The organism is Anaerobacillus alkalidiazotrophicus (assembly GCF_001866055.1).
Map to the genome: position 1 here is coordinate 57,672 of NZ_MLQS01000024.1, position 52,671 is coordinate 110,342.

The 52,671-nt window shown below is 34.3% G+C and carries 50 protein-coding genes and 3 pseudogenes (1 of these 53 cut by a window edge); 12 read left to right on the top strand and 41 right to left on the bottom strand.

From position 1 onward, the window contains the following. The 3 genes from BKP45_RS15205 to BKP45_RS15215 form a co-directional block, all read right to left on the bottom strand. On the bottom strand, positions 1–84 hold the 5' end (the start) of the coding sequence (locus tag BKP45_RS15205) for a response regulator transcription factor (protein ID WP_071390551.1). It extends 618 nt beyond the left edge of the window; 84 of the gene's 702 nt are visible here — the first part of the coding sequence; its start codon is at positions 82–84; its stop codon lies beyond the left edge, outside the window. Between the two features lie 142 nt (positions 85–226). Then, positions 227–1,468, bottom strand: a complete 1,242-nt coding sequence (locus tag BKP45_RS15210; RefSeq protein WP_139193851.1) for a YibE/F family protein — start codon at positions 1,466–1,468, stop codon at positions 227–229. Positions 1,469–1,575: 107 nt separating this feature from the next. Further along, positions 1,576–4,035: a heavy metal translocating P-type ATPase gene (locus tag BKP45_RS15215; RefSeq protein ID WP_139193854.1), complete on the bottom strand. Its 2,460-nt coding sequence runs from the start codon at positions 4,033–4,035 to the stop codon at positions 1,576–1,578. Between the two features lie 863 nt (positions 4,036–4,898). Between BKP45_RS15215 and BKP45_RS15220 the strand changes: the two genes are divergently transcribed. The 3 genes from BKP45_RS15220 to BKP45_RS15230 are packed head-to-tail and all read left to right on the top strand — an operon-like array spanning position 4,899 to position 6,779. Then, the gene (locus tag BKP45_RS15220) at positions 4,899–5,279 is read left to right on the top strand and encodes a GntR family transcriptional regulator (RefSeq protein ID WP_071390553.1); all 381 of its coding nucleotides are present in this window, start codon (positions 4,899–4,901) and stop codon (positions 5,277–5,279) included. Then, the gene (locus tag BKP45_RS15225) at positions 5,276–6,157 is read left to right on the top strand and encodes an ABC transporter ATP-binding protein (protein ID WP_071390554.1); all 882 of its coding nucleotides are present in this window, start codon (positions 5,276–5,278) and stop codon (positions 6,155–6,157) included. The genes BKP45_RS15220 and BKP45_RS15225 overlap by 4 nt, the downstream gene beginning before the upstream one ends. Next, the gene (locus BKP45_RS15230; protein ID WP_071390555.1) at positions 6,138–6,779 is read left to right on the top strand and encodes an ABC-2 transporter permease; all 642 of its coding nucleotides are present in this window, start codon (positions 6,138–6,140) and stop codon (positions 6,777–6,779) included. Before BKP45_RS15225 ends, BKP45_RS15230 begins: the two co-directional genes overlap by 20 nt. Positions 6,780–7,220: 441 nt before the next feature. Here the strand turns inward: BKP45_RS15230 and BKP45_RS15235 are convergent, their stop codons facing one another. From BKP45_RS15235 to BKP45_RS15255, 6 genes and pseudogenes are all read right to left on the bottom strand, one after another. Next, positions 7,221–7,424, bottom strand: a complete 204-nt coding sequence (locus BKP45_RS15235; protein ID WP_071390556.1) for a hypothetical protein — start codon at positions 7,422–7,424, stop codon at positions 7,221–7,223. After that, positions 7,357–7,524, bottom strand: coding sequence for a CPBP family glutamic-type intramembrane protease (locus BKP45_RS23590; protein ID WP_211272980.1), 168 nt, complete (start codon positions 7,522–7,524; stop codon positions 7,357–7,359). The genes BKP45_RS15235 and BKP45_RS23590 overlap by 68 nt, the downstream gene beginning before the upstream one ends. A gap of 340 nt (positions 7,525–7,864) precedes the next feature. Next, complete coding sequence (locus tag BKP45_RS22665; protein ID WP_169824139.1) at positions 7,865–8,035, bottom strand: hypothetical protein; 171 nt, start codon at positions 8,033–8,035, stop codon at positions 7,865–7,867. A 763-nt stretch (positions 8,036–8,798) separates the two neighbouring features. After that, positions 8,799–9,734 (bottom strand): hypothetical protein, encoded by a 936-nt coding sequence (locus BKP45_RS15245; protein WP_071390558.1) that lies wholly within the window; start codon positions 9,732–9,734, stop codon positions 8,799–8,801. 58 nt (positions 9,735–9,792) lie between these two features. Next, a complete protein-coding gene (locus BKP45_RS15250) occupies positions 9,793–10,248 on the bottom strand; it encodes a hypothetical protein (protein ID WP_071390559.1) in 456 nt (151 codons plus the stop codon). A 582-nt stretch (positions 10,249–10,830) separates the two neighbouring features. After that, positions 10,831–12,196 (bottom strand): annotated as a pseudogene (locus BKP45_RS15255) (transposase). 472 nt (positions 12,197–12,668) lie between these two features. On the opposite strand from BKP45_RS15255, the gene BKP45_RS15260 reads away from it, so the two are divergent. After that, positions 12,669–13,172, top strand: a complete 504-nt coding sequence (locus tag BKP45_RS15260) for a hypothetical protein (protein ID WP_071390560.1) — start codon at positions 12,669–12,671, stop codon at positions 13,170–13,172. Between the two features lie 38 nt (positions 13,173–13,210). Here BKP45_RS15260 and BKP45_RS15265 read toward each other — a convergent pair whose 3' ends face one another. The 10 genes and pseudogenes from BKP45_RS15265 to BKP45_RS15305 all read right to left on the bottom strand — a co-directional run bounded on the left by BKP45_RS15265 (position 13,211) and on the right by BKP45_RS15305 (position 23,847). Next, positions 13,211–13,966, bottom strand: a complete 756-nt coding sequence (locus tag BKP45_RS15265) for a DUF4367 domain-containing protein (RefSeq protein ID WP_071390561.1) — start codon at positions 13,964–13,966, stop codon at positions 13,211–13,213. Position 13,967: 1 nt separating this feature from the next. Continuing rightward, positions 13,968–14,543, bottom strand: a complete 576-nt coding sequence (locus tag BKP45_RS15270; RefSeq protein ID WP_169824140.1) for an RNA polymerase sigma factor — start codon at positions 14,541–14,543, stop codon at positions 13,968–13,970. Positions 14,544–15,082: 539 nt separating this feature from the next. Then, positions 15,083–15,622 carry a hypothetical protein gene (locus BKP45_RS15275; protein ID WP_071390562.1) on the bottom strand — a complete coding sequence of 180 codons (540 nt, stop codon included), beginning with the start codon at positions 15,620–15,622 and terminating at the stop codon, positions 15,083–15,085. Positions 15,623–15,821: 199 nt separating this feature from the next. Next, positions 15,822–16,144: pseudogene (locus tag BKP45_RS21725) on the bottom strand (RNA-guided endonuclease TnpB family protein); the annotation flags it as partial. A gap of 337 nt (positions 16,145–16,481) precedes the next feature. Further along, positions 16,482–17,066 carry a hypothetical protein gene (locus BKP45_RS15280; RefSeq protein WP_071390563.1) on the bottom strand — a complete coding sequence of 195 codons (585 nt, stop codon included), beginning with the start codon at positions 17,064–17,066 and terminating at the stop codon, positions 16,482–16,484. An 892-nt stretch (positions 17,067–17,958) separates the two neighbouring features. Beyond that, entirely contained in the window at positions 17,959–19,413 is a 1,455-nt protein-coding gene (locus BKP45_RS15285) for a YncE family protein (protein ID WP_071390564.1), read from the bottom strand. Between the two features lie 19 nt (positions 19,414–19,432). Next, complete coding sequence (locus BKP45_RS15290) at positions 19,433–19,936, bottom strand: hypothetical protein (RefSeq protein ID WP_071390565.1); 504 nt, start codon at positions 19,934–19,936, stop codon at positions 19,433–19,435. 196 nt (positions 19,937–20,132) lie between these two features. Then, complete coding sequence (locus BKP45_RS15295; RefSeq protein WP_071390596.1) at positions 20,133–21,362, bottom strand: ArsR family transcriptional regulator; 1,230 nt, start codon at positions 21,360–21,362, stop codon at positions 20,133–20,135. 290 nt (positions 21,363–21,652) lie between these two features. Beyond that, on the bottom strand, positions 21,653–22,390 hold the full coding sequence (locus BKP45_RS15300; RefSeq protein WP_071390566.1) for an urease accessory protein UreH domain-containing protein: 738 nt from the start codon (positions 22,388–22,390) through the stop codon (positions 21,653–21,655). A 335-nt stretch (positions 22,391–22,725) separates the two neighbouring features. After that, the gene (locus tag BKP45_RS15305) at positions 22,726–23,847 is read right to left on the bottom strand and encodes a cytochrome D1 domain-containing protein (RefSeq protein ID WP_071390567.1); all 1,122 of its coding nucleotides are present in this window, start codon (positions 23,845–23,847) and stop codon (positions 22,726–22,728) included. Positions 23,848–24,105: 258 nt separating this feature from the next. On the opposite strand from BKP45_RS15305, the gene BKP45_RS15310 reads away from it, so the two are divergent. Continuing rightward, on the top strand, positions 24,106–24,687 hold the full coding sequence (locus BKP45_RS15310) for a hypothetical protein (RefSeq protein WP_071390568.1): 582 nt from the start codon (positions 24,106–24,108) through the stop codon (positions 24,685–24,687). A gap of 272 nt (positions 24,688–24,959) precedes the next feature. On the opposite strand, the gene BKP45_RS15315 is transcribed toward BKP45_RS15310, so the two are convergent. The 4 genes from BKP45_RS15315 to BKP45_RS15330 all read right to left on the bottom strand — a co-directional run bounded on the left by BKP45_RS15315 (position 24,960) and on the right by BKP45_RS15330 (position 28,576). Beyond that, positions 24,960–25,232 carry a hypothetical protein gene (locus BKP45_RS15315; RefSeq protein WP_071390569.1) on the bottom strand — a complete coding sequence of 91 codons (273 nt, stop codon included), beginning with the start codon at positions 25,230–25,232 and terminating at the stop codon, positions 24,960–24,962. A 229-nt stretch (positions 25,233–25,461) separates the two neighbouring features. After that, positions 25,462–26,418 (bottom strand): F510_1955 family glycosylhydrolase, encoded by a 957-nt coding sequence (locus BKP45_RS15320; RefSeq protein WP_071390570.1) that lies wholly within the window; start codon positions 26,416–26,418, stop codon positions 25,462–25,464. A 96-nt stretch (positions 26,419–26,514) separates the two neighbouring features. After that, positions 26,515–27,891 carry a sensor histidine kinase gene (locus BKP45_RS15325; RefSeq protein WP_071390571.1) on the bottom strand — a complete coding sequence of 459 codons (1,377 nt, stop codon included), beginning with the start codon at positions 27,889–27,891 and terminating at the stop codon, positions 26,515–26,517. Continuing rightward, entirely contained in the window at positions 27,869–28,576 is a 708-nt protein-coding gene (locus tag BKP45_RS15330; protein ID WP_071390572.1) for a response regulator transcription factor, read from the bottom strand. The genes BKP45_RS15325 and BKP45_RS15330 overlap by 23 nt, the downstream gene beginning before the upstream one ends. A gap of 389 nt (positions 28,577–28,965) precedes the next feature. Here BKP45_RS15330 and BKP45_RS15335 point away from each other — a divergent pair, with 389 nt between their 5' ends. Beyond that, positions 28,966–29,271: a hypothetical protein gene (locus BKP45_RS15335; protein ID WP_071390573.1), complete on the top strand. Its 306-nt coding sequence runs from the start codon at positions 28,966–28,968 to the stop codon at positions 29,269–29,271. Between the two features lie 309 nt (positions 29,272–29,580). Here the strand turns inward: BKP45_RS15335 and BKP45_RS15340 are convergent, their stop codons facing one another. From BKP45_RS15340 to BKP45_RS15390, 11 genes are all read right to left on the bottom strand, one after another. Continuing rightward, positions 29,581–30,849 carry a hypothetical protein gene (locus BKP45_RS15340; RefSeq protein WP_245747530.1) on the bottom strand — a complete coding sequence of 423 codons (1,269 nt, stop codon included), beginning with the start codon at positions 30,847–30,849 and terminating at the stop codon, positions 29,581–29,583. Positions 30,850–31,417: 568 nt separating this feature from the next. Then, the gene (locus tag BKP45_RS15345) at positions 31,418–32,788 is read right to left on the bottom strand and encodes a 4Fe-4S binding protein (protein WP_071390574.1); all 1,371 of its coding nucleotides are present in this window, start codon (positions 32,786–32,788) and stop codon (positions 31,418–31,420) included. Continuing rightward, positions 32,788–33,264 carry a hypothetical protein gene (locus tag BKP45_RS22670; RefSeq protein ID WP_071390575.1) on the bottom strand — a complete coding sequence of 159 codons (477 nt, stop codon included), beginning with the start codon at positions 33,262–33,264 and terminating at the stop codon, positions 32,788–32,790. The genes BKP45_RS15345 and BKP45_RS22670 overlap by 1 nt, the downstream gene beginning before the upstream one ends. A gap of 277 nt (positions 33,265–33,541) precedes the next feature. Next, complete coding sequence (spx, locus tag BKP45_RS15355; protein WP_071390576.1) at positions 33,542–33,940, bottom strand: transcriptional regulator Spx; 399 nt, start codon at positions 33,938–33,940, stop codon at positions 33,542–33,544. 43 nt (positions 33,941–33,983) lie between these two features. Continuing rightward, positions 33,984–34,811: a prolipoprotein diacylglyceryl transferase gene (gene lgt / locus BKP45_RS15360; protein WP_071390577.1), complete on the bottom strand. Its 828-nt coding sequence runs from the start codon at positions 34,809–34,811 to the stop codon at positions 33,984–33,986. Positions 34,812–35,131: 320 nt separating this feature from the next. Beyond that, positions 35,132–35,695: a TVP38/TMEM64 family protein gene (locus BKP45_RS15365; RefSeq protein ID WP_071390578.1), complete on the bottom strand. Its 564-nt coding sequence runs from the start codon at positions 35,693–35,695 to the stop codon at positions 35,132–35,134. Between the two features lie 36 nt (positions 35,696–35,731). After that, positions 35,732–35,950: a hypothetical protein gene (locus BKP45_RS15370; protein WP_071390598.1), complete on the bottom strand. Its 219-nt coding sequence runs from the start codon at positions 35,948–35,950 to the stop codon at positions 35,732–35,734. Positions 35,951–35,972: 22 nt separating this feature from the next. After that, on the bottom strand, positions 35,973–36,209 hold the full coding sequence (locus BKP45_RS15375) for a hypothetical protein (protein WP_071390579.1): 237 nt from the start codon (positions 36,207–36,209) through the stop codon (positions 35,973–35,975). 22 nt (positions 36,210–36,231) lie between these two features. Next, positions 36,232–36,432: a hypothetical protein gene (locus BKP45_RS15380; RefSeq protein WP_071390580.1), complete on the bottom strand. Its 201-nt coding sequence runs from the start codon at positions 36,430–36,432 to the stop codon at positions 36,232–36,234. Between the two features lie 273 nt (positions 36,433–36,705). Next, on the bottom strand, positions 36,706–37,380 hold the full coding sequence (locus tag BKP45_RS15385; protein WP_071390581.1) for a formate dehydrogenase subunit gamma: 675 nt from the start codon (positions 37,378–37,380) through the stop codon (positions 36,706–36,708). After that, positions 37,367–38,419 (bottom strand): 4Fe-4S dicluster domain-containing protein, encoded by a 1,053-nt coding sequence (locus tag BKP45_RS15390; RefSeq protein ID WP_071390582.1) that lies wholly within the window; start codon positions 38,417–38,419, stop codon positions 37,367–37,369. The genes BKP45_RS15385 and BKP45_RS15390 overlap by 14 nt, the downstream gene beginning before the upstream one ends. A 353-nt stretch (positions 38,420–38,772) precedes the next feature. On the opposite strand from BKP45_RS15390, the gene BKP45_RS15395 reads away from it, so the two are divergent. Together BKP45_RS15395 and BKP45_RS15400 are read left to right on the top strand one after the other, a co-directional pair. After that, on the top strand, positions 38,773–39,744 hold the full coding sequence (locus BKP45_RS15395) for an arsenic resistance protein (protein ID WP_071390583.1): 972 nt from the start codon (positions 38,773–38,775) through the stop codon (positions 39,742–39,744). A 24-nt stretch (positions 39,745–39,768) separates the two neighbouring features. Then, positions 39,769–40,209, top strand: a complete 441-nt coding sequence (locus tag BKP45_RS15400) for an OsmC family protein (protein WP_071390584.1) — start codon at positions 39,769–39,771, stop codon at positions 40,207–40,209. Between the two features lie 188 nt (positions 40,210–40,397). On the opposite strand, the gene tnpA (BKP45_RS23070) is transcribed toward BKP45_RS15400, so the two are convergent. Together tnpA (BKP45_RS23070) and tnpA (BKP45_RS23075) are read right to left on the bottom strand one after the other, a co-directional pair. Then, positions 40,398–40,829, bottom strand: coding sequence for an IS200/IS605 family transposase (tnpA, locus tag BKP45_RS23070; protein ID WP_071390599.1), 432 nt, complete (start codon positions 40,827–40,829; stop codon positions 40,398–40,400). A 12-nt stretch (positions 40,830–40,841) separates the two neighbouring features. Next, positions 40,842–41,069: pseudogene (tnpA, locus tag BKP45_RS23075) on the bottom strand (IS200/IS605 family transposase); the annotation flags it as partial. 329 nt (positions 41,070–41,398) lie between these two features. Here tnpA (BKP45_RS23075) and BKP45_RS15410 point away from each other — a divergent pair. After that, positions 41,399–43,231 carry a UbiD family decarboxylase gene (locus BKP45_RS15410; RefSeq protein ID WP_071390585.1) on the top strand — a complete coding sequence of 611 codons (1,833 nt, stop codon included), beginning with the start codon at positions 41,399–41,401 and terminating at the stop codon, positions 43,229–43,231. Positions 43,232–43,377: 146 nt separating this feature from the next. On the opposite strand, the gene BKP45_RS15415 is transcribed toward BKP45_RS15410, so the two are convergent. Continuing rightward, positions 43,378–43,674: a hypothetical protein gene (locus BKP45_RS15415; RefSeq protein ID WP_071390586.1), complete on the bottom strand. Its 297-nt coding sequence runs from the start codon at positions 43,672–43,674 to the stop codon at positions 43,378–43,380. Between the two features lie 171 nt (positions 43,675–43,845). Between BKP45_RS15415 and BKP45_RS15420 the strand changes: the two genes are divergently transcribed. Beyond that, complete coding sequence (locus tag BKP45_RS15420; RefSeq protein ID WP_084788019.1) at positions 43,846–44,922, top strand: hypothetical protein; 1,077 nt, start codon at positions 43,846–43,848, stop codon at positions 44,920–44,922. Positions 44,923–45,109: 187 nt separating this feature from the next. On the opposite strand, the gene BKP45_RS15425 is transcribed toward BKP45_RS15420, so the two are convergent. The 3 genes from BKP45_RS15425 to BKP45_RS15435 all read right to left on the bottom strand — a co-directional run bounded on the left by BKP45_RS15425 (position 45,110) and on the right by BKP45_RS15435 (position 48,724). Further along, positions 45,110–46,519, bottom strand: coding sequence for a hypothetical protein (locus BKP45_RS15425; RefSeq protein WP_071390587.1), 1,410 nt, complete (start codon positions 46,517–46,519; stop codon positions 45,110–45,112). A gap of 168 nt (positions 46,520–46,687) precedes the next feature. Further along, entirely contained in the window at positions 46,688–47,341 is a 654-nt protein-coding gene (locus BKP45_RS15430) for a response regulator (protein ID WP_071390588.1), read from the bottom strand. Next, positions 47,342–48,724 (bottom strand): sensor histidine kinase, encoded by a 1,383-nt coding sequence (locus tag BKP45_RS15435; protein ID WP_456061773.1) that lies wholly within the window; start codon positions 48,722–48,724, stop codon positions 47,342–47,344. A gap of 422 nt (positions 48,725–49,146) precedes the next feature. On the opposite strand from BKP45_RS15435, the gene BKP45_RS15440 reads away from it, so the two are divergent. Further along, on the top strand, positions 49,147–49,368 hold the full coding sequence (locus BKP45_RS15440) for a FeoA family protein (RefSeq protein WP_071390590.1): 222 nt from the start codon (positions 49,147–49,149) through the stop codon (positions 49,366–49,368). 16 nt (positions 49,369–49,384) lie between these two features. Then, the gene (feoB, locus tag BKP45_RS15445) at positions 49,385–51,376 is read left to right on the top strand and encodes a ferrous iron transport protein B (protein WP_071390591.1); all 1,992 of its coding nucleotides are present in this window, start codon (positions 49,385–49,387) and stop codon (positions 51,374–51,376) included. A 1,165-nt stretch (positions 51,377–52,541) separates the two neighbouring features. Here the strand turns inward: feoB and BKP45_RS21735 are convergent. Next, on the bottom strand, positions 52,542–52,671 hold a 130-nt coding region (locus BKP45_RS21735; protein WP_139193806.1), incomplete at its 5' end, for a transposase.

Here is a 52,671-nt window from a genome sequence, read left to right on the forward strand (position 1 = left end):
TTCATATCCAGAAGGCTTGAGGCAGACAGATAACAGAATGCGCATTTCTTTTTCATCATCAACAATCAATACTTTTTTCCCCATAACTACACCTCCATTATTTTTTCAGTTATCTAGTAAGTAAAGAAGGTGAAGTCGTAACTCCACCTATTGTAAAACAAAAAGGACTTACCCAAACCTTTCAGGGAATTTTCCAATCACAAAAAGTCTTAGACGAGCATACGATTTAAGCCGATTGCTTCTGCTTTTCCTCTTTTTGAACCGATTTGATTAAAAGTGTCCCAACGATTGCTGTGATAGGAATTGAAAGGATTAATCCGATGCTTCCCGCCGCTGTTCTTAATATTTCAACGACTAAAAATTCCATGTGTATTAGTTCTGAAAATGTATTTTCATAGGCATATAATAGCATTAATAAAGGTAATGCCGCACCAACATAAGCAAGTATTAAGGTGTTGGCCATCGTCCCCATAATATCTTTTCCGACATTCATTCCTGATGTAAATAATTGTTTTCGACTAATAGATGGATCTGCTTTTTGCACTTCATCCATAGCAGACGCTATTGAGATTGCAACATCCATCACAGCTCCTAATGCCCCGATAATAATTCCGGCTAATAATAATCCTTGAAAATCAATCGAAACCTCTTGATGGAAAAGTTGTAGCATTCTTTCTTCTTCACCATGTAACCCTGTCAATTTCATAGAGTTCGAAAAAATAATCGATATTACCGCTGCAGAGGCTAAACCACCGATCGTTCCAGATACTGCTGCTAAAGTTTTAATCGTAAACCCACTGACCATAATAAACGTTGATGCCGTAACAATCGCACCTGTGAGTATTGCTAAATACACAGGGTTATAGCCAGCAAATAAATACGGGATCATAAATTTGAAGATGATAAATAGTGTAAAGCCTAACGTTACAACGGATTTAACACCTTGCTTTTGACCAAACAATAATAATAAAGCGATAAATATACCGATAATCACAAAGGTTGGAAGATCTCTCGTGTAATCCATTACATCAGCGGCAACAATATCTCCATCTACCAACTGAATTTGTACAAAAACTTCATCATTCTCTGTCAACTGAAAGTTACCATACCCTCTTCCATCTCCAGGATAGGTATAACTTTCTGCTTCAAAAGTTTCCCCTTTGTATTCTCCCTCTAATATTTCGGCTCGAACAAGGTGATGCTCCATTTCCACTCCACTAAACGGGTCCTCATTAATATGGCTTTCAACTACTTCAACAATTCTCGCTTTCATTGTTTTCGTTTCATAACCATTATTGTTCATTAGCGAGTTATCGTTTTCTTGATCGTTTTCGTAAATTGGATAGGATTCCGTTTGTTCTACTTCATCAACATTCAATATGTTTTCGTTTGCTACTACTTCACTGACTGAATAAAATGCTAGGGTTACAAGTAAGATTGCTAGTGTTTTGATTATTTTTTTACTCATTGTTCTTCCTTTCCTTGTTTCCTCTCCTTCAGATTGCACAAATACTCTAAGTTTAAACTTAAAATTAGTTTGCTGTTACTCTTAATGGAATTTTAACATTCACTAGTTTATATCGTCTTAAATTTACGCAATCGTAACGTATTGAGTACAACGGATACTGAGCTAAACGCCATTGCTGCTCCTGCTAGCATTGGGTTTAATAATATACCAAATAATGGATATAGCATTCCGGCAGCAACCGGGATTAAGACAATGTTATAGCCAAATGCCCAACCAAGATTTTGCCAAATCATTCGCATCGTTGCTTTAGACAATTTTAGTGCAGTAACAACACTCATGATATCACCGCGCATTAATGTAATATTAGCTGTTTCCATCGCAATATCGGTACCTGTCCCGATTGCAATCCCTACATCTGCTTGCGCTAATGCCGGTGCATCATTAATTCCATCGCCAACCATCGCAACTACTTTTCCTTCTTCTTGAAGAAGTTTGACTTCTTTTGCTTTATCTTCTGGTAATACTTCGGCAATAAAGCGATCGACACCTGTTTCACGAGCAATGGCTTGTGCCGTCTTGTAGTGATCGCCTGTAATCATCACAACTTCTAAGCCCATCTTTTTCATTTCTTCAATAGCTTTTACCGAGTCTTTTTTCACTGGATCACTAACAGCAACAACGCCAATGCATGTATCTTCCATTGCGACATACATAGGTGTTTTTCCTTCTCCGGCTAGTTTTTCAGCAAATTTTATCGATCCATTTAATTCAATCGATTTCTCTTTCATTAATTTTAAATTGCCAACAAACACTTTCTTACCTTCAACGGTTGCTTCAATTCCATGACCGACAATCGCTTGGAATTCTTCAGGCTCAACTAATGGTAGCTTTCTTTCTTTTGCTTCTTGAACAATTGCTTCTCCTAGTGGATGCTCAGAAGCTGTCTCAACAGATGCTGTTATTGTCAAAAGTTCTTCTTTAGTAATTGTAGATGTGACGATCAAATCAGTTACTTTTGGTTTTCCTTCAGTAATCGTTCCCGTTTTATCTAATACAACCGTTTTTGTCTTATGAGCCTTTTCCAAACTTGCAGCATCTTTAATTAACACGCCATTCTCTGCACCTTTTTCCGTCCCTACCATAATAGCTGTCGGTGTCGCTAATCCCAGTGCACATGGACAAGCGATAATTAATACGGCTATGAATGTCGTTAATGAGAAAATTAAGGCTGGTTCAGGTCCAATAAAATACCATACGATTGCTGAAATCGTTGCTAGAATTAATACAGCTGGAACGAAATAAGCAGAAATGACATCAACGATACGTTGAATCGGTGCCTTGGATCCTTGTGCTTCATTTACCATACGAATAATTTGAGCAAGAGCCGTCTCTTTTCCGACTTTCGTTGCACGGAACGTAAAGGAACCAGATTTATTAATGGTCGCACCGATTACTTCATCACCCACCGTTTTTTCAACGGGGATTGATTCACCTGTCAGCATCGATTCGTCGACTGAAGATTTCCCTTTTACAACAACACCATCAACAGGTACTCTTTCACCTGGTTTGACAATAATGAGATCTCCAACAAGTACCTCTTCAATCGGTAGCTCTAATTCTTGGTTATCTCTTATTACTTTCGCTGTCTTTGCTTGTAAGTTCATTAATTTTTTAATTGCCGTCGACGTTTTTCCTTTTGCTTTCGCTTCAAAATAACGTCCTAGTAAAATTAGCGTTGTAATAACCGTTGTTACGTCATAGTAAAGCTGGTATGGAAAGCCCATCGACGATAACTGCTCAGGAAACAACGTCATCGCACCACTATATACCCATGCTGACGTGGTCCCCATCGCCACTAACACATTCATATCCGCAGACTTATTTTTTAATATTTTGTAGCTATTACGATAAAAACGCCAACCTGGAACAAGCTGAACATATGAGGTTAATAGTAATAACAAGATAGGGCTAGACAACCATAATGGAACCCAAGCTCCCCACCCTTCCATCATGTGAGGGATACTACCGATTAACACAATACTCGTTACTACAGCACTAAAAGTAAAGTCTTTCTTTAATTTATTTGATTCCTTTTCGTGCTCATCATCAGCACTCTCTTCTTTTACTTCATCAAGTAATGCTGCGTCATATCCTAGTTTCGTGATCGCATCAATAATTCGTTCAGATGGAAAGTTTTTATTGGTTACTTCGACCTGAGCTTGATGAGAAGCTAAGTTGACCGTCACCTTCTCTACTCCCTCAACTTTTGAAAGGACTTTTTCAACACGACCCACACATGAAGCACAAGACATCCCTTTCACTGAGTAAAGGAATTTTATTGGACGTTTTTCATCTGATTTAACACTTGCCTCAAAGCCCAATTTATTGATTGCCTCTACTATTTGACCATTTTTGACTTGCGCTGGATCATACTTTACTTGTGCCTGATTGGTCGCTAAGTTAACACTTACCGAATCAATTCCTTCAATTTTTTTAATCGCTTTTTCAACGCGATTGACACAAGATGCACAAGACATCCCACGTACGGTAAATTCAACTGTTTCTATATTCACTACTAGCCCTCCTATAAGACAAATTAGGGTATTTCTACTTATACTAATTTTCCCAATGATAAATAAAGTTTTTAACATTAAGGAAAATCTATACCACCCACAGGTATAGTTATTATTATAAATGATCTTTATCAAGAAATGATGAAGTTTTTATTACATGAAGCAAAAATTTCATTATTAGAAATAGTTTTAGAATAAATCTTCCTACACAACTACTTAGACAAGTTGGGATAGTGCAAGGTGATGATGTACAAGGTGAAGTCAAAGATAGGAAAATAATTTTACGAAAAAAAGAGTAAATAACACTACCTAAAGGTGTTAATGCTGAAATTCATAGATATCCTTAATGATGATATTAAAGAACATGACAAAGCCTACTGACATACTCTGCCAAGTAATACTATTTTTATATAACTTACCCCTTGTTCAATTATCTCACCCCATCGTTTAAGTGTATTACTTGACAAAGAGCAATCTATATTTATAAAGCTAAACTTCAATCAGTGTGGGTTTTACTACCCCTTAAGTGTGGGATAAAGAAGCTAGAAATTCCTTCTTCAAGTATTCTGCTCAAAGCGACAATTCTTATTGGATAATCGCTCTGGTTTAGCCGAGGGTTTTTATTTATAAATGGAAATATTTTCATATACGGCGGTTCATTTTTCGAATCGTTCACGTACCTCTTGTTCCGCAATCGCGCCCGATTGCGGAAAATCTCAGTCTTAAAATCAATTAATTCTTCCTACACTAACGCACCCATAAAGTGCATTAGTTCACATTGACAGAGAAGTATTTTAAGTATATAGTGTGTATCATAAACATACACACTATAATTTTAAGGTAGGCTAAATAATTATATGAAGATATTGATTTCAAACATATCCGATAAACCTCTGTACCAGCAAATCAAAGACCAAATAAAAGATGCTATTTTCAAAGGTGAGATTAGTGAGGGGGATCCTCTCCCATCTATTCGAAATTTTGCCCATGACTTAAAGGTAAGTGTTCTTACTATTCGTCGCGTTTACGATGAATTAGAAGAAGAAGGGTTTATTACAAGTCAAGTGGGCATTGGTACTTTTGTATCTTCCGGCAATCTTGAGCTGATTCGAGACTCTAAACGCCATCTTGTTGAGCAAATAATGCAAGAGTTAATTCAAACCGCAAAGACATTGAAAATTACTAAAGAAGAGTTAAATGAAATGATGAATATTCTATATGAGGAGGATGGACAATGAGTAGCATTTTAGAAGTAACAGGGCTAAATAAATCTTATAGAGACTTTTCTCTTACTGATGTTAGCTTTTCCTTAGATGAGGATTGCATTACAGGGTTTATTGGTATCAATGGAGCAGGGAAAACAACCACAATACGGACAATACTTGGACTTGTAACAAGAGCATCAGGCACTATTAAATTCTTTGGAAAGGATATGAACAAATATGAACAGGAATTAAAGGATCGTATCGGAATTGTTTTGGATGATGGAGGCTTTTATGATGAATTGTCAATGGCAGAAATGACAAGCATTATTTCCCCTGCATATTCAAGATGGAGTGAACAAGATTACAAAACCTTTATGGAACGATTTTCCCTAAACCCACGCCAAAAGATTGCCACCTTATCAAAGGGGATGCGTATGAAATATTCATTGACTTTAGCACTTTCTCATCAGGCAGACTTACTGATAATGGATGAACCTACAAGTGGATTAGACCCCTTAATCCGAAGTCAGCTTATGGAAATCTTGAAAGATTATATGAAACAAGGAGGTAAGGGGGTTTTCTTTTCGACGCATATCACTTCTGATTTAGATAAAGTTGCAGATATGTTAATTCTCATCAACAATGGCAGGATTTTATTTGAGGAAGAAAAGGATATGCTGATTGACACTCACCGTTTGGTAAAAGGCGATATAAAGGATTTGACTGATGAAACCAGAAACTTGTTCTTGAATATTGAAGAAACAGAATTTGGTTTTTCGGGTATCACCAATCAATTGTCGAAGGTTCAAAAAAACATGCACGACATTCTGATTGAAAGACCTACAATTGAAGATATTATGCTTGGATACATAGAAAAGGAGGCAAAAAATAATGTTATTACATCTCGTTAAAAAGGATATTCTCCTTGTCAAGAAATACTTACTATTTACGTTGCTTGCAGTAATTGCGATCCCACTATTTATTATGGCTCGCATTCCTGAATTTTTAGGTTTTAATGCCTTTCTAATTTCAGTGATTTTTGCAAAATTTATGCTCTATCAGTATGTATCGATGGCAGAAATGAAATACCCTAAAGCTACCGCGTTACTATGTGGTACGCCATATCCTCGTAGCATGCTTATAAAGGCAAGATATGCTTTTCTTCTTTTGATTTTTGCCTACTGCTATGTAGCATATACCGTATTAGCACTGTTCGTGCCTAAAGTTGAATATCTTACCCTGTTAAGCATACTTACTGCTCTGCTGATTTCGACAATTTTATTTGGCGTATATACACCCATACAGTATAAATTAGGTTATGAAAGAACAAAGTATTTCTTCTCAATTGTTATTGTAGCAACACCATTTATCTTGCCGGCACTATCAAACGTAGATATCAGACTCGATTTTAGTGAACTATTTACAATGTCTATGTTAGGTAAATGTTTGATACTAATTGTGGCTGTTATCGCTATTCTTTGTATCTCCTTGATTGTATCCATTAAGATTTATTCAAAAAAAGATTTATTATAACTGTTAAAGAAATATTATCAAAAAAGGAGGAAAGAGAGTATGCCAACTTTACCAACACCAATAGTAATACTTTTTGTATTATTTCCCTTTGTATATTTTGGATATAAGTTTTATAGAAATCATAGAAAATAGTAAACTTGAGAAATCAAAGTTACCACTTTTGAATAGATAGCCCCAGGGTTTATGACTTCTGCTTTTTCTTTGTAAAGGAATCGAAAACGACACAGATTAGCTAAGTAAAGTGACTTGAAAAGAGTAAAACTATCGTATATAAGTGCTACCAAGTCATAAACTTGGACTGGAAATCTATCAAAATACCTTCATAACTAAAGCAACGTTGCATAGACGTTGCTCATTTTTGATTATTCAATTCTTCTGCCATTTACTTCGACAAAGAAAAAGGGATAACCTTTATTCGGCTATCACCTGTTAGTGCAATAATTACCAGTTTCCTATCATTAAAATTGAACTACTAAATGTCCACATTATCAGCGCAAAGAAGAAACAAGTTGTAATAATCGCATTATCTCTTTTTTGTTCATTTTCTTCTTTAATAAACTTTATAACTAAAAATAAGCTACGTAAAAAAACAAATGAAAAAATAGGCATTAAGAACATCGCTGATATGACTATCAAAGTTTGCATAAGTCCTCCATATAATAAATGTATTTATAAGTTTTCTTAATAAAAAACCCCTAAATACAATTTCCTCAATAATTCCAACTAATAGAATAGTATTAAGCAATTCGTCAAACCCTATTTGAAAATTGATATCATTTTTTAAAAGGGTGAGATTTAAAACTACAAAATAGGATTTGAATTACACCCATTTAAGAAAACAATTACTAATAATGAAAAGAGTAAAAATTTAATTATTTTTCTCACTTGTATTCCCTTTTTATGAACTTTATCCCATTGTAACTTTACCATAAAAATAAGAATACCTTGTTAAATTATTATGTATCAAAAAGGCTAACGTAAATTTATGTAAGCAACTTTTCTATCGCCGTACAATTACATCCGCTGTAAACGCACAAGTGAATATAGCGGATGTGGCCGCCATTTCTCATATTAGACTTTTTCACTCAATAAAGTATAATAGGTAAAAACAAATAGAGGAACAAACCAGTTCCCATTAGCAATGTGTACTTTTTTTTGTTTTTCCCTACTCTTAATTCCCATAAGGATAAAATAATTAAATACACACCTGTTATTTGAGCCAATAGAGTAACTACACTCATAAAATTCCAAATCATAATAATCCCTCCTATTGTAGCTTTATAAAAAAGCCTGATAAGAAAAGCGCAAGCGCCCTTGGTCATCGACGTAATAAGCTGGACTGAGTCGAGTGAGATATAGGAGAGTCGAAAGTCGTTAGACTTTCGTTCTCGACTTATCGTAGACGAGACGAAGGAAGCTGTCTAGTCGATAGGGCGCTGAAGCTAGACAGTTTCTAAGTTAGAAACTTTATACTTTCTTACCTTGTAAAAAACGTTGGCTAAACCCTTATAAAATAAGAGTTTAGACCAAAATATTATGTCCTTTTTATCAAACTTTGTTTTAAAATATTAATTATTTTTACAACTTATCCTATAGTATGTGACCATCGGTGTTTGTTTATTTCTTCAAGGTGATAGTTTGGTATAGTTCTTCTTCGGATAGTTTCTTTCCATTAATATATACTTCTTTATCCTTAGTTTTTCTAACATTTAAATTCACTGGAATTTCTTATAGTTAGTCATTAATTGTTTTTAACTTTTTTATAAATTGTACAAACCAATACAATGTTATCCAAGGCAAAATAAAACGAGTTGCCCATTCAATCAAGGTAATAATGATACTTAGTCCATTAATATCAATAGAATTCAAAATAAATATTACTGAAACTATGATAACAATACCATATAGTAAATATTTCATAAGTAAACATTCCTTTATAAAAATTTTTAAATTAAAGTAGAAATCGGTTAATAATAGATAATACTTTTTTCGAAAAAATGAGTACAATTTTATTATATTTTAAGGTTCAACCGCTAATCTAAAAGTACCAATCGCTTGATACGAAAGGTGCTGCTCATTGTCTGGTTTAAAAGGTAATGGTAATGGGAATGCGATGAATTGAATATTTGTATCCTTTTCAACATTAGGAGTTTCTATTTCGTAAATTTTTCTTTGCCTTTCTGATAGAAAATTTGTATAAAGTACTTTTTCTCCATTAATAAATTCATATTGTTCCCAATCTTTTAAGCCGATTAGGACAAAATCAAGTTGTTCAAGACGACTGTTATTTGCGACCGACAAATATAGTTTTTGGTGTATTTTCGAAACTAATGTAGTTTGCAACCTGTCTAATTCACTACTAAGAAACAATAATCCTAAAGGGTTTTTATCAGTTTTTATAAAATCTGGTTCTGGATTGTACAAGGGGGCATCATCAATAATAACTCTCTCTTGTAAAATAGGGTGTCTCGAACTGAAAATTTCTTCAAGAACAACAGCTCTTGTAAGGTCAAATTCTTTTAAGACATAATTTGGCTTTTTAATAACCAAAACGGATAATTCTCTTGTTTCAGGAGAAATTGTTTTGGTTATTAAAAATTGATTTGATGAATTTTTATCTGCTTTAAAAATAAAAACATTCATCAACTCTTCATTATCTTCAACCAAAAAATCCCTTTGGATATAATCTTCTAGAATTACCAATGCATAATTTCTAGTCTCTGAAATGTTGTGGTTTAAGTTTATTTGAAATATAACTTCTTCTTTATCATTTAATTCTAAAGGACTAGCAAACTTTATCGGTGCCCCATCATCATGTGTTAGAAAAAAATCGACAGTGTACGCGTCTTCCTGTTGATTATTTTTTATAACTGGTTCAGTATTTAGTAATGCAGTAAGCCAATAAATAAAAATTATAATACATACTAAAGATATTAGACTAACTAACTTTTTCAAGTTGTACCTCCCTATTTAAAAATAAGGCGTATTCAATTTGATACGCCTTATTTTTAATTTACCAATAAGATTTTGTTTCATGTCTAGTATCTATATATCCACTTCTTTGATAGAAGTGATTTCCTACCGCATAATAATTTCTATAATAATTACCACCATGATCGTATTTCAGACTAACTTCTCTTGTATGTGTTTGATCATCATAATCGCTGAATATCATTCCACCATTACTATCAAAAATTCGCCCCCTAACATGCATGTAGTCTTGCACATAAGTTGCTTCATTTCGTGAAATTGCATAGTAAGAGCTAAACATTCCACCATAAGTCTTTGTAGATGATGTACGTGTTCCAGCTGACATAATTCCTATACTTCCATCTTCAGATTCCATTACAGAGGTAACTATGTCTTCATTTATTAGAATAGAATCCTCTTCCCCTACATCTGCTGATACACCATATAAAGGTGTAAATAACACCATTATACATACCATCGCTCCTAATTTTTTCTTCATAATACATTTCCTCTCCTTTTTTTAAATTTTATAGATTAAACTTTAGTTTCACAAAAAATTTTCTTCTTACTTTTATCTCATAAACTATTAATAGATTCTTTATGAGACATAAGTAAAATCTCTCTAACCGTTTCTGTTAAAAGATAACTGTAATAATACTTACTAAAAGTAGGTGATCTTTTACATAATTGAATTAAAGGACTGAAAATTCCACTTTATTTAAAATGTCACCTTATTCTGGCCAGAATAAGGTGACATTTAAATACTAAAAGGCTTATGCTTACTAGACGATAGCGTATTAAAAAAAGTTCCCAAAAAAATTATTTATTGGGAACTTTTTTTAATACGTATTTGGCAATCAAATCGTGTAGTAAATAGCAATATTTGTTTTCGTTCTTTAAAATCCATACTTCTTTTCTGTGTGTATTGTTAGAACTCCGTTTACTGATATAAGGTCGTTCATAATTTTCCATAAAAAACATACCTTTCTATTAAAATATTTATTAATTGAACCAATTTCATAATTCACTTTTTTTTAAAAGCTGACACTTCCAGAATAAAAGTTAAATCGATTTAAAAAAATTAAGCTGCTAATGAATTGGTTGTAGATTGTTTACGTGCTAATCTTAAGCTTGCTAATTTCATGCCGTTATAAACAAGAGTCACTAAGTTCAAATGGATTTTTGCTCGTTTTCCTGTTCGGTACCTTACATTATTCAACTGAAAGAATTCTTTTAGGTATCCAATAACTCGTTCAACAGAGCTGCGCTCCTTAAAGCGTTCTTTCCAGGCGATTGAACCACGTGCCGGTGCACTGTAACGACGTAAATCCGACTCTATTCTGATCTTGTAGACCTTTTGGCATAATGAATCCTTAGCTAGAGGGCAATCTATACACTCTTTCGGACGAGTATATTTTAACGTTTGATACTTTTTATCATAGCTATCGTATCGGTAGGAATGCTCTCTTACACAGGTTGGAGCGAAATTCTCATCAAAGCCTATTGGTTCTGATTCATTCTTTTTGTTGTAAGCAATAATGGAATACCCTTTCATTCGATGAATCTGTTCATAGATGGCATCATAATCATAACCTGCATCCATCATGACAAAGATTATTCGAAGTTTCGGATAGTATTTCTCTATTCCTTTTAATAAGGGAATTGCTGCTTTTCCATCGTTAAGGTTACCTGAAGAAATCATTGATTGAAGAATAAATTTAGTTTTGGTTTCAACGGCTAAATGACCTTTATAACCATACCAATACGCATTTTTCCCTTCACTGTTTTTCTTCACACCCCATGTAGGATCGAGGGGCATTTGATCATGAAGTTCGTCGTAAGATACATCTAGTTGGTCTTCTATTTTCTTTTCAAAAATAGGCAAAGAGGCTTCTTTTGCTTCCTTCTCTTTTAACCATTGGTCACGTTCTGCTTTTGATTTACGCCCACGTTTCTTTGGTAGAGCTTTTGGTTTCTCTTCTTTTTTTGAAGGTGCTTGATCTTTTGCTTCAAAATGCCCAGAGTCAATAGCTATATTAGCATCGCCAATAAACTCTTCATTGATTGCATCAAGTATAATCTGAGAGTTTATGTCTTCGAGAACGTTTGTATCTTTAATCTTAGTAATCATTCTCGAAAAAGATGCTTTAGAAGGGACTGGATCAGAAACTAGAAATCCACAATCAACCTTAAACTTTAGATCCGTGTTCAAACGTTCAACTAGGAGTTGGATTTCAGAAATTCTTTCAACAAGTCTTACCACGAGTGCTTGAACCATTGCAGGGTAATTCAACTCGACAGGCCTACCTAAATTAGACTTTTTTGCCACAATAGTAAGGATAGGGATTGATATCAATCGCCGAAAAAATCTCATCGTAACGATGGGTAGGTTCTAAATCAAATAAAATTTGCATGCTAAAAAGGCTCTCTTGTCGTACAATAGACATAAGGGGCTTCCTCCCATTCGAATTAGTTTGCTAGTCACTTACTTGATTCGACATTTTGGGAGGTACTCCTTTTTTCATGCTTTAAAACCCTTGGGCCAGTAAGGATCAGATTTATGAAATTCATTCAATTAAATTTTAATTTTATAAACTTGATAAGGAATACAAATAATGAATTGATTAGGGTATAGATGAACATGTGCAATAAAAATAAAGTTGTTTAATTTTGCAATGTCAAACCTATATAATATCGTTTAGATTAAGATCCAACAAAAATAAGTTTTTTAATTTCGATCATAAAAGAAGAGGACCTTAAAAATTGCTAATAAAGTTGATTAAAATTTAACTTTATCCATATAATTCAAGGCTTACCCTTTTTAAAACAACTTTATTAAAAGTATTAACTTTCATTTTGGAACTTTTATTTTTTTAAAGCGTCTTTATATTTAAAGTTAGTAGAAAGGGAGTTTTATAAATGAAATTAGTATTTAAAATAGGGTTACTTTTATTTCCATTTATATTACCTGCAACAGTTCTAGCCCAAGAGACATCAGCTCAAGGGAGTGATCAAGTACCGCCGCCTACCATTGGAGAACCTAAATTAGAAGATCAAGAGAGTATTGAAGGAGAATTTAATGTATTTACACAATCATACTTATTCTTGAATAAAGGATATTCTTTTATTTCTAACAATAATAATGGTACGGTAAATGTAAATGGCAGCACTTCTGCTAAGGCAAGTGTGAATACTATTGTGGTACATTTGTATCTACAACGGTGGGATGCTATGAATGGAAGGTGGGTAGACGTTATAAATATTGGAGAGTATAAAAATTACTATTCCTCAAGTGTGTCTGGTTCCAGAAATGTAATTGCTCCAGGAGGTTATTATTACCGAACAAAAGCAACCCATTGGTTATCTCAAAGTGGAATGATAGAACAATCGCAATCATTTTCATCTTATATTTTTGTTGAATAAAAGAAGGAGTGAAGTCTTAATAAGACTTCACTCCTCTGTTACATTGACTCTGCTATTTTAATCATTTCTTCTCGTAGAAGATTACCCTCTATTGAGAAAAAGAAATCTTGATTTGTCCAAATTAAGGTATTTTCGTGATTGCTGAGAATGAGCGTTGCAGGATGATTTTTTATCATTACATCTTCTATGGTTGTATCTTTTTCCGAAAAGGTAGATCCAAAGCCGAAATTACCACCAGTATATTTTATATTAATTTTAAACTCTATATCATTTAACTGATAATTCAAAATGATATCATCACTTTTCTGATCACCAAGCCTCAAAACTGTAACATCTTTTAGAATATAATTTTCCGGTAAATAAGAAGGTATTATTATTTGAAAACTCGTGACTTCTTTCGCTTCCTCAAGACTTATAGTGTCTATGAATAAGTCTTGATCAATAATCTCATATCCTTCGAACGAAGGAGCATTTAAATCATCATTTGTATCTTCTACTTTAATAAACAATTGAACGACAGAATCTTGTATACGATGAAAAAATTCTGTGAAGTTAAAAAATGCTGAACCACTTTTGGGTGCTGCAAACGATAGTGTTATTAAAATAAAAGCTGCTGCTGCAATATAAATTAATTTGTTATGATTATTCTTTAATTTTTTCTTCATGTTTCTACGTTGTTGTAATTGTTCCCATGCTTTTGATGTTGATATTGGTGGTTGTGGTGTATGATCTATCTCTTCTCGTATACTTTCTTGAATTAATTCATCCAAGTCATGTAACTTCTTTCTTGTCATACTATATCCCCTCCTTTATCTCTTCTTTATCTTTTATAGCCTCTTTTAACTTTTTCTTTGCTCGATGAAGCCGTGTTTTAACCGTTCCGATATTTATATTTAAAGCTTTAGAAATCTCTTGATCTTTTAAGTCATATTCGTATTTTAGTAACAGAACTTCCTGAAACTCCGGCTTTAATAATAAAATTTCCTCTTGTATAACCTTTTTTAAATGCTTACGTTCTATCACAGTTTCTACATAGGAAGTTTGTTCATTTTTAGAAATCGCTTCATCAATAAAGACGTTTTCAACTGCAATATCGTTCCATCTTTTTGTTTTTCTCAGGTAATCTTTTGCTTTCCTCGAGCAAATAACTGCAAGCCAGGACTCAAATTTCTCTTCATCCTTAAGAGTATGTAATTTTTCAAAAGCTTTCATAAACGTTTCCTGAACAATATCATGAGCGGTATGTCGATCTTTTATTATTGAGTATGCAAGTCTATACAGTCGATGATAATTGTTTTTAAATATGATCCGCTCTAAATATTCATTGTTATTTTTCTTTATTCCAAACTTTTCAAAGAGCTTAGTTAACAAAATCTTGTCTCTCCTTTACAGAATACCAACTAAATTTAACATAAATTTAGAAAATAGAAATATCATTATAATATACCATAAACTAACAGTTACTATAATTCTATCCTTTATTATTAGGTACTTCTATATAGTACTAAAGTTTTAATTGTACAATTTTAATTGATGTCATTAATTTTAGTAATTCCCATTAGACTATAATACTGTGATCCCCTTCTTTTAAGTCGAACATTGTTCCAAATGAAAAGACGACTTATATCCAAATTATTGGATAGTAAAGTCGTCTTTTCTTACAGTATCAGAATTTATAAATTTCTAACTTGAAAACTGTCTAGCTCCAGCGCCTAGCGACTCGAAAGCTTCCTGCACATCGTCTACGATAAGTCGAAAACGAAAGTCTAACGCTTTTCGATTCTCCTATATCCTATCTAGTAAATACTTTTAAACCTCATTGAACGAAAAGAAGTTTATAATTAAGCCGATAATATTTTGTAAATAATCCATACTATAAGATCTCATTTTAAGCTCTTACCGTTATATAACTAATCTAAAATAGACGAAACTACGCTTCTTAATTCCTCTTTACTTATATTTGTACCGCCAACATTATACATACTCTCCTCATACATAAAATAATACCTTATTGGAGTATTTTTCAAATCAAAAGATTCAAAATACACAGTTACCCCATTTATTTTACTTTTTTCCCATTCAACTTTCCAAGGTGGTAACATACTTCCAGGGCTTTGAGTAACATATAAATCAACTAAGACATCCGGATCATTAGAACGGTATCTTGTTTTTACAAAGTCCCCTTCAAACGTATCGTTTTCATTCAATCTACCAATTTCTTTTGGGGCATTTTCACTTATTTCATATCCTATTGAGATTACATTATCAATATTTAGCCCATCTGGCATTGCAGATACTGAAGGTAAATTTATTTTTACTGGCCTTTTTTCTTTATTTTGATCAGAGGTAACACCACCTACATCTTGATATGTTTTATCCTCGATTGAAGGTTCAGTTTGATTACTAAAAACATTAGCTTCCGTAAATAAAAGAAAGGCTAGTCCAATCATTCCAACTATCCCCAAAATATTAAATGCTAGATATAACGCTTTTTTTCATGTATTAACATCCCTTCAAATACTTTTTAAATCTAGGATTTTTATCTATCCCCCTTAAAATTTATTACTACAAAGACAAGACGTTTATAGATACGTAACAGTTCCCAAAAATCGCATTTTTTTTACAATTTTCTCTCTTTTAAAATGTTTTCTCACGAAGGTTAAGATTCTTAACGTCTTTATTTTGATAGCCACAGCACGAACACAGTTGACTCGAAGCAAATGTTTTAGATACAACAACTACTTCTTTGCCATACCAATTCGCTTTATATTCAAGCATCGCTCTAAATTGTGACCAAGATGCTTCGCTAATCACTTTGGCTAACTTGTGGTTTTTAGCATATTTGACACTTGCAAATCTTCAATGCCGATTACATCGTGGTTTTTGATGATTTCAGTCGAAATTTTTTGCAAGTAATCCATTCGTGTATTCGTGATTTTTTCATGGATCTTTGCGACTTTACGCTTTTGCTTTTGATAGTTCTTAGCTTCATCTAGTTTACATCTTCGTTTTATTGCTAATTCCTGTCTTCTGTCGGAAAAAGATAAAAATAAAAGTCGGTGATTCCAAAGCGTAGGAAAACTCGACTTTCTTTATGTCGAAATTTGCTTTTATTTCACGCAAAGATGACACTTATAAGTAGAAGCCTACTCTTTAGGTTATATGTTCAAAGTGTACAAGGACAAAAAAGTTTGTACAAAAAAATAAGATCTTTGTACAAACTCAGTTTAATAATAAGTTACAGCATCTACACAAAAAGTTACCTTGCATAAAAACAAACCTATATGTATCAAGGGTTCTAATGTAAAATTAAGGTAACTCTGTGTCGCTGTATATCAATTTTAACAAATGTTCATTTAGGTTTTGCAGCATTAAATGTAATTTCTTTAATTCGTTAATATAATCATAATAAATTTCAGGGTTAGTTTTAAATTTTGTAAATCTATTATCATTTAAATTTCTTTCGGCTTCATAAATTTTTTTAATTTCCAATTGATATTTGTCCAAAAAATTAATATTATCGTTAGAATTTAGCAACTTATTAATTAAATTTAAAAATTCTATTTTCTCTTGGTATAATAACCCTAATTCAATCTCAAAAGTATTATCATATAGCCCAACATTAACTAAATTATTTATTAATAAAAGTGGAATTGCTCTCAGGTTTTGTGTGTTATACAGCTCTATCATTCCTTTTACAATATAAATATCGTCAGAATTTTTTACGTTAGAAAGTTTTTGTACAATTTGCCCAAAACTAAATAATGAAATAGAATAAGTATTTCTAAAAATATCGTTTAATAATGCTTCATTTGAAGTTTCCTCATTAGACTTATAAGAACAGCTAGATAATATCAATAATAATATTATAATTATTATAAACTTGTTTTTCATAGAATAACAAAATCCTTTTTAATTTATTTTTTTAAGACAAGCGTTTAATTCTAAACGCTTGTCTTTATTTTCAAAATCTCTCTGCATTATCATCCCATTTACTCCATGCTTTTTCATGAGTTTGAGTACTAACATTAAAATTATTTAATTAACAGTTTAAAGATATATTATTCTATTTTAAAATTAAAATAGAATAACCCCTCGGGTAAGAATCTAAAAAGTTTAATTAATAACCGGCTTACTAAAATCAGCCAATATTAATTAGGTTATTTTTTTAATTTGATAGAATAAAAACATATGGCTAAAATACAAGTTTTGCCAAATAAACTCATAAACTATATATATATGGTTTAGATGTATAAATATCAGAACTACCTAATTATATGAAGCCAAAAGCTAATTTCTTTTTGCTTATTAAAATATAAGTAAAAAACATACAAAATCTCCCCCCTTTCACCATAAATATTAAATTTAATTTTAGAAAGAATTCTGAGACGTCAAATATAAGACGCTTATAAAAAGAATAAGTTCCAGAAATGAAGATACAAATATATGGAATAATCGAAATGAACCGTAAATATAGGTGGAAGTACTTTAGCAAAAACAAATATTAGTACAATTGTGATTAATTGATATGTTTAGAGGTAGGGTGCTAATAATGGAAAGTGGATAGAATGTTAGGAATTTAGTTCAAAAGTAGTTTACAAGATTTCTATCATTATTTTATTCCTTAAATTTACTACTAAAAACAATACGTTTATAGATTTGTAACAGTTCCTCAAAAACAACAAAAAAATGAGAGCCTATTCCTAAACTAGGAAGACCCTCATTTTTGTTTACAATATTATTAGGGAATAGATTGGATTAATAGTACGAAAAAAATTCTTTGCTATCATTCATTAAACCATAAAACTAAATCCTCTATTTCTAAAAATGACCGAAACTTAATGGCTAATTGTGTATCTTCATTTTTTATAATCGGTAATTTATCAACGGTCTTATCAAATAATGCTAAAAATTGTGGGTGATGGGAGTCGTTACTAATTACGATCCACTGATCTACTTTCACTTCGTCTCCTTCGTTGTTGGTTAAATAAACCATCTCTTCAAATGGAACAGAAGTTAAATCCCCAGAATGAGTCGTCATGTCAATTTTCACTGCAAAATATTGAAATGGATCACTCTCTATATTACTAACAACAAAGAGGATATCCTCTTCAGCAAATGGGGATAAAAGTTGAGCTTTCACTTCTACTCCTTCTACATAAACCTCTTTTTCAACTGTATAATTTTCAAGCCAAGGATTACTCAAATTAATCATATTGTTACTATCAGAGCGTAACTCCATTCCTTTTAAAGTCATTTCATGTGGCTCTTTACCTATCTCTAATTCTTTTAAGATCTTAAAATCTTTTGTACTGATTACGACGATATTGTTGGCTTCACGATGGGTAACAAATGCTAAGTCTCCACTTGGTGAAAATGAAATATGATTAGCATAAGAACCTGTTTCAATTGTCGTCATCAATGAGAATGTCTCTATATCGATGACCGAAACATCATTCGAATGGTTATTCGCTGTCCAAACTTGCTTTCCATCAGATGAAACAGTAACACCATGTACCCCTTCACCTGCTTCGATTTCGGTAACAACCTCAAACGTTACCATATCAATAACTGTTACACTGTTTGACCTCACATTCGCAACAAACGCATAATCTAAGTTTGGACTTAAAGCAACTTCATTTGGGACCTCACCAACAGGAATTGTTGCTAATACTTGGTACGTATAAGCATCAACCGCACTTACGGAGTTTCCGTTTACATTAGCCACCCAAATTTGTGATCCATTAGCAGAAACACTTACATGAGCAGGCCCATCGTCGGTTGTGATCAACGCTGCTTCTTCAAATGTATTCGTATCAATAACCGCAAGTACCCCACCTTCCTCACCTAGACCACCCATTAATGTAACGTATAAATACTTTCCAGATGGATGAATATCAATTCCATGAATACCTTCGTCGAATTCAATTTCGTTTATTACTTCTTTCGTTGTCACATCGAGTGCGTGTAAGCTTTTCCCTGAAAAGCCCGTTCCGTAATAAACGACGGTTTCGTCAGGTGAAATCGCAATCCCGTGTGATAGTTGCTCCACATTTAATTCGATTGAATTTACTGGGGTGTTTTTTTGTAAATCAATTTCAGATATCGTACCATCGCCTGCATTAGCTACATAAAAAACAGGGGCACTCAGTGACTTGTTATTATTGATAAAAAAGAGTGTGACAACACCTATAAATAGGATTGCTACGATTACCATGATTGGACGTTGTTTTTTAAACAATTTAACTTCTCCTTTCAAATTAAAATATTTTTATAGCATTTGTAATAAACCGTTCTCTTGTTTCCTCAAATGTCGCTACGAAAATAAAACGGTCGTCATTAACAAAATAGTAATGATCTCTCTCCATTCCAAAAGCATATTGCACAGGTTTACCACTGACCATCGTTTCACTATGACTAGAATAGATGTCACTTGTCTCTATGATCGTTTTCATATTCTCAAATAAGCTTAAAGGTACTCCATCTTCGCTTGATTCAGAAATCCAAACAATCGCGTACGCCCCCTGTCGCGTTTGGTATTCTAGTGCATATGCTTCATTTAGCTCAACTTCTTTTTCATGAAGCTGATTCATGATTTGCTTGGCCTCTTCCCCTTCTACTTTATTTGTTAAATAATAAGCACCAATATTATCAGGAATATGACCAGCATGGGTTAGACGATCGTCGTCCATAAAAAAGGAAGAAATAAGCACAACTAAAACAATAAAAACAACAATACTACCAGCTATTACTATTTTTTTCATTTGACCCCTCTTTTCAACAGGTTTTAAGTTTTTTTAGTAGGTTATGAAATTACCTGTAAGGAAACTTTTCATTATTAACAATGCACGAAACTTATGAAGATTCCATAAAGAAACTATGAAATATCTTTAAAAGTCCTTGGCTACAAAAAAACTCCCACCCAACAGTACGTTGTGTAGGAGTTTGGAATCTCATCTTTTAGTGTCCCCCATGGGCGCCATGATCTCCATGGCCACCGCCATCGGCAGGAACAATTTCAAGCATTTCGTCAATATATCCTTGTGTTGTAAACGAAACAAGGGCTTCATTTCCGATTAAATATGCATGGTTGTATGGACCTTCTGTTGGATCATGTCCAAATGTTGGTTTAAGCATTTCTAAATACTCGTGCATTTCCCCTGTGAAATCCCCATCTTCTAACCAGACCATTGGAGCATGTTTCCCTAAATGAGCAAATGGGGCTGCCGTAATCGCTAATTCAGGAACTTGCGTTGGAACCATTACAATTCCGTGACCAGGACTTGTGATTCCCCAACCGAAATTAGTCGTTTGGTCTTTAAATTTCGCAAATTCAATAGAAACTTGAGCGGGTGTTTCTCCATCTATACGAGTGACCTCTCCATACTCACTTAATTGATTAACTACATCATTAGAAATAATTGTTTCAGGACCAACAACATAGATTGAGGCATTTCCATCTCTTTTTTCTAAAGCTGCAATTGTCTCAGTTGGAATTTCTGTTTCTGAAACAAATAGTAGTGACTCATTCATATGAGTAATCCAACTACCAGCAATAATGGAATAAGGTTTTGCTTGGGCATCTAATGAACCAATAATGACACCTTCTGGCACATCGTTAATTAATTGTGAATAAATGTCATCTATTTCATAAGCAAATGCCGCTGGATCTTCTTCGTCGATTTGCACCACTTCATACTCGCTTATTTTGTCTAGTTCACCTTCATTTAATTGACCTAAAACCATAATTTGTGTCCCATCAACATTACCTTTAGGGTTTAATCGTTCAATCTCATTTAAAATCAAATCAGAGATCGTTCCCTCATTTGTAAACAATAATGGACCATCGTTTGGGTGATGAACCAAATTCAAACTTGCAAGTGATAATTGCCAATTTTCTAACGGAGCTAACATAATGGTTCCAGGCTGGTTCGCCTCATGAGTGGCAGGCCAAATCGTCTGCGACGTTAATACCGAAACTTTAAGCGGATCATCAGAATTTAATCTTGTCACATTTTTTGTATTTAGGTGTAACAAACCACCTTTTGAAACTTCTTGTTCATTACCTTGTGTTTCTTCTGTAGTTGCTTCCGGATCTACAACATTTTGTTCTTGCTCATTTCCGTTAGCACAGGCTGCTACGATACTAACCATTAACACTAATAAAAATAAAACTAGAATTCTTTTCATTTTAAACAAATTACTTCCTCCTGTTCATTATTAAGTTATCATTATTATAATTAACGATTATGAAGAAAGTTTGAAGAAAATGTAACAAACTTTTGGACAAGGGCTTTTCGACGCTCCCTATGTACTTTAGTGTCGTTAGGTGAATGCGATTATGAAATGGATCCCTTAAATAGTTTTATCTGAGTGAATTTCATAAATACCTAAATGGAACTACATAAGTCTAAATGTGATTAGAAACATCCTTCATCCAATAACATTTAATTTCTAAGCAAAGAAAAAAACAGCCTTTATTAAAAGACTGTTAATTCCCAATACGTGATGGTATCTAGTATTCCAATTAATATAATGATGATTCCAGCTGTACGTTGTACGACCCAACCAATCTTTTTCCCTTTCTTCATAAACGTTCCACTCAAACCGAAGTACCAAATTAGGAAGACGGAGATAATTAAAGGAATCGATGTACCTAAGGCAAAAATACTTGGAATGACAGCTCCATAAGGAACTGCTAACGCCATTGGCATTAATACGATAAAAAATAAAATAAACATCGTTGGACAAAAACCTAAGGAGAAACTTAATCCTAATAGGAAGGAACCGATCTTCCCACTCTTTTCTGATTTACTCTTCCATAACGAAAGTGTCCAACGCATTGTAAACAAACCAGCTAAGTATAGACCAATGATAATTAATAATGGACCTAATAGCTTTCTAATCCATGGAAAGTACGTAATTAAACTTTGTTGAAACTCAGTACCTAACATCCAAACAACAAATCCTAGACCAGAGAAAGCAACGATTTTTCCTAAAATAAACGCTATGGTTTCGCCCCAAGCAGCTTTTTTTTGTAATGATTGATTTCCAAACAACGTAATCGCACTTAAGTTTCCAGTAAATTGACAAGGTGCCAATGCTCCTACGATTCCTAATAACAACGCGGATAGGATCGGGATATGTTCTGTTCCATAAGCTGCACTCATGAATGGTTCACTGAAAAAATGACTAACTTGTTGAAGAAATTGATACACAGCTTCCCCACCTACTTTTTATAAAATAACTTCTTATTTAATAGAATACGTGAAAAGTATAAAGAAACTTTGAAGAAAATAAGAACGAAGTAAGAAGTTATTATTTTACCACAAAAATAAAGCTGAACTTCAATCAGTGGGGGTTTTCCTTCATCCCCCACTGATTGTTAGTTTAACTTATCGGACCTTTAGGGGCAGTTAATCCCCCACCTAAACTTTCCGATTTTCTTACATTTTGAGGTGGGGGTCTTACTGCCCCTTAAGAGTGGGATAAATTGAACACCTTTTTAATAGGGAAAGGCATCTCACAAACTTATGAGATACCTTTTATTTTACTAGTTTATAGAGATGCCATTCGGGAAGTATCCAACGTCGATACGAGCAGTTTCTTCTAACGTGTCAAGGTCGACGACTGAAACTGTATCTTCAAACATGTTCGTAATAAACGCATAGCGGCTATCTTTAGAGATAACAATACCATGAGCCCCTTGACCTACCTGTAATTCTTTAACAATCTCAAGCGTTTCAAGGCTAATAATCGAAATCGTGTCAGATGGAGCTTCCTCACTACCTTGGTTAGCGACGATCACATAACGGTCATCATAGCTTGCGTACATTTGTACTGGCCCTACGCCAACGTCAATTTTCTCAACTAATTCTTGTGTTTCAACATCAACAACAGCTAACTGATTATCTACATGCAAACCAACAAACGCATATTTTCCATCATGAGAAAAACCAGTTTGAACAGCACCATTACCTACATCAATACGGTTTACTTCTTCCTTTAATGTAAGATCAACAATACTCATGTCTGCACTTTGCATATTTGCAATGTAAACAAATTGTTGATCTGGTGAAATACGAGCACCATGTGGATATTCACCTACTGCTACTGTAGTTAACTCCTCGGTAGATCGGTTGATAATCGTAATCGTATCATCCCCAGAATTTGTTACAACTACGATGTTTCCATCCTTTGTAATTGTTACGTGGGCAGGATGATTACCAACTTCATATTCTTCTACTTTTTCTAATGTATTGAGGTCATAAGCAACGACTTTCTCAACGCCTTCCTCGTCATGACTGTGACCATGGCTATGTCCATCTTCTTCATCATCATGACCATGAGGTGGATTGATTGTCACCCAAACTAATTCAGTGTCAACATTTACTTCAAGATTATGTGCTTGTCCTTCTAATTCAATAATTTCTTGTGTTTGTTCTGGATATTTAATTACTGCTAGAGTTTCATCTTTCTCATTTGCAACCACAACAATATAATCTTCTTCTACAACATCTTCAACTACTTGGTTTGATTCTGTTTCCCCTGAAATTTCTTCCCCCATATTTTCTGCCTCTACTACTTCACTTTCCTTTTGGTCCCCACATGCTGCTAATAATAGGACCATTGTAAAAACTGCTATAGCAGCATACCACCTAAATGATGTTTTCATGTTTAATCTCCCCCTTTATGTGTATGCTTTCATTATAAAAACAGGAGATTCATTTCGATGTGAGAAAGGTCACTAGGAGAATAAACCTTGAATTGAATGTCAAAAACCATTCAAGCTTTTTTCATACTTTCTTGATGTTTTTTTGAATGGGAAATGGTTTGACCAAGGAGAATAGTTATTATATTAAAATAATATAAAACTTGTACTTTTTTCTACTAGCTATACATAACTATAGTAAAAAAACAGGAGGTGAAGAAAGTGACGATAGAATTCATTTTAATCATCCTTTATACAATGATCGTTTTTTGGCTATTTAGCTTTATCTTTGTGTTTCGGAACAAAATTTCTTGTATGGCTGGAATGATGATTGCGATGATCGTTGGAATGGTTCTAGGGTTATCGGCTGGTATGTTCCTAGCCATGTTCTACCCAGACCATTTCTTTGAAATAACGGTAGTTAGCATATTAATTGGGGCAATAACGGGAACAATTGCCGGTTTTCCAATAAGTATTATGGCTGTACTAGATGGTTTTCTTTCAGGAGCAATGGGCGGTATGATGGGGGCCATGCTCGGGATCATGGTATCACAAGAAACGATCAACCAAACTCTAAACGTAATCGTTGTTATATCCGGAGGTGTGCTATTTATTTTATTTTTAATGATACAAAGTGAAATAAACATTAAGGAGAAAGGATGGAAAAACTTTTTCTTTGTTAAACGGTTACCATTGTTTCTAGTTATTATCTTAGCATTTTACTTCACACACCTATTCTCTTATTCTGAGAAGCATGAAGAGATAGATCATTCTATTCATTCGAATAGTCATTGGGAAGAGTAGAACCTCAGAGAACTCGTTCTAGCTTCGCTAGAACATCGAAAATTCAGATGGAGTCTCAACTCCACCTGAATGGAAGTCCCCACCTACGCTTAGAGGTGGGGGTCTATGATCCTTAAGTTCAAATCAGTTTGATTAATTTAGGTGGGGACAGTTGTTCGATTTTACAATCACAGGAAAAGCTAGGATTAATAGCTGTCATCCTAGCTTTTTCTTTTCGATGTTCAATGCACGTTTCATCAGAACTTCAGATTACAACAAAATGGCAAAGAACATTACAGTTCACTATTCTTTCTTTTTTTCTTATTATATTTTCGAATTGCCCCAAATAAAATAAATCCACCATTTATAGCTGCAAATGTACTAAGTAGAGGGATGTTTGCACCTGTTTCTTCATATTCATGGTCATGGTCGTCATGTCCATCTGAAAGCCATGGTGGATGATCAGAGTCGTGGTCGTGATCTTCTCCATGGGCAAAAGTTTGAATTGGAAATGTTACTAGAAATAGAAAAAGGAGTATATGAATCATTCCACGTTTGTTTTTCATTTCTTCTCCTCCGTTTAGTGATGGTACTTACTAGAATAATGAATATTTGTGAAGAAACTCCGAAGAAAGTGTGAAGAAATTCATACTTAATCTCCACACTTTCTGATTGTCAAATCATAATAACATCTTTATCCCTGTTCTTCCTGTCACCCAGGATAGTAGCAATACCAATAAAAAAATAAAACAAGCTTGGCGTGTATAAACCAAGCTTGTTACTATTTAAATCCCCCTACTGCGGAAAATTCCCTTCTTCTACTAACGTCTCCCATGTTTCCCCATGATTACTAGTTGTTAAAATATTATTTTGGAATGTAGCTACAGTGACTTCCGAAGGATCTTCTTCAGCGATTAAATAAAGAACGGCATCACTACCTAAATATAGATCGTAACTGAATATTTCTTCCCCTTTTATCCTAAATAAACCATTTTGACTAGCTTCATAAAAGATGACTTCATCTTCCCCGATAACATAAACAGCAGTCATAAATCCATCTAATTTTTTCTCCCAGTTTACCCCACCGTCATTTGAATAAAATAATCCTTGATTCGTCGCAGCATATGCAATGTCACCATTATTTGGCGCTAACGCAAAGTCAAAAAATTCATCATGAGCTAGTGGTAATCCCTTTGTTTTCACTACTTCCCATTTATAGCCTTGATTATACGATACAAAAACAGCATCAGTGTTATAGTCAGAACCGTACCCTAATATTTTTGATTGATCACTTGTAGCCGTTAAGCCATGGAAATCAATCATCCCATGTAGCCCACGAACTTCCCACGTTTCACCAAAGTCTTCGCTCCAGAGAAACCCTAGTGGATCTGGTAATTTACTTCCTTCTCCTGGATGGCCACTCGTCATTAAAATACTTGTACCAGGGATAACAGAATAACCCATTAAGTCAAAACGTTCACTGCCAACGAAATAACCTTCCTTCGTCTTCTTGTCGTATTCTATTAACCCGTAATGACTAGCTAATAATAATTTATTATTATCTTCAGGATGTTTTGATAATCCGTGAATATGTGAATAAGAAAAAGTTTGTTCTCTATCTTCTACTACTTCCCCAATAAAATATGGGTCTGTTTCACTACCTTGTCTAGCTTGTGAATCAGAACCACATGCTGAGACTATTGTCAAAAGACTTGCTAAACCTAAAGCAATTAGTAGTTTTTTTGTTTTCAATGACTCCATCTCCTTTGATGTAATTAATGAGAAGTTTAACAAAAAATCATGGAGAATTTATCAAGAAACTGTAGTTAAATTGTGACAAGCTTTGTATTATTCTGGCTTTCGAAACCTGACTTTTACTTTTGTACCTTTATTTTTTTCACTTTCGATCGTAATCTTCCCTTTATGAGCTTCCACTAATGCCTTCACGATTGAAAGGCCAATTCCAACTCCACCAGTTTTTCGATTTCTTGATTTTTCTCCACGGTAAAATCGTTCAAAAATATGCGGCAAGTCTGCTTCTGATATCCCTTGACCGTTGTCTTCAATCATAAAGACAACTGATTGTTTTTCTTCATGAGATTTTACAGTTACTTTTCCATCTTCATTTGTGTATTTTAATGCGTTATTAAGAAGGTTCACCATAATTTGAAAAAATCGATCACGATCTGCCCAAAACGTTACCTTTACTTTCGGCTTCTCAATCGATAATTCAATACCTTTTTGTTCAAATAAAGGTTGAAAAGAGGCTTTCAATGATTGGAGAACATCTTGTACATGTAATTCTGATGGATGCAGTTGTATTTGTGGATTTTCAGCTGCTAATAGCTTTTCTAAGTCATCAACTAATCGAACTAGGCGCATTAATTCTGCATGACTTTGCTTTAGACGTTCTGGTGTTGGTTCCCATACTCCATCTAAAAAAGCTTCGATCTGACTTCGTAATGTAGCAAGTGGCGTCCGTAATTCATGAGCTAAGTCATTCGTAAATTGCTTTCGGAGTTTTTCATGATTACTTAACGATTCCGCTAACTCATTGAATGAATTTGCTAACTGTTGAATTTCTTCTACTTGATTACTTGAAGGTACTCGTATTTTTAAATTATTTTTCTGTAGTTCACGAGTAGCATTTGAAACTTGCCGTAACCCTTGTGTCATCTTTTTCGAAATAAAATAACTTATCATAATGGAAATGACGATCATGATGATGGCTGTGAAAATAATATACTTATTAAATTGCTGTAAAAATTGTGAATCGATATCTACATATTCTTCAGGATAATAAACGATTAAATATCCTTGCTCTTCATTGTTCATCGTAACCGAGTATCGGTCACTTGTTAACTTTTCTACGTTTGGTTTACCCATTTGATCATGAGTCATCATACCTTTCATCATCTCGAAATGAATCATGGAATCAAAAACAACATTCCCTTCCTGATCATAAAATATAAAAAATAAATGATCAGTCATCGCATAGTGATGAAGAAGCTGGGTAATTGTTTCTCCTGTCACTGTCCCAAAAATTCGATATTCTTGCTCTAAGCGATCTACTACTATTTCTACTTGTTCTAAGCGTTTCGTATCTAAATACTCTCGAAAACTCCCAAAAAAACCGAGTTGAATTGCCATACTAACAAAAATAATCCCACTTAAAGATAAAACGAGGAAAAAGAACATAAGCTTAGATTGAAGAGTTCGAAACATCGCGTTTTCCTCCATATTTATATCCCATCCCAAATACAGTTATGATGTATTCAGGATTTTTTGTATCTAGTTCAACTTTTTTACGCAAATTTTTTATATGGACATCGACACTACGTTCATACCCTTCAAAGCTCTCATTTTGCACTTTTTCAAGCAAATCAAGCCGACTATATACACGTCCCGGGAATTCGGCTAATGCTACTAATAATTTGAATTCAAACGGCGTGAGTGTAATAGGAATTCCTTTTACAATGGCTTCTTTTGCTAAAAGATCTATAACTAAATCTTTATGGTTAAACGATAATAAGTCTCTCTTCATTTCTTTTTTTGTTCTTCTTAGAATCGCCTTTACTCTCACAACGACTTCACGAGGACTAAAGGGTTTTGTTAAATAATCGTCAGCACCGATAACAATTCCATTTATCCGCTCTTCCTCTTGTGTTTTTGCAGTTAGCATCATAATCGGGATGTCACTTGTCTCACGTACCCGTTTACACACTTCTTCACCTGAGAAATCTGGAAGCATTAAGTCAAGAATCAAAAACTCCGGATTTACTTGTTCGAACATTCTCAATGCATCTGCCCCATTAAAAGCGGTATAAACGGTATAGCCAGCACGCTCAAAATATGCTTTTAAAACATCAATAATCATCGGCTCATCGTCAACGATTAGGATTCTCGTCATTTGATCACTTCCATTCTTAAATTTTGAAATCTATCCGTTAGAATTTGCTCCACTTTATAAAGCTGAACTTCAATCAGTGGGGGTTTTCCTTCATCCCCCACTGATTGTTAGTTCAACTTATACCACGGGCATAAGAATAACTAATCATCAGCTTTCGCCGATGAAAGTTATTCTATATCGGACCTTTAGGGGCAGTTTATCCCCCACCTAAACTTCTCGATTTTCTTACGTTTTGAGGTGGGGGTCTTACTCGCCCCTTAAGAGTGGGATAAACGAGATCATCATACCATAATTATTTCTGGTTCATAATAATTCTATAGCTTCTTCATAACTTCTTTATAACTAGTGGTTAAACTGTAACTAGAAAAGACAAAGGAGATGATTTAAAAATGAAGAAAAAATTAATAGCAATGGTAACAGCAACAGCGGTAGTTTTAGGAATTGGTACTGTGACAATGGCAAATTCAGAAAGTGAAGTTTTTGAAAAAATTAACTTCCAAGAAAAACTACCATTTATGCAAAAAATGCATCCTGACATGGACGAGGAACAATTAGAAGAAATGTATAATCGTTGCCATGGCGAAGATGGAATGATGAAAGACGGTATGATGAATGGCATGATGAACGGGAACTCTGAAGGTATGAAAAATATGATGAATAAAATGATGAATAAGTCAAGTGGTACAGAACTGTAAAAAGCATACCTCATAGATAATCAAATTCATCATCCATAAAGCTGAACTTCAATCAGTGGGGGTTTTCCTTCATCCCCCACTGATTGTTAGTTTAACTTATACCACGGGCATAAGAATAACTAATCATCAGCTTTCGCTGATGAAAGTTATTCTATATCGGACCTTTAGGGGCAGTTAATCCCCCACCTAAACTTTTCGATTTTCTTACGTTTTGAGGTGTGGGTCTTACTGCCCCTTAAGAGTGGGATAAGTAAGACATAAAAGGTGTTATCACAAAAAATGATAGCACCTTTTTTAATAGGAAAAAAGTCAAATTTGATTTAATGGTTTTTTAGCAACTTTATCAAGTATCGTAATATCATTACCAAACTTCCCCATGGCCTCACAATCACATTTCAAATCAGAAAAAGTTATATAAGAAATTGGCATAATCTTTAATGCCGATTGTAAAGATGGCCGTAGAAGTTGGGCTTGAATTTCTCTTTCCCTTTTTTTAGGTGCTAAAAGATATAATTGACATTTCCCAGTTTCCATAGATGTTGCTAAATCGTGCAGACGTAAAATTCCTGAATAGATCGAAGTACTTTTTTCAACTTCAAAAGCACCAATAATCTTTCCATTTTTATCAAGCCAAATGACATCAATTAAACAAATGGTTTTAAAAACCTCGTCAGAACAGTTTAGTTGAGACAATTTACTCACTGATAAATCCCCTAATGCTTCCCCTTTCCATTGTCTACTATGATCGTTTTGTGCAATCCATACATCATACCCTAATTCCTTTCCTAACTTTGCCAGCAAATATTGCACTTCACTATGGTCATTTTGCTCAGCTAAATCATCAAGGACTTGTTGTTGTCTTTTTTTGATAACTTTTCTCCTCTTTACATCATCTGCTTCAATTATTTTATTTGCATTTTCTGCAATAACGATCCGGCCAATACCAATCTCAAATAAGAAACCACAAATAGCACCATAATCTTTTGAAAAAAAATGACGATACTTTTCATTTACTTCGATAATAGTCTCACGCATCTCTAAATACTCAAGCCAAGAACCTAATTTTATATTTTTATGAAATAAAGCATTAAAACCTTTAACAATCGCTGTATTGAACGGAGGAAAAAAAGTTGGATGTAAAAAATACAATATATTAGCTACAGCTGGACCAAGACCTTTAATTTTTCTTTCATTAATTTTAATAATTTCATCAACAACTTTTTTTTCGCTTTTAGCTAAAAGGGAAGCTTGTAGAAAACTTCCAAAAGCTCTTTTATTCTCCTCATTTTCATAAATATCAGGGATCCGTAATTTGGGTTTCCAATAAAAAGCATGAGCTGCTCCCTCAAATACTTGCTTTTGCTCAGAAATAGCTGTAACAACAGTTTCTAAACTAGAACCTTTAAAATCACTTCCAAATGATTGGTTTTGAATATCAAGGACAACATCTCGAATTCCAGCTTTTATTGTTCGAAAAGCTTTCAATCGATCTTGGTCCTGTAAAAACCATGTATGATAAACAGATTCAGGATCCTTACGATAAGCTTCAATCATTTTTTCAGTTTGAGAAATTTCCAATCATTCTCCCCCCTGTTCCTATTTAAAATGATACTATTTTAAGACTTATCAATAACTAATCATGTACTAAAGTTATGAAGAAATAATTAAGAAAGTTTGTATTATTAGACAACAGTAAAAAATAGACTGCAAAACCTAAAACAACAGTCTATTTTAAGAAGTTAATTTTTGTTGCTCATTCACTTTTATTTTTCACTATGATTACAGCAGTTTCCATCACCTTTGCCGCAGCAACCGTCTCCTTTTCCACCACAACAATTACTTTTTGTTCCATTTTTTCTCATCATTTTTATAAATGACACCGTCAAAATTACAAGCACTACAAAAACAAAAAAGTTTAAAGAGGTTGTTAAAATCTCCATTCTGTAATCACCTTTCCTACTTGAAATTTACATAATACAATGTTTCTTGGCAGCTCACTCTGCAGAATGTCCACTTTAAATTTCGATGGAACACTGTCCAAATTAAGCAGTTTACTTGCTGAAGAGCTCGGTTCCACTAAATTTTGTATCTTTACCTTTTAAAAAATAAGAGAAACTCAGGCAAAGAGTTTCTCTAAACAAGTCTATTAATGTACGCGGTGATCCATTGGTAATGAGAATAAATAGAAGTTTAATATACCGAAGATTAGCATTAATAAGTAGAAAGGCCATAATTGTTTAACAGACTTCTTCTCACCAATACGGTAAACTACGTACATTGACAACCAAGTCCCTAAACCTACTAAAATAAATTGTGAAATTTGCACTGCTCCATCAGAAACAATGGCTAAATCTCCTGACTTATAAACACCAAATAATCCTAGTGTATTATAATATAATGCTTTGGTTTCTGTTAGAAGGTGGAATAAGTTATGTCCTAAGTGACCTGCTAAATCGATTGGAATATAGGCATATCCAAAACGAATAAAGTTTTGCATTGTTGTTGTATCTAAATATGTTTTCGACCCTAATTTTGAAGCATACCAAAGTGTTCCAATCGGAATGATCATTGCAATAATAAAGGCGATCGTAAAGTTAACATTAAAACTACTAGTACGAGTAACTGCACCAATACCATTTAAAATTGTATCCCATACTTCAAGCATCGTCACATTTTGAACTAATACGATACCCATGATAACGGCCGCTAAAAACGACTGTTCTAGCATTGGCTTTTTAATACCCCAAAGCTCCATTGTTGGCTTACGTGGTGAAATACGGATTGAGTCGTTTGGACAGTTTTTTACACAGTCACCACAGATGTTACACTCCGCACTATTGTCCATCGTTCGAACGAACTGGAACATATTACAGCCTTCTGCTTTTTCGCTTCCCTTGTAACAAGATTGCGTTTTACAAGTTCGACAAATATCTGGATTTCCTCTTAGCTCTAGCATCCCAGATCTTGAGTAGTTACCTGCTAATCCACCAAGGAAGCAAAGTGATTTACAAAACGTCCTTCTTTCATAAAAGACAGATGTAATAATAACCATAGTTAAAAGTAATAGAAGTAAAATTCCAGATCCTCTTGGTGAGTGAACAACACCAAAAATATGATCAGCCCATGTAATCACAATAAAAGTAATATCAATTAACCAAATTCCATACTTCTTTAAAAATTTGGGCATTGGGCTTTGACTACCTACTAATCTACGAACGATGTCACTAACTTTTCCGAACGGACATACCGCACACCAGAAACGGCCAACTAAGATGAACAAGATCGGTACGATTGGCCACCAAAGTACCCAAGTCATCGCTGTACCCCAGTTTCGATGCGGATTAACGGTCCCTGTCATCAACTCAAATACGATAAGGGCGAAGAAGGCCATTCCAAGCCATTGAAAGATCCCCGGATACCACTTACTTTGAATAAATCTTTTAATAAAAGGAGTATCTAAAAAGTTATAAGGTTTTTTATCATTTGATGAAGGGAGTTTTCTCTCAGGTAATGACACTACTTTTCACCACTCTTTCTTCTTTTATTTATTTTACGAACAGCACCAAATACGATAAAGCCCCCATTTATTGCTGCAAAGGTACTTAATAATGGAATGTTCGCTCCTACTTCCTCATATTCGTGAGAATGATCATCATCCCCATGACCATCATCTTCTCCATGTCCGTGGTCATCACTCTCACCATGTCCATGATCATCGCTCTCACCATGTCCATGATCATCACCTTCTCCATGTCCATGATCATCGCTCTCACCATGTCCATGATCATCTACTTTGTCATGGCCATGACCATCATCTTCTCCATGTCCATGATCATCTACTTCAGACTGATCGTGGCTTGTCTCTTGTTCTGCTTCAGTCTGTTCATTTTCATGTGAATGTTTTCCATCTTTTTCATCAGCAAAAACTTGAAGAGGCAGCATTAACATTAAAACGAAAAATAATGACTGTAAAACCCATATTCTGTTTTTCATCTTGTTTCCTCCAAAATTTTATTGGTTACAAACAATACAATAAAGTAAAATTGTGGAGAAACATTCAAGAAAGTTTGGAGAATTTTACACAAAATTTTCAAAAGTTCGTTGATATACAAGTAACACTTTAGTGCCCATCACGTCTATCAAGAACTGCCTTAAAAACACCATTTTTTATATTTTTTTAGATTTTATAAGTCAATTAAAAAAATGTAAATATTCGGTTAAAAAACAAAAAAGCCTCTACAACGTCAATGACATCATGAGAAGCTTAAAGCTAATATTGATTTATTTGATCTAACTTTTCTAAATAAAATGCCTTAACTTTTCTAGGCAAAAAACAACGAATTTGTTCACTGTCAAAACCTACAAGTAGTCGTTTCTTATCTAACAAAATTGGACTACGTAGGATTTTGGGGTTTTCACAGATGATCGAATAAAGTTTTTTCATAGTTAACATTTCAAAATCAACCTCTAAAGTTTGATACACCTTTGAACGCTTTGCAATGATCTCATCGACTCCATCGATAGTCATTCTTACCATTTCTTTTATTTCCTCAATAGACAACCGCTCTCGGTATAGATTTTTTTCCTTAAATGTAACACCATGTTCTTCTAACCAAGCTTTTGCTTTTCTACTTGACATACAGCTTGGAGATGTAAATAAGATTAGCATTCCACCTTTTTCCTTTCATTCTACTTTTAAACTTACGTTTCAATTAACCTTGTAGTAAGTAGTAAAGTATAATTGACACTAAAGTTAGCCCACATATATACATCCACACCTTAACAATTTCATATCGAGGAATACCTGGTGGAATGATGACTTTCGTTCTTTTCTTCTGAAAATTCATGACTAGTACAATGAATAAAATTCCCACTAAACTCATCACATGGCTAACACTAATAACTCCAAACAAGAGTGGGTTTTCTCTAAAAAATTCAACAATACCCCTAATTGTTAAGAAACCTATTAAATAATGGAAAAAAACTTGGCCTTGGTATGCAGTACTTTTTAGTCTCAACCATAAATATCCAAATAAAAGATAGTTTAAAATAAACTCATATGCCTGTACTGGATGCACTAATAGTCCATCAACCTCAATTGCCCAAAATGGTTCCCCAGATGTTGGTACTCCAAAAACATCGCACCCAATTCTACTAATACCTTGAGCTAAGATAATAAATGGAGCGACGATATCTAACGTCTTCCAAATTGGAAATTGATTTTTCCGCAAAAATAAAAGTCCAACAAGCAAACCACCTAAAAGACCACCGTGGATCGATAGTCCACCATTGTGTAAAAATAAAATATCTACTGGATTAGCTAAATAATAGGAAGGATTATACACGAAAACATAGACAATTCTTGCTCCTATTACTCCACCTAAAAATGAATAGATAATACCATCTAGTAGTACTTTTTCATTTAATCCTCTACTTTTTGCAACTTTCAAAAGTAAAAAGATGGCTACTAAAGTTCCGATAGCAATCATCATCCCGAATAAATAAACCTTGATTGGTCCGATTTGAAATAACGGTTCCATCTTCTCATCTCCCCATATAAAGTGTATTTTTTTCTATAACAAAGAAATTTGATAATTGTTTATTTTCGCTACTTTGATTCTAAATGTTGCTCCATTTAGGTAATTATGAAATTCACTCATATAAAGCTAAACTAACAATCAGTGGGGGTTTTCCTTCAACCCCTACTGGTTGTTAGTGTTAAGTTATCGGAGCTTTAGAGGCTGTTAACCCCGCACCTAAACTTCTTGATTTTCTTACACTTTGAGGTGGTGGTCTTACAACCCTTAGAAGTAGGGATAATATTTGGTTGTACCTAAAGAACAGCTAGTACAAATTCACCCTACGAATAACTAGCTCTGCTTTTTTTACTATTTTTTATTGCAAGAATAAAAAGATAAATCCCCACTCCAATTAAAATTACTTTTCCCTGCCACGTCCACTGTGTAACTTGGTATACCGAGTATGACTCGATTAATAGCGCTGGAATTTTCCCAATTGTACTAGCGATCGCAAATATCAAAAATGAAACTTTGCCGATTGAACTTAGGAAAGTTACCAAGCCTGATGGAACAAAAGGTAGTAACCTTAAAGATAAGATAAAATAAAAGGCTTCTTTTCCTTCTTTCCAAAGTAGTTTTTTAGCTTTAGGATAATTCTCTAAAGTCTTGATTGAGAATTTTCTAAACCCTTTTCTATATAGTTGAAAAGCAATGATCGCTCCAATAGATTCACCTAAAAAAGAGATGAAGGTTCCTTGCCAAAAACCAAAAAAGATAATATTAGCTCCAGTTACAAAAAAGCTAGGTATAACACCAAAAATGGCTACGATTATACTAATTAAAATACTAAGCACTATTGCATAACTGGAATATTGTTCGAATAATTCTAGTAGACTTTCTTCCATCACACGCTCCGAATATAAAGGCAACCTTCCTAGTATCTAAGAAGATTGCTTGTTTTTTAATCCTTGAAGTTCTTTTGTTAATCGTTGATTTTGTTCGATAACAGTTGCCATTCTCTTTTCAAGTTCTTTTACTTCAATATCTTCTATATTTGATTTTGGATTGTCTGTATTTTTTTTAGCCACTGAGATTGCTTTCCAACAAAAAAATAAACAGATCCCTTTCATAAGGACAATTAATAGCAAGAATGTATTCACCAAACCAAACCCCACCCTTCGATTACTTTTTAGATGATAACTCTTTAATCTGTCTTTCTAATTGTTGATTTTGTTTTTCCATCAACTCTAGTTTGGCATGCAATTGTGGAATATCCGAGGAGGAGTTTTCGTTTTTATGATGGTCTCCTTTGCCACAGCAACCACCACTGCTTTTTTTCATCATTTTTCCACAAGAAAACATAAAGATGAGTAAAACAAGTAGTAAAATTATGTTCCCAAAATTAGCGCCAAAATCCATGACTCCTCACCTCTCTATCAGCTTATCTTGACCTTTTTAAACGATCGATTTCTTCTAACAGTTGTTCATTTTGTTTCATTAATTTGTTCATATTTTGATGTAGTTCTTCTGTTTTGTTTTGTTGTCCACCATCTTTACTTTGATTCCCTTTTAATATCATGAAAAATAATCCAGCCATCATTAATGGACAAATTAAGAGCGCTAAAAATGATAAGTTTTCCATTAAACATCATCCCTTCAAATTTGTTTATTAAGCGAAAAATTGTTGATCAATAGAATGTTTGAGATTACGTTCATTGTAAATAGAAATTGTTATGAAAGTATGGAAAAAGGGTGAACATTTAATGTGCTAGTTCAGATGTAGATCTCCATGGTGGTGACTATACCAAAACTGCAAGAAATATAAATCAATACTGTTCTTTTCAATTATGTATATACTATACTTGTTACGAAAAAATCCTAAAGGCAACAAACCTTTAGGATTTTTTGTAAACTATTAATCTTTTTTATGTTTCCTCAGTTTTTCATACCAAATTGAATGTCGATCTTTCACATATTCCTTGTCAACATAACCTGTAAACATTCCAGGTAGCATTTTTCGGTTAGCCTTGACGACAAAAGCCCCTAAATGCATGATAATCCCAAAGATAATCATGACGGTAGCAAGATTATGAAGTTGCGCTCCCCATAATAGAAATGCATTACTCGCTTGAACACCTTGGATATTTTTTATCACTTTAAAAATACCCGTAATAATGACTAACCCTATCGAAAAAGCAAAATATGCATACGCAAGTCTTTGTTCTGGTAAATATTTATCACTTGGCGGCTCATGTTTTCGTAAAATCATTGCTTTTATGATTTCGTACGATCCCTTTCCATCACCTTTTTTCGGGACAATATCATATTCTTTTCTCATTACGTGGTAAACGAGGTGATAAAAGACGATAAAAATGAGAACAGCTGCAAAGAAGTAATGTACGTAAAGAGTGAGGTCATACCTCGTTAACCAACCAGTACCGAATGGTTGAACAATTAAATATCTTCCATAAAGAGGCATTTGTCCAAAGCCCGTAATGATTAACATCGTAATGGAAATAGCGGTAATCCAATGGACAAGACGGTTAGAAAGAGGTTGCCTAAGAATTTTGTCCTTCTTATTCTGTTTCATGTTCATTTCCTCCTTGATCCTTTTTCCCTTTTAACGTTTTGTAGGCGGCGATCCCTGCCGTTGCTGCCCCAGCGATTGGTGCTACCAATGTCGCAAGCATCAAACCTTTTGTCGTATCAAGCATATTGCCTACTTTCGGTTCCATATTCGGTCTTCCGTCCGGGCGCTTATCTTGGCTTTGCGATTCGGATTTACTTTTTACAATGGCGTCATTAATTTTATCAAAAGGAAGTTTTGAGATGTAAAATGTTAATGTTCCACCATTTTCTTCATCACCATACACATACCCATTAATTTCAGCTGCTTTTTCATGGGCAAGCTTTCTCATCTGTTCAACTGGGCCAAATTCAATTGCACCTGTTGGACATGCAGTTTGACACGCTGGACTTTCACCTTTTACCAGTAAATCACTACACATATCGCATTTATACATGACACCACCACCTGCTAAGTCTGGCGCAAGGTGCATATAAACGCCTACACCTGCTTGACGTTGTGGAATATCCCATGGACATACGGTACGACACTTCGCTCCACCCATACAGAAAAACTCATCAATTTTCACTGCGCCTTGTTCCGTTTTACTGATTACTCCAAATGGACATAGCTTTTGACAAGGCGCATCAATACAGTGCATACAACGACGTGGTAATGAAACGGTTTCTGTCACTCCATCATGACTAACTTCAACTTGGTCAACAAATGTCCAGTTGTAAGGAGTAAGTCGGTCGGTACGATCTTGTTCTTTAGAATAATCTTCATGTCTTTTTTGTGGCCAATAATCTTTAATAGGACCTTCTGGCTGTGGAAAGCGCTCTTCGTTCTTTGTTTTACAGGCTGATACACATAACGGGGTATCATAGTTTTTACACCCATCACATTTTGTTAAGTCAATAATAGAACCAATGTAACCTTTATTATCCTCCTCTACAGCTGCAAAAACAGAGTTACTTGTCGCTGCAACGACACTAGCGGTTACCGTTGCTTGAGCCGACCTTTTTAAAAAAGTTCGCCGACTAATTTGATTTTCTTCTTTCATAAATGAGTTCCCCCTCATATCATTTTGTACCCTTACAGGTATAAGTAACTTTACTTCGTATTATACTAGAGGGGGTATGTACATACAATATAAATTTTATATATTAAATGAATTACTCTAATTCGCGCATATTTGATTCAGAATTAAGCACAAACATATGAGAATCGAGCATCACTTCTTTTTTACACATAAAGTGGGTTTCTTCATGTTTATATAGAAAGTAAAGCGACTGATTCTAGGCTATAATACAAATTTTAAAAACTATGTTGACAAAAATCAATATACCCCTTATAGTATAAATATACCCCGCGGGGTACCGACTAAAACGAACAGAAAGGAGCGAAACCAACCGTATGAAAACTTTCTATCATTTACCGCAAAAATATTTACTAATTAGTGTTCCATTAACCTTACTACTAGGGTTTATCGTTGGTACACTTGTTGATACTAGCTTTTTAAGAGAAACGATTTTAATTGCAACTATTATTATGATTTATGCAACATTGGTTGGCTTTAAATTAAAAGAATTAACCTCTCTTAAAGGCTCCAAAATTATTGGTTATTCTGTATTCATTAATTTTCTGGTCATTCCTATTATTGCTTATTTACTAGGTACTGTTTTCTTATCAGAGTACCCAATTATGTTTGCTGGTCTTGCACTAGCTGCTCTTTTACCAACAAGCGGGATGACAATTTCCTGGACCGCTCTTCAAAAAGGAAATGTTCCTGCTTCGATTAAATTAACTGTTTTCGGACTAATTATTGGATCAATCCTAACTCCGTGGTATTTATTAGCGATGATTGGTCAGTATGTAGACATTGATATTTTATTAACATTGCGTACGATTGCTCTCGTTGTCTTTTTACCTATGTTTTTAGGCCAGGTCACATTTAAATGGCTTCTAAAAAAATATACTTGGGAACAATTCCAAAAGAAAATCAAACCTAATTTTTCACCTTTAAGCATTTGGGCGATGTTATATGTTGTCTTTGTGAGTATTAGCTCACAAGCTTCGATGATCGTCTCAAACTTACAACTAATTGCCATTGCAATTGTCGTCTTACTCATTTTTTACACATTGAATTACATTATTAGTACAACAATTGCTGTAAAATTCTTAAACCGCGCTGATGGAATTGCTTTAGTCAACGGTACAGTCCTTCGTAACCTTTCAATTGCTATCGGTTTAGCTGCAACAGCTTTTGGTGCTGAAGCTGCACTAATTGTTACAATTGCCTTTGTTATTCAACAACAAAGTATTGCCTACTACGGCAAATTTGCAAATAAGTATTGGTTTAAAGAAACACAAAAAAATAAAAATTAACGATCTAAAGGAGAGGAACTTAAAATGGAAAACAAAATGAAATTAATGGTGAATGCAAAAACAGAAGGAATTACAGTAACAGCAAGAGCTGGGAAACATGAGTTTATCATAGATGAAGGGAAGCACATGGGTGGGCAAGATTTAGGTCCCAATCCACTGCAAGCAGTATTAGGTGCACTTGCAGCTTGTGAAAATGTGACAGCTCGTTTTGTCGCTCGTGAGATGAATTTTGACTTACAAGATCTTTCGTTTAAAATCAAAGGACAATTTGACCCGAGAGGATTTATGGGGGATCCAACCGTTCGTCCATATTTTGAAACAATTTCAGTAGAAGCAACGATTGCAACAAGTGAATCAGAAGATAGAGTGAAAGAACTACAAGAAAAAGTAGAAGCTCGTTGTCCTGTATACACAATGCTGAAAGCTGCAGGTGTTGAATTAACAGATGAGTGGGTAAAAGCTTAACTAGTATAGAGAAAACTAAGCCGAAAGTAACGATACCAGTTGCTTTTGGCTTAGTTTTTTATAATTTAAACGACTACCCGCTAAAGCAGGTGGATTTGGACATAAAATGTCGACGACTAAAGTCGTTTCTTAAGACTGAAGTCCTCTCAAAGTCCTACATGCTTAAGCAAACTAAAATTTGACTAAACTCATTCTTCAATCCTAAATATGTCGTTCTTTTCTTCATTAAACTGGTTTGCAATATAATTTCTAATTGTTTCTTCATCCACATTTCCTACTGTGGCACAAAAATAACCTCTTGCCCATAAATGTTGTCCCCAATATTTCTTTTTCAGTTCACGAAATTGATCCTGGAGTAGCCTAGAGGATCTTCCTTTTAGGTACTGCATGATTTTACTTGGAGCAAGACTTGGTGGACATGATAACAATAAGTGGATGTGATCTTTTCCAACACTTCCTTGTAAAATGGTGATGCCTCTCGCTTCGCATCCTTGCCTGATTAGCTCTCGTGTTCTTATGGCAATCGGACCATATAATACTTTATATCTGTATTTTGTTACCCAGATTACATGATATTTGATATCATAAACTGCATGACTATTCTTTTTATAGCCGTCCATACTTTTCACCTCACAACTTAAGTATGGACATNGTGGACATGATAACAATAAGTGGATGTGATCTTTTCCAACACTTCCTTGTAAAATGGTGATGCCTCTCGCTTCGCATCCTTGCCTGATTAGCTCTCGTGTTCTTATGGCAATCGGACCATATAATACTTTATATCTGTATTTTGTTACCCAGATTACATGATATTTGATATCATAAACTGCATGACTATTCTTTTTATAGCCGTCCATACTTTTCACCTCACAACTTAAGTATGGACATCGAAGTGTAAAGCTAAAAGCGTATACCGTCTAAAGACGGTGGAGTTAGACCACGCATTTGGAAATTAAAGTTTCATTTAAATTTTTTTAGGGTAAAAGACTCCCACCTCTAAGCGTAGCGTAGGTGGGATTTTCCAATCAGGTGGAGTAGACTCACCACCTGATTTTCCGATGTTTCAGCTTGCTGAAACGAGTTCATCGTATTACCCCTAAAGCTAAACCTCTACCTAATGGGGAGACATCAGTTCATAGAATGGGTATAATAAAATCAAACAATAAAAACTAGGAGATAATTTATCATGTATCGCAATTTAGAAGAATGTATCGTTGATTTAGAGAAACACGGTCATTTAATTCGCATTCGTGAAGAAGTTGACCCTTACCTTGAAATGGCGGCAATCCACTTAAAGGTTTATGCTGTTGGTGGACCGGCATTATTATTCGAAAATGTTAAAGGTTCTAAGTTTCGCGCAGTATCGAATTTGTTTGGAACCGTTGAGAGAAGTAAATTTATGTTTCGCAAAACATTTGATTCTGTTCAAAATGTAGTTGCCTTACGTAACGATCCTATGAAAGCGTTAAAAAATCCATTTGCTCACATGAGTACTGGTCTAGCTGCATCAAAAGCACTTCCGATGAAAAAATCGAATAGTTTACCAGTTAGTAGTCAAGAAATCAACATCTCTGATCTACCGTTGATCCATCATTGGCCTGATGATGGTGGTGCTTTTGTTACCTTGCCACAAGTGTATAGTGAAGATCCGGCAAAACCAGGAATTATGAACGCAAATTTAGGAATGTACCGTGTTCAACTTAGCGGAAATGAATATGAGCTAAATAAAGAAATTGGCCTGCACTATCAAATCCACCGTGGAATTGGTGTTCATCAGGAACGCGCCAATCGACTTGGAAAACCTCTAAAAGTAAGTATCTTTATAGGTGGACCACCGGCTCATACATTAGCTGCGGTTATGCCACTACCAGAAGGATTAAGTGAAATGACGTTTGCTGGTTTGTTAGCTGGGCAACGTTTTCGTTATAGCTATACTGATGGTTATTGCATTAGTAATGATGCAGATTTTGTGATTACTGGTGAAATTCATCCTGGTGAAACAAAACCAGAGGGGCCATTTGGTGATCATTTAGGATATTACAGTTTAACTCACGATTTTCCGTTAATGAAAATACATAAAGTGTACGCGAAGCCTAATGCAATCTGGCCGTTTACTGTAGTCGGACGACCCCCACAAGAAGATACATCATTTGGAGACTTGATCCATGAATTAACGGGAGATGCCATTCCAAATGAAATTCCAGGTGTAAAAGAAGTCCATGCAGTCGATGCTGCTGGGGTTCATCCATTACTTTTTGCCATTGGTAGTGAGCGTTACACCCCTTACCAAACGGTAAAACAACCACAAGAATTACTAACGATTGCTAATCGTATTTTAGGAACTGGGCAACTGAGCTTGGCTAAGTATCTCTTTATTACAGCTGAAGACAAACAAACGTTAGATACACATAAAGAGGTAGAGTTCTTATCTTATATTTTGGAACGATTGGATCTCCACAGAGATATTCATTTCCAAACAAATACGACGATTGATACGCTTGATTATTCTGGAACCGGGTTGAACACAGGTAGTAAAGTTGTTTTTGCTGCTTATGGTGATAAACTAAGGGACTTATGTACGGAAATCCCTGAAAATCTAAAAGGCTTACGAGAGTTCACAAATCCACGTTTAGTCATGCCTGGTGTCGTTGCCATTCAAGGTCCAAAGTTTTCAAGTTATGCAATTGGCGAAAAAGAAATGAATGACTTATCAAAAGCTATTCAAGAAAAAGGACAAATGCCAACTTGTCCGATGATTATCCTTTGTGACGATAGTGAGTTCCTCAGTGAAACAATGAGTAATTTCTTATGGGCTACATTTACGAGGAGTAATCCGTCACATGACATTTATGGTGTGAATAGTTATTATGAGTTCAAACATTGGGCATGTGACAACATGATTATTGATGCTCGTACAAAACCACATCACGCACCACCATTAATTCCAGACCAAACTGTTGAAAAGAACATTGAGCGCTTCTTTGTTAAAGGAGCAAGTTTGGAAAGTGTAAAGATATAGTTTATTCAAATAATAAATCACCTCGCAAACTATTGTTAGAGGTGATTTTTTTCATTCATTTGTAATTTTTCATAATTTCAAAAAACGACCTACAATTATATCTAGAAACTACTTTATTAGTGGGAGAATAATGAAATTATTGATATTTATGATTTCTTATTCTGATAGAATAAGAAAAACAATGGCCAGAGCGTGTGGTGTTTCTCCTCAGAAATCTTAGTATCACGCTCTTCTTTTCCTGTATCGAAGTTACTAAGTAACTGATATAGCCACTTATCGCCTTCTTGTACCTCAACTAGACCTTTTTCTTCGTCAGGTGGCAAGTCTACTATCTGTTGAATGTCGGTATCTTCCCTCTCATTATTTAAACTTCTTGCCGACTGTAAACTAAAGAGTCGCTTATAAAATATGTGGTAATAGTGAAAAAACGGGTTTGAATTCATAACAAATCCTCCTCGTTAGTCTATTACGTTATCTTATGTTTTGTATGGATAAAGGTTCATGAGCGCTACCAAAATAACAAACTTAAAATTTTACCAAATTTATCCTGACTACGATAAGTAGAAAAAGCAAATATTTAAGTTAGTAAAAACAATTGTAGGTGAGATAAATATATGAAAAAGCGGCTTTTCCTATTCCTATTTCTTTTTTCGTTTCTACCACAAACTACATATGCCAGTGAAGCTCCAGTTTCACTTATCGTAAAATCTTCAAGTACATCTTCGTATCACTCTTTATTAAAGATTGAATCTGATTTATTATTTAATGAAATTTTGAATGCACAACCAATGCAAAAGGTAGCTGACGTCCCAGTTTCCAATCATTATATAGTCGTTGATATAAATGGAATTATGGTGATCTATACGATCGATGACTATGGAAATGTCTATGATTTACAACAAAAACAAAAAATACATTTTTCTCCTAAGACAGTGACAAAATTGAAGACTTACTTTAACGTTCTACAACGTAAGCATTTTGGACAACTTGCTGATTGGGAAGAGGTAAAAAATCGGATCCCGAAATATTCAAAGTTCAGGATCACAGATTTAGAAACTGGGTTAAGTTTTCATGCACAGCGGAGGGCTGGAAGTCGCCATGCAGATGTTCAACCACTATCGAGAACCGATACAAAAATTATGAAGGAAATCTATGATGGAACATGGAGTTGGAAAAGAAAGGCAATACTTGTCCACGTTGATAACGAAGTCTTTGCTGCATCTATGCACGGGATGCCTCACGGAAAAGGTGCGATTCCAAACGGATTTCCAGGACACTTTTGTATCCACTTTAAAGGAAGTACAGTTCACAAAACGAAAAAACAAGAACTCTCTCATCAAGTGATGGTTTATAAAGCAGCGGGACAACTTACATCATTTGTGAAGCAGTTGTCAGCTGAAGAGATTGTTGAGTTATTTTTTATTGCATGTAACCAAAGCGATCTCGACTTATTAAAACTTATTTACAATGACGATGTTGAAAAGTTTCGTCCTATTATGAAAAACATTGAGCAAATCAAAATATCAAAGCAACATGAACCTATTAAAGATGGAGCCCTCGAATTTGAACTACCTATTCAATTTAGTATCAAAGAATACGGGAAGAAAAAAATTGATGCCACCTTTACTTTCCAATTATTTCGAGTCTCTCCAACAAGTGAATGGAAAGTTGTAAATGCTCCGTTTGAATGATGTGAAGAAAAACCAATGCTTTAATAAGAAAAATACCCTATAGGAGGCATTCATTTCAAAATGTCTACTCTATAGGGTACATTTATCCCACTCTTAAGGGGCAGTAAGAACCCCACTGATTGAAGTTCAGCTTTATTGTCAACGGAAACTTATTTCTATTTCAAACACTCTATAAAATTATTCTTTACTAGCTAGCCACCTGCATGTTAACTTCTGACTCATAAGTTAACTTTGCGAATTTATTATTAGAGACTGTTTGTTGGTTTTGTAACCATCCAGAAATCCCAAACATCGTAGCAAGCATAGCTACCATCGCTCCCATTACTGGCCCCATACTAGTCTTATAACCATCTGGTAATATTCCGTCAATATTAGCAGCGATTACAGAAATAAGAGCTATAGCAAAGAGTGCATATACAATTTTATCCGATATGTTAATTCCATAAATTGGTTCATCGTTTTTATATTGATCGAAGCTTAACATGCTGCCACCATTTAGAGTTAGTACTGCTACTACGTATCCTAAAACAAATGGAGCATAACGAGTAAATCCAATCAAAATTAAGACCGTTAACATTATCGCGATCAGTTTACTAGCTAAACGTGTACGTATACCAAGTATGAACATAACCGCAACAGCTGTTTGAATGATTGCGAAAGCAATTGCCCAAAAGCTTGCGAAAGGTAAAAATGCTAATTCTACAATCGAACCAAATACTCCCCAATGCTGCTCAACGATAAATTGGAAAACCTCAGCTAATTGCTCACCAGAGCCCCAACCTGGTAAACCGTTCACAGCTGGTACTTCTCTGACAAATATCTCATGCAATAATCGGTATCCTAACCAAATTCTTAATAATGAAGTTGTAAGAGCGATTTTACTCATACCTTCACGGAAAACAAACATCCCATAAGCTGTAAATCCAAATAGTACAGCTAAGTCCGTACTAACCATTGTTATTTTTCCAGTTTCGATTACATTAGCTTTTAATAAATAATAAAATGCTAAGATCCCACAAACAGAAGCAATTACTTTTCTCATTTTTGGTGTGATGAAATCAAATGTAATCAACGACTTTATCAACTTAGCGGAGCCCGTTTTTACATTTTCATATTTATTCATTAACCAACCATCTACTCCATAGTACAAGCCAGCATTTGTAAACAGTACAAACAAATGTCCTATCGTGAAAAATGGTGGAATTCTTGAATTTCCTAAAAAGTAAATAAATAAATCCATTCCTAGTCCTAGTAACGCCATTGGTCTATTAAATAATCCAAAAATAAATGCTAACGCTAATAAAATTTGCACTGCTGTAGCAAATGCACTCAAAGCAACAGCATTAGGATAAAATATGTTTTCTAACACCCAACCAAACCAATTCCAAGTTCCTGCTTCTATTCCTGCGTTCCCTTGCTCAATTAAATAACTTCCCGCTTCCGGACCAAACCACCCTGGATGGGGACCTGAGGTAAAACTTCCTGTTTTCCAGTTATGACCGATCGTTACTTCGTATAACCAGTAACCACCTAAAAAGATACGGACAAAAGCAACCCAAGGAAACATTCTCGCATTATCTAACATCTTTGTTTTCATTTTATTTGCCTCCTTATATAAATTCTTTTAACTTATACATTTATTATGAAACAAATGCTTTGGTTTCTTTAGAGGCTTTACCCCTTACTTTGTCAGGAAAAATAACACGAAAGAACAAGGACAATTGTCCTTAAAGCATGAAAAAATGTCCTTGAATTTCAAGGACATTTACTCAAAGAGCTTGTGTTTATGACAATACGTAGCTGCTTCTACACGATTGTTTACATTTAACTTTGACAATACGGTACTAACGTAATTACGAACGGTTTTCTCTACCAAGTGCATTTCAACTGCAATTTCTTTGTTCGTTAATCCTCTTGAAAGTAGTTTTAATACTTCCTTTTCTTGTTTCGTTAAATCTTTTAGTATTTGGTGTTCTTCCGTCATTCCTTTCATTTTCCGAAAAACCTTTGCGGTAATCTCTGGATCTAACAAAGACTTACCTTCTGCAACTAATTTAATCGAACGAATTAATTCTTTACTATCTAAACCTTTTAATAAGTAGCCACTAGCTCCAGCCATAATAGAATTAAAGATGGATTCATCTTCAGCAAAGGAGCTTAGCATGATAATATTTACTTCTGGAAGTTTCTCTTTAATTTTTTGGCAGGCTATGATTCCACTGTCTTTTGAAACACTTGCTTCCATCGACAATTTTACATCCATTAAAATAACATCTGGCTTTAAACGTATTGCCTGTGTAATAGCTTCTTCTTCCATACTTGCTTCTCCAACCACTTCAAATTCTGGCTGCAATTGTAATAAACTAATTAATCCAAGTCTAACTACCTCGTGATCATCGACAATCAACAACTTGACCATTTAAGCGCCCTCTCCTTCTACTGGAACTTTAATAAAAATGTTCGTCCCTTTCTTTTTATGAGACTTTAATTTTAATTGACCGTTTATGGCTTGAACTCGTTCTTTCATGTTTTTTAAACCTTGTTTTGATCCTAAGCTATTTTTTTCTTTTGACAGTATTGAGTTTGTAGAAAACCCGATTCCATCATCTTTGATTTCAATAATAAGTAAATCATCTTTCCCACTAATATGAACGACTAATGTAGTTGCTTGGGCATGCTTAATTACATTTGTTACCGCCTCTTTAATAATGTGTGAAATATGATATTTAATTTTTATCGGAATTTCATATCCTTTGTAATCGTAATGAAAAGTAAAATCAATGATTTCGTCAATATTTAATTCTTCAAAAACTTCTTCAACCCGACTTTTTAATGTTTGTTTTTTTTCAGTAGATCTTCGTAACTCACCAATATAGCTTCGAATCTGTGTAATAATTAGATTTCTTTTTTCTAAACAAACATCTAACTTCTCTTTAGCCATTTCAGGATCTCTATCCAGTAAATGCTTTACAACATCCAATTGTAGGTTCATCGCATACATTGATTGAATAATGCCATCATGTAGATCCTGAGCAAAACGGTTTCTCTCTTCATAAACCGCTTTTTCTTTATGACTTTCTCTCAGTCGTTCAAGGTACTCTTGATCAAAAACTTGGATTAATTTAAGAACGGAAATAGTCATTAATAATCCACTAGTTGCACGAATAAGTTCAATTGGGATCCCTGTAACTTGAAAGAATATTTTAGAATTAATGATTCCAGCAAAATACACAGGACCTTCTGGAACGAACAAACCTCCTGCAATCCCATAAATAAAGAAAGAAGTACTTGCAAGCGTTAAAACTTTAATAAACTGTTTATGACCAAAGTCAATAAACTCTTGCTTTTGAATATAAATTCCATAGCCTGTTAAAAGCGCCCCAGGTAAAGCAAAAAGATATCTTGACCAAATATCACTAACTCTGNCCCATAATAGTTCATTTTCTGGGATAGTAAAGAGTGTATGGTAAGTTAGAAATTGAGTAAGCCAAAGAAAAAATAAAACAACCGGTAAATATTTTAGTTTTTCCGGTATTTTTTTTGTAAGTATTAAGAGTGAGAGACCGAACTGTAATAAGAACACAAATGAAGCGGTATTAATGATAATCCTAATTATTTTTAAAGTCATGTAAACTTCTGGACTTGAATAATCCCTTTGTAAAGGAATAAATAAGTGTCCCCAATCTGCGATTGCATGGATAAGTCCGAAAAGCGCTAGCCATTTCAATGCTTTCACTAATTTGAAACGGCTATGTTGTTTATTTTTCAATAAAATTCCAAACCCCATTAAAAAAAAGATCATTCCATAAAGAAAGATAATAATAATTGTATTTAACTCGAAAAAGCTTGCCAAAAGCAAAACTCCTTTTTAACTTTCATTTTTTTAGTTTATTGTTCACGAACCGTATTTCTATTTTTATCTTTCACCACTCTCTTTGTCATTTTAATCGAAATAATATCATTACTTGCATAACGCTAGTATTTTTTTGCACTCCTTTATTAAATTGTACAAAATTAATAGCAAATTATCTCCCTTTTATTCTTTTTACAAAAAAACGTCACCAAAACTTCAATAGATTAATCTAAAAAGTAACCTATAATTGATAATAATAATCACTAGATCGCACTTTTGTTCATCCTTGTATTTAGTAATTTATCCCACTCTTAATGGGCAGTAATACCCCCAATGATTGAAGTTCATCTTTATAAGAAGGAGGTTTAGCTATGTTGTTGTCATTATTAAAACGCGGGCAAAAAGGAATTGTTTCTAAGATTGATCACCCTACATTACGAATTGAAGCACTTCGCTTTGGTATCGGTGTTGGCCAAAGTATTGAATGTTGTGAAGTCATTCCTGCAGGTCCCATCATTATTCGAAAAGGAAATCAAGAAATTGCCATTGGAAGAGAGTTGGCTAACGTCATCACCATTTCCAAACAAGTTTAGAAAGGTGGAGTAAAGATTGAATTGTCATTGTACACCATTACCATTAAAGAAAGAACCTCATTCTGAATGGATCGCTTTAGTGGGAAATCCAAACGTAGGGAAATCCGTTATTTTTCATGCATTAACGAATATTTACGTGGATGTCTCTAATTTCCCTGGAACAACACTAGATTTATATCATGGAAAACTAAATAATGACCTTATCATTGACAGTCCGGGGATTTACGGATTTTCATCGTTTAATGATGAGGAACGAGTTGCGCGCGATTTCATCATTCAAGCTGATCGTATTATCAACGTTATTAATGCAACAAATATTGAAAGAGATTTGTTTTTAACACAGCATTTAATTGATACCGGAAAACCTGTCGTAGTTGTTTTAAATATGATCGACGAAGCAAAAAAACAAGGAATTGAGATTGATTCCAACAAGTTATCACAAAAATTAGGTGTACCTGTTGTCGAAGTTGTAGCGATTAAAGGAACCGGAATTGAAACCTTGAAAAAAACGATAAAAACTGCCAAACCAGGGAATGCTACTCCTTTAGTCTTAGAGCAATTAAAAGAAGTCAGTGAGATTGAAGCAAATCAAGCCGAAAAGTTACTTTTGCTAGAAGGTGATTCGACCATTTCTGAACAGTTGCCAGTTAACGTACCTTCTCAATTAGAAACGATCTATACCGCTCGACGTAAACATGTAGACAATCTCACTCTCGGTATCGTTCAAAAAAACGATACTACTTCGAAAATAGGTACAATCATTGGACGTGCGTTAATCCGCCCACTTTATGGAATTCCTTTTTTAATCTTGATGTTATTTTTAATGTATCAAGTCATCGGTGTATTTGTAGCTGAAGGGGTTATTGAAATCACTGAGGACATTATTATGGGAGAATATTATGAACCCTTTATTGTTTCTCTGTTTACTGAAACCTTAAACATTAGTGAAGAGGGGATACTCGGTAGCTTTTTAGTTGGTGAATTCGGATTATTAACGATGACCATTATTTACGTATTAGGTCTTATTTTACCGTTAGTATTTAGTTTTTATTTATTTTTAGCTATTTTTGAAGACAGTGGTTATTTACCGAGGTTAGCTACGTTAGTCGATCGTCTTATGCAAAATATCGGTTTAAATGGGCGTGCGATTATTCCTATGATCTTAGGGTTAGGCTGTGTCACAATGGCTACCTTAACAACAAGACTTTTAGGAAGTAAGCGTGAAAAACGAATTGCCATCTACTTATTAGGTCTTGCCATTCCTTGTTCAGCTCAGCTAGCAGTCATCTTTGCTTTACTCGCTGGAGTTGGCACTAGCTATACTATTTTATACTTTTTAGTACTCTTACTTATTTTAGTTATTGTAGGCCAAATTTTGGATGCTGCCTTAAAAGGAGAAGCTACTTCCTTACTCATCGATATTCCTCCTATGAGGGTGCCAAGACCAGTGAATGTACTGAAAAAAACGACGATTAAAACCGTTCATTTTTTAAAGGAAGCTACACCTTTGTTTGCCATTGGTGCCATTATTATTACAGCATTACAAACTACAGGGATTTTAGAGAAAATTTCTGCATTCTTAAGACCGTTAACGGTGAATTGGCTTGGCTTACCAGCTGAAGCGTCAACCGCTTTTATTATGGGAATTGTTCGACGTGACTTTGGTGCAGCTGGTTTAAATGATTTATCTTTAACGGCAGTTCAAACCGTTGTTGCATTATTAACGATTACTTTATTTGTTCCTTGTATTGCTTCTGTTTTAATCATTTTTAAAGAACGCGCGAAAAAAGAAGCTCTAATTATGTGGCTTAGTACGTTTGGCGTCAGTTTTGTTGTCGGTGGTACCCTTTTTAAAATACTTTCAATGGCCCATAATTTATCTGAACCAGTACAAGTATTAGTCACGATTCTATTCTTTGTTGTTTTAAGTTTAGTCATCAAGTTTGCGATCCGTGTTATTACCGTAAAAGGAAGTGTTCAGGGGGATGAATACAAAAAATCAGCCTAAGACCATTACTTGCTCAACATGTAGATTAACAATATCTTCTGCTATGTTAAAGTGCCCGCGTTGTAATACGTTGTTAATTAGACTTGAGAGCTGCACAGGAAGCTGTTTAAGTTGCTTTGTGGATCGTACGGATCAGTGTAAGCCTAGATTGTAGGTTAAAACAAATTAATGCAATCTGAGTGGGCTAAAATTAGCGTAACTCTATCCATTTCAATTAATAAAGCTGAACTTCAATCAGTGGGGGTTTTCCTTCATCCCCCACTGATTGTTAGTTCAACTTATACCACGGGCATAAGAATAACTAATCATCAGCTTCACTGATGAAAGTTATTCTATATCGGACCTTTAGGGGCAGTTTATCCCCCACCTAAACTTCTCGATTTTCTTAAGTTTTGAGGTGGGGGTCTTACTTGCCCCTTAAGAGTGGGATAAAAAATATTAAATTTTTACTTTTCGACAAGGTTAGAAAAATTATTCATAGTTTTTTGTAAAAGTTTTGAGGCAGTTTGTACTAAATTTTGCACTGTGAGGGTGTACTTTCTCGTGATTAGCTTTTGGACGTTTGTTAAGGAGGGGGTGCGGACTCTGAGTACGTTATTTTAAGAATTCCATCAATTTTTTGCCATTTTCGGACCGTGGTTCCGCTATTTGCTTAAATCCTTTAAGAAATGACACTCATCATACAAAATAAAGGATCTGATGTCCGATAACTTCCAAGAATCGCGCGTTTTATTGAAATAACGGAACTGGTGTCCACTTAATCAATCTTTTGAAGTGATATGAGCACCATCACAAGCCTTTGCTCTATATCCGTCTAACTTTTTCATTAAACTTACCTCCAATTCATTTTATTGTTTCTACTTAATAATTATACTGTATTAAAAACAGTTAACCAAAGAATCGAGAACCAAAAAAATTTGATGTTTTTTATTTTCGAAACTTTTCAATATGACTTTGGTGTTCTTTGCTATTTTAGATTATTCTTCTAGGAATGCTTTAGTTTGTTAAGTAACATATTATTTTTTCTTCTTTTCATCAAATTTAAATGGTTCTACGTCAAATGTTGGGGTAGATAGATCTTAGGCTACCGCGCTACGCTTGGTGGCCTTATCATTTTTCGAGGGAATTCCCTCGAAAAATGATAAGGGTTTTATACTAAAGCCTACTATCCGACATGAGACCCTATTCTTTTATACTGATGTGACAATAATATTTTCGCTCGGAACCGATCAAAATTTCTAAAGCCAAAAGCATTTCTTTTTAAGACTTTTGTAGAATTATTTATCCCTTCCAAA

Excerpts from the sequence above, each read along its gene's own strand:
- BKP45_RS15210 (WP_139193851.1), bottom strand. The coding sequence starts at position 1,468 with ATGAGTAAAAAAATAATCAAAACACTAGCAATCTTACTTGTAACCCTA.
- BKP45_RS15220 (WP_071390553.1), top strand. The coding sequence starts at position 4,899 with ATGAAGATATTGATTTCAAACATATCCGATAAACCTCTGTACCAGCAA.
- BKP45_RS15225 (WP_071390554.1), top strand. The coding sequence starts at position 5,276 with ATGAGTAGCATTTTAGAAGTAACAGGGCTAAATAAATCTTATAGAGAC.
- BKP45_RS15230 (WP_071390555.1), top strand. The coding sequence starts at position 6,138 with ATGTTATTACATCTCGTTAAAAAGGATATTCTCCTTGTCAAGAAATAC.
- BKP45_RS15235 (WP_071390556.1), bottom strand. The coding sequence starts at position 7,424 with ATGCAAACTTTGATAGTCATATCAGCGATGTTCTTAATGCCTATTTTT.
- BKP45_RS22665 (WP_169824139.1), bottom strand. The coding sequence starts at position 8,035 with ATGATTTGGAATTTTATGAGTGTAGTTACTCTATTGGCTCAAATAACA.
- BKP45_RS15250 (WP_071390559.1), bottom strand. The coding sequence starts at position 10,248 with ATGAAGAAAAAATTAGGAGCGATGGTATGTATAATGGTGTTATTTACA.
- BKP45_RS15260 (WP_071390560.1), top strand. The coding sequence starts at position 12,669 with ATGAAATTAGTATTTAAAATAGGGTTACTTTTATTTCCATTTATATTA.
- BKP45_RS15265 (WP_071390561.1), bottom strand. The coding sequence starts at position 13,966 with ATGACAAGAAAGAAGTTACATGACTTGGATGAATTAATTCAAGAAAGT.
- BKP45_RS15275 (WP_071390562.1), bottom strand. The coding sequence starts at position 15,622 with ATGATTGGACTAGCCTTTCTTTTATTTACGGAAGCTAATGTTTTTAGT.
- BKP45_RS15280 (WP_071390563.1), bottom strand. The coding sequence starts at position 17,066 with ATGAAAAACAAGTTTATAATAATTATAATATTATTATTGATATTATCT.
- BKP45_RS15290 (WP_071390565.1), bottom strand. The coding sequence starts at position 19,936 with ATGAAAAAAATAGTAATAGCTGGTAGTATTGTTGTTTTTATTGTTTTA.
- BKP45_RS15295 (WP_071390596.1), bottom strand. The coding sequence starts at position 21,362 with ATGAAAAGAATTCTAGTTTTATTTTTATTAGTGTTAATGGTTAGTATC.
- BKP45_RS15305 (WP_071390567.1), bottom strand. The coding sequence starts at position 23,847 with ATGAAAACATCATTTAGGTGGTATGCTGCTATAGCAGTTTTTACAATG.
- BKP45_RS15315 (WP_071390569.1), bottom strand. The coding sequence starts at position 25,232 with ATGAAAAACAAACGTGGAATGATTCATATACTCCTTTTTCTATTTCTA.
- BKP45_RS15325 (WP_071390571.1), bottom strand. The coding sequence starts at position 27,891 with ATGTTTCGAACTCTTCAATCTAAGCTTATGTTCTTTTTCCTCGTTTTA.
- BKP45_RS15330 (WP_071390572.1), bottom strand. The coding sequence starts at position 28,576 with ATGACGAGAATCCTAATCGTTGACGATGAGCCGATGATTATTGATGTT.
- BKP45_RS15335 (WP_071390573.1), top strand. The coding sequence starts at position 28,966 with ATGAAGAAAAAATTAATAGCAATGGTAACAGCAACAGCGGTAGTTTTA.
- BKP45_RS22670 (WP_071390575.1), bottom strand. The coding sequence starts at position 33,264 with ATGAAAAACAGAATATGGGTTTTACAGTCATTATTTTTCGTTTTAATG.
- spx (WP_071390576.1), bottom strand. The coding sequence starts at position 33,940 with ATGCTAATCTTATTTACATCTCCAAGCTGTATGTCAAGTAGAAAAGCA.
- lgt (WP_071390577.1), bottom strand. The coding sequence starts at position 34,811 with ATGGAACCGTTATTTCAAATCGGACCAATCAAGGTTTATTTATTCGGG.
- BKP45_RS15365 (WP_071390578.1), bottom strand. The coding sequence starts at position 35,695 with ATGGAAGAAAGTCTACTAGAATTATTCGAACAATATTCCAGTTATGCA.
- BKP45_RS15375 (WP_071390579.1), bottom strand. The coding sequence starts at position 36,209 with ATGGATTTTGGCGCTAATTTTGGGAACATAATTTTACTACTTGTTTTA.
- BKP45_RS15380 (WP_071390580.1), bottom strand. The coding sequence starts at position 36,432 with ATGGAAAACTTATCATTTTTAGCGCTCTTAATTTGTCCATTAATGATG.
- BKP45_RS15385 (WP_071390581.1), bottom strand. The coding sequence starts at position 37,380 with ATGAAACAGAATAAGAAGGACAAAATTCTTAGGCAACCTCTTTCTAAC.
- BKP45_RS15390 (WP_071390582.1), bottom strand. The coding sequence starts at position 38,419 with ATGAAAGAAGAAAATCAAATTAGTCGGCGAACTTTTTTAAAAAGGTCG.
- BKP45_RS15395 (WP_071390583.1), top strand. The coding sequence starts at position 38,773 with ATGAAAACTTTCTATCATTTACCGCAAAAATATTTACTAATTAGTGTT.
- BKP45_RS15400 (WP_071390584.1), top strand. The coding sequence starts at position 39,769 with ATGGAAAACAAAATGAAATTAATGGTGAATGCAAAAACAGAAGGAATT.
- tnpA (WP_071390599.1), bottom strand. The coding sequence starts at position 40,829 with ATGGACGGCTATAAAAAGAATAGTCATGCAGTTTATGATATCAAATAT.
- BKP45_RS15410 (WP_071390585.1), top strand. The coding sequence starts at position 41,399 with ATGTATCGCAATTTAGAAGAATGTATCGTTGATTTAGAGAAACACGGT.
- BKP45_RS15415 (WP_071390586.1), bottom strand. The coding sequence starts at position 43,674 with ATGAATTCAAACCCGTTTTTTCACTATTACCACATATTTTATAAGCGA.
- BKP45_RS15420 (WP_084788019.1), top strand. The coding sequence starts at position 43,846 with ATGAAAAAGCGGCTTTTCCTATTCCTATTTCTTTTTTCGTTTCTACCA.
- BKP45_RS15425 (WP_071390587.1), bottom strand. The coding sequence starts at position 46,519 with ATGAAAACAAAGATGTTAGATAATGCGAGAATGTTTCCTTGGGTTGCT.
- BKP45_RS15430 (WP_071390588.1), bottom strand. The coding sequence starts at position 47,341 with ATGGTCAAGTTGTTGATTGTCGATGATCACGAGGTAGTTAGACTTGGA.
- BKP45_RS15440 (WP_071390590.1), top strand. The coding sequence starts at position 49,147 with ATGTTGTTGTCATTATTAAAACGCGGGCAAAAAGGAATTGTTTCTAAG.